Source organism: Schaalia sp. Marseille-Q2122 (genome assembly GCF_903645355.1).
Lineage (GTDB): Bacteria > Actinomycetota > Actinomycetes > Actinomycetales > Actinomycetaceae > Pauljensenia.
Window position 1 is genome coordinate 1 of record NZ_CAHJXR010000009.1, and the last position, 57,671, is coordinate 57,671.

46 protein-coding genes and 1 tRNA gene are annotated in these 57,671 nt (G+C 61.5%); 20 read left to right on the forward strand and 27 right to left on the reverse strand.

Annotated features, from left to right (window positions below; translation table 11 throughout):
- Nucleotides 1-348, forward strand: a 348-nt coding sequence (locus HWX48_RS10345; protein ID WP_175957279.1) for an FHA domain-containing protein, incomplete at its 5' end; no start/stop codon positions are given.
- Nucleotides 349-442: 94 nt separating this feature from the next.
- Here HWX48_RS10345 and HWX48_RS10350 read toward each other — a convergent pair.
- Together HWX48_RS10350 and HWX48_RS10355 are read right to left on the reverse strand one after the other, a co-directional pair.
- Entirely contained in the window at nt 443-730 is a 288-nt protein-coding gene (locus HWX48_RS10350) for a WXG100 family type VII secretion target (RefSeq protein ID WP_175957281.1), read from the reverse strand.
- A 25-nt stretch (nt 731-755) separates the two neighbouring features.
- On the reverse strand, nt 756-1,067 hold the full coding sequence (locus HWX48_RS10355; RefSeq protein ID WP_175957282.1) for a WXG100 family type VII secretion target: 312 nt from the start codon (nt 1,065-1,067) through the stop codon (nt 756-758).
- 190 nt (nt 1,068-1,257) lie between these two features.
- Between HWX48_RS10355 and HWX48_RS10360 the strand changes: the two genes are divergently transcribed.
- From HWX48_RS10360 to HWX48_RS10370, 3 genes are read left to right on the forward strand one after another with little or no spacing between them, the layout of a single operon-like run.
- Complete coding sequence (locus tag HWX48_RS10360; RefSeq protein ID WP_175957283.1) at nt 1,258-2,574, forward strand: EsaB/YukD family protein; 1,317 nt, start codon at nt 1,258-1,260, stop codon at nt 2,572-2,574.
- Entirely contained in the window at nt 2,574-3,953 is a 1,380-nt protein-coding gene (eccB, locus tag HWX48_RS10365; protein WP_175957284.1) for a type VII secretion protein EccB, read from the forward strand. Before HWX48_RS10360 ends, eccB begins: the two co-directional genes overlap by 1 nt.
- Nucleotides 3,950-5,191: a S8 family serine peptidase gene (locus HWX48_RS10370; RefSeq protein ID WP_175957285.1), complete on the forward strand. Its 1,242-nt coding sequence runs from the start codon at nt 3,950-3,952 to the stop codon at nt 5,189-5,191. The genes eccB and HWX48_RS10370 overlap by 4 nt, the downstream gene beginning before the upstream one ends.
- Nucleotides 5,192-5,200: 9 nt before the next feature.
- On the opposite strand, the gene HWX48_RS10375 is transcribed toward HWX48_RS10370, so the two are convergent.
- The 6 genes from HWX48_RS10375 to HWX48_RS10400 form a co-directional block, all read right to left on the reverse strand.
- Nucleotides 5,201-6,820 (reverse strand): serine/threonine-protein kinase, encoded by a 1,620-nt coding sequence (locus HWX48_RS10375; RefSeq protein ID WP_175957286.1) that lies wholly within the window; start codon nt 6,818-6,820, stop codon nt 5,201-5,203.
- A 5-nt stretch (nt 6,821-6,825) separates the two neighbouring features.
- The gene (locus tag HWX48_RS10380) at nt 6,826-9,276 is read right to left on the reverse strand and encodes a transglutaminase family protein (RefSeq protein WP_175957287.1); all 2,451 of its coding nucleotides are present in this window, start codon (nt 9,274-9,276) and stop codon (nt 6,826-6,828) included.
- A complete protein-coding gene (locus tag HWX48_RS10385) occupies nt 9,273-10,511 on the reverse strand; it encodes a DUF58 domain-containing protein (protein ID WP_175957288.1) in 1,239 nt (412 codons plus the stop codon). The genes HWX48_RS10380 and HWX48_RS10385 overlap by 4 nt, the downstream gene beginning before the upstream one ends.
- Before the next feature lie 7 nt (nt 10,512-10,518).
- Nucleotides 10,519-11,484 carry a MoxR family ATPase gene (locus tag HWX48_RS10390; protein ID WP_175957290.1) on the reverse strand — a complete coding sequence of 322 codons (966 nt, stop codon included), beginning with the start codon at nt 11,482-11,484 and terminating at the stop codon, nt 10,519-10,521.
- 14 nt (nt 11,485-11,498) lie between these two features.
- Nucleotides 11,499-17,573, reverse strand: a complete 6,075-nt coding sequence (locus tag HWX48_RS10395) for an Ig-like domain-containing protein (RefSeq protein WP_175957292.1) — start codon at nt 17,571-17,573, stop codon at nt 11,499-11,501.
- A gap of 139 nt (nt 17,574-17,712) precedes the next feature.
- The gene (locus HWX48_RS10400; protein WP_175957294.1) at nt 17,713-18,993 is read right to left on the reverse strand and encodes an adenylosuccinate synthase; all 1,281 of its coding nucleotides are present in this window, start codon (nt 18,991-18,993) and stop codon (nt 17,713-17,715) included.
- Nucleotides 18,994-19,356: 363 nt separating this feature from the next.
- Here HWX48_RS10400 and HWX48_RS10405 point away from each other — a divergent pair, with 363 nt between their 5' ends.
- Nucleotides 19,357-20,850 (forward strand): ATP-binding protein, encoded by a 1,494-nt coding sequence (locus tag HWX48_RS10405; RefSeq protein ID WP_175957296.1) that lies wholly within the window; start codon nt 19,357-19,359, stop codon nt 20,848-20,850.
- A gap of 9 nt (nt 20,851-20,859) precedes the next feature.
- Here the strand turns inward: HWX48_RS10405 and HWX48_RS10410 are convergent, their stop codons facing one another.
- Together HWX48_RS10410 and HWX48_RS10415 are read right to left on the reverse strand one after the other, a co-directional pair.
- The gene (locus HWX48_RS10410) at nt 20,860-21,054 is read right to left on the reverse strand and encodes a hypothetical protein (RefSeq protein ID WP_175957412.1); all 195 of its coding nucleotides are present in this window, start codon (nt 21,052-21,054) and stop codon (nt 20,860-20,862) included.
- Nucleotides 21,055-21,176: 122 nt separating this feature from the next.
- Complete coding sequence (locus tag HWX48_RS10415; protein ID WP_254873082.1) at nt 21,177-22,124, reverse strand: SPFH domain-containing protein; 948 nt, start codon at nt 22,122-22,124, stop codon at nt 21,177-21,179.
- Nucleotides 22,125-22,533: 409 nt separating this feature from the next.
- On the opposite strand from HWX48_RS10415, the gene HWX48_RS10420 reads away from it, so the two are divergent.
- Nucleotides 22,534-23,502, forward strand: coding sequence for a S41 family peptidase (locus HWX48_RS10420; protein ID WP_175957298.1), 969 nt, complete (start codon nt 22,534-22,536; stop codon nt 23,500-23,502).
- 204 nt (nt 23,503-23,706) lie between these two features.
- Here HWX48_RS10420 and rlmB read toward each other — a convergent pair whose 3' ends face one another.
- From rlmB to HWX48_RS10435, 3 genes are all read right to left on the reverse strand, one after another.
- Nucleotides 23,707-24,687 (reverse strand): 23S rRNA (guanosine(2251)-2'-O)-methyltransferase RlmB, encoded by a 981-nt coding sequence (gene rlmB / locus HWX48_RS10425; RefSeq protein ID WP_175957299.1) that lies wholly within the window; start codon nt 24,685-24,687, stop codon nt 23,707-23,709.
- A gap of 79 nt (nt 24,688-24,766) precedes the next feature.
- Complete coding sequence (locus HWX48_RS10430) at nt 24,767-26,209, reverse strand: amidase (RefSeq protein WP_175957300.1); 1,443 nt, start codon at nt 26,207-26,209, stop codon at nt 24,767-24,769.
- 10 nt (nt 26,210-26,219) lie between these two features.
- Nucleotides 26,220-27,167, reverse strand: coding sequence for a phosphatase PAP2 family protein (locus HWX48_RS10435; protein ID WP_175957301.1), 948 nt, complete (start codon nt 27,165-27,167; stop codon nt 26,220-26,222).
- Nucleotides 27,168-27,582: 415 nt separating this feature from the next.
- On the opposite strand from HWX48_RS10435, the gene HWX48_RS10440 reads away from it, so the two are divergent.
- Genes HWX48_RS10440 through HWX48_RS10450 form a run of 3 tightly spaced genes read left to right on the forward strand, consistent with a single transcriptional unit; the run spans nt 27,583 to nt 30,949 of the window.
- On the forward strand, nt 27,583-28,041 hold the full coding sequence (locus HWX48_RS10440) for a YbjN domain-containing protein (RefSeq protein WP_175957302.1): 459 nt from the start codon (nt 27,583-27,585) through the stop codon (nt 28,039-28,041).
- Nucleotides 28,038-28,529: a YbjN domain-containing protein gene (locus HWX48_RS10445; protein WP_175957303.1), complete on the forward strand. Its 492-nt coding sequence runs from the start codon at nt 28,038-28,040 to the stop codon at nt 28,527-28,529. The genes HWX48_RS10440 and HWX48_RS10445 overlap by 4 nt, the downstream gene beginning before the upstream one ends.
- On the forward strand, nt 28,526-30,949 hold the full coding sequence (locus tag HWX48_RS10450; RefSeq protein ID WP_175957305.1) for a DEAD/DEAH box helicase: 2,424 nt from the start codon (nt 28,526-28,528) through the stop codon (nt 30,947-30,949). The genes HWX48_RS10445 and HWX48_RS10450 overlap by 4 nt, the downstream gene beginning before the upstream one ends.
- A gap of 634 nt (nt 30,950-31,583) precedes the next feature.
- Here HWX48_RS10450 and HWX48_RS10455 read toward each other — a convergent pair.
- The 5 genes from HWX48_RS10455 to HWX48_RS10475 form a co-directional block, all read right to left on the reverse strand.
- Nucleotides 31,584-31,994 (reverse strand): Rv3654c family TadE-like protein, encoded by a 411-nt coding sequence (locus HWX48_RS10455; protein WP_175957307.1) that lies wholly within the window; start codon nt 31,992-31,994, stop codon nt 31,584-31,586.
- Complete coding sequence (locus tag HWX48_RS10460) at nt 31,991-32,380, reverse strand: TadE/TadG family type IV pilus assembly protein (RefSeq protein ID WP_175957309.1); 390 nt, start codon at nt 32,378-32,380, stop codon at nt 31,991-31,993. The genes HWX48_RS10455 and HWX48_RS10460 overlap by 4 nt, the downstream gene beginning before the upstream one ends.
- A gap of 34 nt (nt 32,381-32,414) precedes the next feature.
- On the reverse strand, nt 32,415-32,591 hold the full coding sequence (locus HWX48_RS10465) for a DUF4244 domain-containing protein (protein WP_175957311.1): 177 nt from the start codon (nt 32,589-32,591) through the stop codon (nt 32,415-32,417).
- Between the two features lie 214 nt (nt 32,592-32,805).
- The gene (locus HWX48_RS10470; protein WP_175957320.1) at nt 32,806-33,741 is read right to left on the reverse strand and encodes a type II secretion system F family protein; all 936 of its coding nucleotides are present in this window, start codon (nt 33,739-33,741) and stop codon (nt 32,806-32,808) included.
- Between the two features lie 406 nt (nt 33,742-34,147).
- Nucleotides 34,148-35,434, reverse strand: a complete 1,287-nt coding sequence (locus tag HWX48_RS10475) for a TadA family conjugal transfer-associated ATPase (RefSeq protein WP_254873077.1) — start codon at nt 35,432-35,434, stop codon at nt 34,148-34,150.
- Between the two features lie 155 nt (nt 35,435-35,589).
- On the opposite strand from HWX48_RS10475, the gene HWX48_RS10480 reads away from it, so the two are divergent.
- Nucleotides 35,590-36,420 (forward strand): HAD family phosphatase, encoded by an 831-nt coding sequence (locus HWX48_RS10480; protein WP_254873078.1) that lies wholly within the window; start codon nt 35,590-35,592, stop codon nt 36,418-36,420.
- Between the two features lie 118 nt (nt 36,421-36,538).
- On the opposite strand, the gene HWX48_RS10485 is transcribed toward HWX48_RS10480, so the two are convergent.
- Nucleotides 36,539-37,396: a hypothetical protein gene (locus tag HWX48_RS10485; protein ID WP_175957322.1), complete on the reverse strand. Its 858-nt coding sequence runs from the start codon at nt 37,394-37,396 to the stop codon at nt 36,539-36,541.
- 253 nt (nt 37,397-37,649) lie between these two features.
- Between HWX48_RS10485 and HWX48_RS10490 the strand changes: the two genes are divergently transcribed.
- Together HWX48_RS10490 and HWX48_RS10495 are read left to right on the forward strand one after the other, a co-directional pair.
- Nucleotides 37,650-38,507 (forward strand): hypothetical protein, encoded by an 858-nt coding sequence (locus HWX48_RS10490; protein WP_175957324.1) that lies wholly within the window; start codon nt 37,650-37,652, stop codon nt 38,505-38,507.
- A gap of 404 nt (nt 38,508-38,911) precedes the next feature.
- Nucleotides 38,912-40,834 carry a hypothetical protein gene (locus tag HWX48_RS10495; RefSeq protein ID WP_175957326.1) on the forward strand — a complete coding sequence of 641 codons (1,923 nt, stop codon included), beginning with the start codon at nt 38,912-38,914 and terminating at the stop codon, nt 40,832-40,834.
- A gap of 351 nt (nt 40,835-41,185) precedes the next feature.
- On the opposite strand, the gene nth is transcribed toward HWX48_RS10495, so the two are convergent.
- Nucleotides 41,186-41,821 carry an endonuclease III gene (gene nth, locus HWX48_RS10500; RefSeq protein ID WP_175957418.1) on the reverse strand — a complete coding sequence of 212 codons (636 nt, stop codon included), beginning with the start codon at nt 41,819-41,821 and terminating at the stop codon, nt 41,186-41,188.
- A 248-nt stretch (nt 41,822-42,069) separates the two neighbouring features.
- Here nth and HWX48_RS10505 point away from each other — a divergent pair, with 248 nt between their 5' ends.
- Complete coding sequence (locus HWX48_RS10505; protein WP_124868685.1) at nt 42,070-42,753, forward strand: Crp/Fnr family transcriptional regulator; 684 nt, start codon at nt 42,070-42,072, stop codon at nt 42,751-42,753.
- 145 nt (nt 42,754-42,898) lie between these two features.
- Here HWX48_RS10505 and HWX48_RS10510 read toward each other — a convergent pair whose 3' ends face one another.
- Nucleotides 42,899-43,057 (reverse strand): DUF4177 domain-containing protein, encoded by a 159-nt coding sequence (locus HWX48_RS10510; protein WP_124868687.1) that lies wholly within the window; start codon nt 43,055-43,057, stop codon nt 42,899-42,901.
- A 165-nt stretch (nt 43,058-43,222) separates the two neighbouring features.
- The gene (locus tag HWX48_RS10515; protein ID WP_175957328.1) at nt 43,223-43,573 is read right to left on the reverse strand and encodes a WhiB family transcriptional regulator; all 351 of its coding nucleotides are present in this window, start codon (nt 43,571-43,573) and stop codon (nt 43,223-43,225) included.
- A 219-nt stretch (nt 43,574-43,792) separates the two neighbouring features.
- Between HWX48_RS10515 and HWX48_RS10520 the strand changes: the two genes are divergently transcribed.
- The 4 genes from HWX48_RS10520 (at nt 43,793) to HWX48_RS10535 (ending at nt 48,055) form a co-directional block, all read left to right on the forward strand.
- Complete coding sequence (locus tag HWX48_RS10520) at nt 43,793-45,928, forward strand: transglycosylase domain-containing protein (protein WP_175957330.1); 2,136 nt, start codon at nt 43,793-43,795, stop codon at nt 45,926-45,928.
- 3 nt (nt 45,929-45,931) lie between these two features.
- Nucleotides 45,932-46,885, forward strand: coding sequence for a metallophosphoesterase (locus HWX48_RS10525; protein WP_175957332.1), 954 nt, complete (start codon nt 45,932-45,934; stop codon nt 46,883-46,885).
- Between the two features lie 74 nt (nt 46,886-46,959).
- A tRNA-Pro gene (locus tag HWX48_RS10530) sits at nt 46,960-47,033 on the forward strand.
- Between the two features lie 191 nt (nt 47,034-47,224).
- Nucleotides 47,225-48,055 carry a YwiC-like family protein gene (locus HWX48_RS10535; RefSeq protein ID WP_175957334.1) on the forward strand — a complete coding sequence of 277 codons (831 nt, stop codon included), beginning with the start codon at nt 47,225-47,227 and terminating at the stop codon, nt 48,053-48,055.
- Between the two features lie 61 nt (nt 48,056-48,116).
- Here HWX48_RS10535 and hisC read toward each other — a convergent pair whose 3' ends face one another.
- Nucleotides 48,117-49,235, reverse strand: a complete 1,119-nt coding sequence (gene hisC, locus HWX48_RS10540; RefSeq protein ID WP_175957336.1) for a histidinol-phosphate transaminase — start codon at nt 49,233-49,235, stop codon at nt 48,117-48,119.
- A gap of 137 nt (nt 49,236-49,372) precedes the next feature.
- On the opposite strand from hisC, the gene HWX48_RS10545 reads away from it, so the two are divergent.
- The gene (locus HWX48_RS10545) at nt 49,373-49,762 is read left to right on the forward strand and encodes a phage holin family protein (RefSeq protein WP_175957338.1); all 390 of its coding nucleotides are present in this window, start codon (nt 49,373-49,375) and stop codon (nt 49,760-49,762) included.
- 147 nt (nt 49,763-49,909) lie between these two features.
- On the opposite strand, the gene HWX48_RS10550 is transcribed toward HWX48_RS10545, so the two are convergent.
- Both HWX48_RS10550 and HWX48_RS10555 read right to left on the reverse strand, forming a co-directional pair.
- Nucleotides 49,910-51,706, reverse strand: a complete 1,797-nt coding sequence (locus tag HWX48_RS10550; protein WP_175957340.1) for a hypothetical protein — start codon at nt 51,704-51,706, stop codon at nt 49,910-49,912.
- 8 nt (nt 51,707-51,714) lie between these two features.
- Nucleotides 51,715-51,975, reverse strand: coding sequence for a WXG100 family type VII secretion target (locus HWX48_RS10555; protein WP_175957342.1), 261 nt, complete (start codon nt 51,973-51,975; stop codon nt 51,715-51,717).
- A gap of 471 nt (nt 51,976-52,446) precedes the next feature.
- On the opposite strand from HWX48_RS10555, the gene HWX48_RS10560 reads away from it, so the two are divergent.
- Together HWX48_RS10560 and purB are read left to right on the forward strand one after the other, a co-directional pair.
- Complete coding sequence (locus tag HWX48_RS10560) at nt 52,447-53,229, forward strand: fructosamine kinase family protein (protein WP_175957344.1); 783 nt, start codon at nt 52,447-52,449, stop codon at nt 53,227-53,229.
- Nucleotides 53,230-53,555: 326 nt separating this feature from the next.
- The gene (gene purB / locus HWX48_RS10565) at nt 53,556-55,010 is read left to right on the forward strand and encodes an adenylosuccinate lyase (protein ID WP_175957346.1); all 1,455 of its coding nucleotides are present in this window, start codon (nt 53,556-53,558) and stop codon (nt 55,008-55,010) included.
- Nucleotides 55,011-55,170: 160 nt separating this feature from the next.
- On the opposite strand, the gene HWX48_RS10570 is transcribed toward purB, so the two are convergent.
- Nucleotides 55,171-55,806 carry a pyridine nucleotide-disulfide oxidoreductase gene (locus HWX48_RS10570; protein WP_254873079.1) on the reverse strand — a complete coding sequence of 212 codons (636 nt, stop codon included), beginning with the start codon at nt 55,804-55,806 and terminating at the stop codon, nt 55,171-55,173.
- On the reverse strand, nt 55,784-57,277 hold the full coding sequence (locus tag HWX48_RS10575; protein WP_175957348.1) for an alpha/beta hydrolase: 1,494 nt from the start codon (nt 57,275-57,277) through the stop codon (nt 55,784-55,786). Before HWX48_RS10575 ends, HWX48_RS10570 begins: the two co-directional genes overlap by 23 nt.
- Nucleotides 57,278-57,671: the final 394 nt, after the last annotated feature.

Consider the following 57,671-nt stretch of genomic DNA (forward strand, 5'->3'; position numbering starts at 1 on the left):
CCTCAGCACCATGAGTACTGGGTGGTCTTCGACTCAGGAGAACACGCTCGCATCACCGACACCCTCCTCATTGGACGTTCCCCTACAGCCCAATCCCCCCACGACTCGCTCCTTGGCGTACCCGACCCCTCCCGCTCCCTCTCTCGCACACACCTACGAATCGTTCGATCCCGCACCGGCCTATGGATCGACGACCTCGGTTCAGCAAACGGCACCTACATCCAAAGACCTGACGGAACAGAGATCTCCGTCACTCCAGGATCGCCAGAAGAAGCCACCGTTGGCTGCATCGTGCACCTCGGCGAACGATTCTTCCACATCACCTCTCCCACAGACCCCGCCCCCTAAAGCTCCGCGCACGCCGTCATCGTGTCGCATCAAGAAAACGGTGAGGGCCGCCCCTGCGGGGCGGCCCTCACTTCACCAGTCCATCGGGACAGGCTCAGCCTCCGAACATCGCGGCGTTTGCGCGATCCATCTGGTTGTAGCTCTCCTGAGCGTCGGTAACCATGCGAGAGATCGTGTTCAGCACCTCACGCAGACCTACCATGCCCTCAGTCCATTCAGCCTTCGCTGCAACGTAGGCAGTCTGAGCATCGCCTTCCCAATTGGCAACAAGCTGCTGAAGCTCGCTATCCATCTCATCAAGGCGGGCCTGAATGCCATTGGCGCGCGCAGCCATATCAGCCGATGCCGTTGCCAGAGTAGCGAAATTAACCTTCATATCCATGTGGGATCAGTCCTTTCAGGTTCGCTCAGCCCAGGCGGTTAGCCAGGTTCTGGAATAGTGCTTGCTGGCTCTCGTCCGTCACTTCATGACGGGTCTGCGAGGACTGCAGATTCTCTTCGAAGGTACGAAGAGCTGCCACCACGCGAGCAGAATTCTCATTCCAGGTTGCCATCAGACGGTTGAAAGCAACAGCGCCTGCACCAGTCCAGTTACCGCCAATAGCAGCAATCTGGCTTTCAAGCTGACGGAGCTCTCTTTCGAGATCAGCCTGCGTACGCGCAACCGTCTCGGCGCCACGGCGTAGCGCACCCTCTGCTGCTGAAACTTGTCCAGCCACGTTTCCACCTCCATGTGTGTCATTGGTGTCCGCTTCCCTTAAAAAAGCGGTATCGCTATGCACTCTATCGCCCCACACCACGGTTCGTCTCGAATTTCACAGAAACTAGTGACCGAGATTGCTAATTTCCAACCAGCATCCGAGATAATAAAAACAACGCGCTCCGCCCCATCCACGAAAGGACGCCCGAGTGTCAACCACACCAACTAGCGCCCCATCTGCGCTTTTCCCACTCTCGGTGTCCTTCGGCGGGCAAACAGTGGACATGTCGGTACCCGCAGATCTTCCACTGACAGAACTCCTCCCAGGAATGCTCCAGACTCTCGGACGCCTCGATACCTACGCTGCCAGCCAAGGCATCCGAGTCATCACAAGCAATGGACGCACCCTCCAACCCTCCCTCTCCCTCCCCACCCAAGGCGTGGGAGCCGGAGCCGTCCTCACCCTCGAACCCGCCGACGCTGCCGTCACCGAACGTCGATACGATGACCTCGTAGAAGCCGTCGGCGACACCATCGCGACCACTCAAACCGCCTGGCAACCCGGCGACAGCGTCCACCTCTCCGCCCACTCAGCAGCAACAATCTTCACAGTCGCCGCCCTCCTACTCCTCACCCAAGACGCACCCCCTCTCATCACCGCAATCACGGGGATCACCGGAACAGCCTTAGTCACCCTCAGCGCTGCCCTCGTCGCACGACGCTCCACAACCCCGCAAGGCGCGATCTCCCTCGCACTATGCGCCCCCTTCCTCGCCGCATGCACAGCCCACGCACTCACCCCCGGCGCCTGGTATCAGCTCCCGCTCGCCGCAGCAGGTGCAACCCTCGCCCTCACGGCCCCCACATGCCTGGTGCTATCGCGCCCCTCCCGACCCGTGCTCGCAGCCCCCCTTTTCCTGGGATTCTCTTTCCTCCTCGTCGGGCTCCTCACCGCATTCGTTGGGATACCCCCTCAAGCTGCAGCGGGCCTCACCATGGCAATCAACGTCATCATGGTCCTCCTCGCCCCCTGGATCGCCCTCGCACACATACCCGTCCGGGTTGACAACCCACCCCAGAGCGCGGCCCCCGACACCTCACTCATCCGCAACCAGGTAGCAAACGGACGCATACTCGTCCTCTCCCTCAAAGGCGCATCCTCCCTCGCACTCCTCATCCTCCTCCCCCTCGTAGCCACCAGCATTACCGGAATCGCACTCACGACAGCCATCGGCGTCGCACTCATGCTCTCCACCCGCAGCCTCCACGGCAAAACTGAAGTCCTCCTCGGCGTCATCACCGGAATGCTCGTGACCACCACCACCGGCGTCCTAGCGGCCCTCAACCTTCCCGCATCCATGCCCTACGTCATCGCCGGAGCCGTCGTCGTGGGGATCCTGGTCCTCGGCCTCAATGTCGTCTCCGTACGCGCCCGCCCCCACCTGACCCGCGTCGCTGATGCTGCATCCGTCATCGCACTCTTGTGTATCCCACCGCTCACCATGGCCGTATGGGGGCTCATCTAATGCCATCCAATAAGGAAATCCTCGAAGCGCAACGTTTCAACCGACGCCGCCTCATCACCGCCTTCTCCTCAGGTATCCCCAGCGGCAAAGAAATCTCGCCCTCAGCCCCCTCCCGCCCGCTCATCGCAGGTCTTATCATCTGCCTCATTATGCTCGGCGGAGCGGCCATCGCCTCACGCTTCGCTCCCGTTCTCCCGCAAGGCTGGGAAAACTCTACCCTCGTAGTCATTAAAGGCACCGGAGCGCGCTACTTCAGCATCAACGGCACCCTCCGCCCCGTCACCAACGTCACCTCCGCACGCCTCCTATCCGAACCCGGACAATTCAAGATTTCCGAGGTTTCCGCCAGCACCATTTCCGGCATCCCCCGCGGTTCGAGCATTGGCCTCACGGATGTCCCCGACGACGTTCCTGACTCATCCGCCCTCGCCTCCCACCTCTGGCTGTCCTGCGCCCTCCCAACCGGCACACACACCTGGGTTGGTATCGCCCCAGAAGGCCCCACCGAACAAGGAAACGCCCTCGTCGCACACAAAGACGACTACTACCTGCTCTCGAGCGGCACCCGGCACCTCATTAGCCCCGACTCACGCACCGGCGTGCTCATCGCCCTGGGTCTTGACGCCCTCAAACCCCAAGAGGTCAGCGCCGATTGGCTCAACCTCTTCGAGCAGGGTTCCGACCTTTCTCCCTTCGACATCGCCCACGCCGGCCACCCAGTCACAGGCATGCCCCCCCGGTTAGGTAGCGCCGTCATCGGATCAATTATCGAGGTAGAAGATGGAGACGCAGCCAGACGCTACATCGTCACCGGAGATGCCACCATCGCGCCTCTCTCAGATACCGCAGAGCGCCTCCACCGCATCAGTAAAACCGGTGAACTCGTCGGCAACTCCCTCAAAGCAACCGTTGCTGAGCTGAGCACGCTCACCGTCGCCGCTGACACCTACGCGCCCTCCGACTGGCCCACCTCGGTAGAAAACATCGTCCCCAGCGACCACTCCCCCTGCGCTTCACTCCTCACCAGTAAGGATGGCTCGGGCACCTTCCTCACCTCCTGGGAAACGCGCTCGGCCATCACTAACGCCAACGGAGGACAGAACGCCGACGATTCCCTACCCACACCCCTCAATGCAGTGAGCGTTCCCGGTGGTGGTGGCGCCCTCATCCGCACCTCCTCCGGTGGCACCCTCGGCGCGACGATGGTCATCACCGACGACGGAAAGTCCCACGGACTTGGATCCACTCCCGGCGAGGCCATCGCGCGCCTCGGCTGGAAGGACACCGACATTCTCACGATCCCCGCCCCCTGGGCAGCCCTCGTCCCCTCCGGCGTCGACCTCCTACCCCAGGCTGCCTGGGAGACAGTCAGCACATGACCCGCTTCCCGAACAGCATTGCAGCTGGCATTGCCTGTAGCGGCCTCGTCGTCTGCGCCCTCACCCTCTCAGCGGCAGCTCCAGCCGCCCGCGCTGAGAATCAAGCCTGCACCCCCGGCATCACCCAATACGTCCCCCAACCCCCCGCAGCACTCACACAACTGGGTTTTCAGGAAGCATGGAAGCTCGCCGACGGCAATGTCCTCGTTGCCATCGTGGACTCGGGTGTCGATGCAGCCAACGCCCATCTCACCCAGTCCGTCGTACCTGGCGTTGATCTAGTGGAGGCCGGTGACGGCCGCACCGACACCTCAGGACACGGCACAGCCATCGCCGCGCAGATAGCCGCCCGCCCAGTAGACGGCTCCGGCCTCGTTGGAATGGCACCCCAAGCAACAATCCTTCCCATCCGCGTCTATGCGGACACGAGTAACGAGGCCATCCGCGCCGGACAAGCCCCCGAAGCGCAACGCACAGCCGAGGGTATCCGCATTGCCGCCGACCGCGGAGCCAAAATCATCGTCGTCCCCCAGTCCACCCCATCCGACGCACCCGATCTGCGAGCAGCTGTCGAGCACGCAACAACCTCCGGCGCCCTCGTTATTGCCTCAGCGGGGAATGTCACGCCCGAAGAGGACGCCAACCTAGTACGCTTCCCCGCAGCCTACCCATCCGTCCTCTCAGTCACCGCCGTTGATGCCGCAGGCAACCCCAGCGCCGCTGTGTCCAGTGGCGTTCACGTCGAGGTCGCCGCCCCCGGTGCCCAGGTGCTCACCGCTTTCCTTCGCTGGGGGGACTGCGTGTTCGCTGGCGAAGCACCCTCGACCTCCTACGCCACCGGCTACGTCGCCGCCGCAGCCGCACTCGTCGCCTCTGCCCATCCCAAGGAATCCCCCGCCGACTGGGAATACCGCCTTCTCGCAACCGCGCTACGCCCATCGCTAGGATCGCGCGACAAGGCCATCGGCTGGGGAATAGTCGCCCCTCATGACGCCATCAACTTCATTAACGACGGCTCCATGGCGGGCCCGCCCAACCCTCGCTTTGCCGACGCGCACACGGAAAAACTTGTCCCGCTGGCAGCCCCTCCCGCACCCACAACCGAGGCATTGCCGAAGCCTCTGCTGCTACTCCTTGCTGGAAGCGCGGCCGTCGCCGGTCTCGTAGCCCTCATGGTGGATAAACTACGCCGCCCCATGAAAGCCAAGACAGCCTCACAGGACGGCGCCAGTCGCTGAGATCCTCTTCTAGGGTGCTGCAGGAACGTCAATACAGGTTGTTACCGCATCAGATTGGCGGCCATCCTGCCCCTTCGCGACAAGTTCCAAGCAATTCTTGCCGGGTACAGCGGGAGAATCGAAAGCATTCAAGGCTGTTGTTCCCACCAGAGGATCCCTACCGGGTCGCGTCACCTCATAGAGAAAACGCACACCCTCCCCACTTCCTGTATCCACACCCGCCTGGCCCTGCTCCGATCCGCGCGAGGCTGAAACACCCTCCGAACGCTGTATCGCACTATTTTCCGTTGCCCCGCTTTGCGGCAGAACAACACCGCTCTGCGCCTCAGAGGGAGCAGCCGTCGCCTCATCCTGCTCGCCATCATGCTGCCAGGTCCACAAAATCCTGTCCTCGAAAATCTTTGCCGACAGGCTATGCGGAGCACGGGGAGGATTTCCCACCGGTCCAATCTCGTCAGGAGCGCTCGGCACGAAAGGATCCTTCCCTTCAGCTGCGCTCAACTGCAGACTCCCTGATTGGGTGAGCATCCCAACAATCAAACCGGCAGTAGCCAAAACGGTGCACACGGCAATAGCCAGCAACGCCACCGGATGCACACGGGCGCCATGAGAATCCTCAGACTTGTCTCTCCCCTTGGGTGTCACAGCAGGCAACTGCTCAGAGTGCTCCTCAATACGATGAGCCCTCACACGAGTGCGGTCCGCATCAACGCTTTGAGGAAGCCCTGAAGAAACGGACGCAAATTCCTGCTGAGCCATCGGCGCATCATGGATATCCATCGCCGTTACAGGCAACCCCATACGCTGCTGGATTCGTTGAAGGCCCCGACCAAAATCGAGAGCACTCGGTGGCCGCTCCTGAGGACGCACACGCAATGATCCCCGCAAAACTGCTTCAAGCTCGGGCGGAGCATCAGCCCGACCTAAACGCGGAATCTGTCCGGCATGAACCCGCGAAGACAAAGCCAACATCAAATTATCGCCGAAAGGATCCTCAAAGGGGCTCCGACCAGCCAGCAAACTCCACGTGGTCGACGCCAACGCCCACACATCCACCGCCGGATGCGCCACACACCCGGCCATATGCTGCTCGGGCGCCGCCCACAGCAAAGAGAAACCATCAGACTCCTCCGTTGCAACCTCGCCCACTCGAGCAGCAACTCCAAAATCCCCCAGGCGAGGCAGACCATAGGCATCAATCATGACATTGGCCGGCTTAATATCACGATGGATGAATCCCGCACGATGCAGCATCTCCACGCCACCACTAATGCGGATCATAATGTCCAGGACTCGAGCGACTCCCAAGGGTTCAAGCGCTGCCTGACGTCCCAGGTTCGTCACCGGACAGTAGTCCATCACCAGGTAGGGCACACCCGATGCCGTCGTCGTGTACTCATGAAGAGGGACAAGCGCAGGGTGACCCGACAGCGCAGCCATCGCGTGCGCTTCCCTCGTCAAAAGCACAGAATGCTGCCCCAGCGCTTCCTCACGCAGAATCTTGATAGCAACATCGCGGGCAGGAATCTCTTGGCGATACAGGTGGACATCAGCAAAACCACCCGATCCCAGCAAACGCACCCAGGAGTACCCCGGAATGGACGGCCCTGCATTCTTGACACCACTCATTGATGTCATCGTTTCACCCTCCTACGAGCTTTCCCCTTCTGGCGGCGGCGCTCCCTCAAGGAACGCAACGACAAACGGCGCTTCATACGCTGCACCCAGGACTGCTTCCGGTTCAGCGCTCCCCGCGCCCCAATGACCTCGCCCCACAGAGCCGCCGCCTGATCATCCGAAACAGCAACCCCCGAGAAAGTACCGTAATCGACAACCTGCGCGATCTCGACCACTCGCGGAAGCCCATCAAGGTCCCCCTCCCAGGGAGTGCCCTCAGCCCCAGCGCTCCCCTGCCCAGCAGCTGACACAGCCCACACTGACTTCGCTAAGGTCCACGCCGTCTCCTGACGAGTCCACGCAGGATCCACTCGAGCACCCGAATCAACCGCCAGATCAACGATCTCATCCCAACAGCCCGACATCACCCGTCGAGGCTCCCCACGGCGCCGCGAGCGACGACGCATGGCCTTCCACACCACAATGGCAAGAAATGGGGCCGCAAGAAGCAACAAAATGCCACTCACGCCGGCAATCATCCCCCACGGAATGGGGTAGGCGTCGCGAGAGTCCGACTTCGCCCCCCTATCCGAGGTGCCGGGAGGCAACTCTGCTGGTTCTTCGGGAGGCTCTGGCGGCTGCAGCACCTGCGGACGAGGAACAGAGCGAGGCTTGGGAACCTCCGTCTGTGGAACCTGATCCCTCGGCGGAGTCGGGTCAAAACGCCCCCACCCCACGCCTTCAAACTCCACTTCAACCCAGACGTGCATATCAGCCCCACGCAAGGACAGCGCGCCAGGCTCATACGCATCCGGATAGGCGCCCATGACCACGCGCGCATTAATCCCCAAAGAATGCAGCATCAACGCCATCAGGGCGGCATACTGCTCATCGTCCCCGATGAGCTGCTCGGCCTCTAACATGCGCAACAAACGATCGGCGCGATGACCCGGACGAGACTGCGCATGATCCTCATTCGAGTAGAAACCCTCCTTCGACAAGTAGCGTTCAATCGCACGCGCCTTCCCCAAAGAGGATCGCTCAGCCTGCGTCACCTTAGCCGCCAAGTCACCAACCGCGTGCGGAACCTGCTGATCCTTCGGTGCGACAATCGGCACTGACGGCACGCCTGAAAGCTGCCCATCGGACCACACCGGCGGGATAGCCGCCCGCAACCAATAGGTCTGCTCCTGCGAAGAATTAGCGGTCAATGCCGCATCCGCCCACCGATCAAAGTACAAACCGTCCTGCTGCTCCTCACTGGAATCCCCGCCGAACTCAAGACGAAGAGGCATCCCCACCGTCGGTAGCCACGGCCCAGACAGGTGGAAGGTCTTCACCTGAAGATCCAATGACGGGGCGCCCTCAGGAATCCTCGCAAAAGGTAAATCAACGCCCGCAGGAACATACCCCGCTCTCCCCGTCGACTCTGCAGGAGCAATACCAAAAGTCGTCCCGTCATACACTTCAAGCGCTGCAATACGCAGGCGCGCGCCGTCAGGAAGCTCCGAAACCTCAATGAGAGTCTCTTCCTTCAGATCAGTCGATAAGCGCCGAAATGCCGACAGCGGAGATGGAAATTCATAGACCTTCAACGGCGGGTCAACAACATCACGCAAGACAACGCGCTGCGTCCACGAACCCAACGTCGACAGGCTCAAACCCGTTCCCAATGCCACCACCACAACTGACACCATGGCAGTGACCATCTGACGGCCAACATTCACCGAAGCTGAATGGGAGCGCGTCGCAGTCAACGCGGACACCGTCTGACCAGACGCAGCGGCAACAGCGCGGCGGCCGATCACAATATCCTCACCCGTGCGGATTCGTTCCTTCTGCCCCAGGAAAGCCCACCAAGCCAGCAAGGCGCAGATCCACACGATCGTCGGCAGCGGTGACGGGAACTGCCCAGCGAGGCCCCACCCGATACCCACCATCGCAAACAGGATCATCGGCACCGAACCAAGGATGCCTTTCCCTCGATAAACGGTGAAATACCCTGCCAAACACGCCGCCACCAGGCCACTCATCCACGGCACCAAAGCCGGCCCAACATACTGACTGGCGGGAGGCTCAACCGTCAGCAGATCCTTCCATGAACGCACCACCCCCAACGCCAAAGCCTGAATGGTCTGAGCGGACGGAAGCACACCGAATAGCGTTGTTGTCGGAAGAGCGGCAGGACCACCCACAAGGAAATAAGCCGTCAGGACAGCAGCAAAGATCGACAAAGGACGCCAACGCCACACCGAAGCAATCAGAGCAATGCACAGCCCCACCGACACGCCAGCGCCCGCTGCAATCAGACCCCGCCCATCACCAAAGACCGGCTCATGGAGCACAACCAAAGGAGCGAAGAAAAGAATCAGCACAAGGAACACCCAGGCGGGTAGAGCTGAAGGTTGGCGGCGCTGCGCCAGACGACTGGGAGGAGTCGGGGGAAGCGAAGAAATACGCGAGCTCATACACGGCTCCTCGTAGCAATCAAACGGGGAAGATCCTGCAGCTCAGGACAGTGCATTACGCTCGCACCCAGAATCCGTGACCGACGAGGCACACCCTGCGGATCCACCTTAATGACGGTACATTCCACGTCGGGGGCAACACGGCTCAACGCGGCAGCAATCTGCTCATCACTCACACTCTCAGCCGTGACTATCGTCAACGCTGAGACCCCGGGCCGTTTAGCCAACGCTCCGCTCACCCGCTCGGGAAGAGAAAACCTTCCGGGGCTGAGCTCAATACGAGCAAGGTTATCAAGCATGCGAGTGGGTGACGTTGTTGTCACCCACTCAGTGCCCGTAGCAAAAGACACCTTCCGCGCAGCCATCACACCAGCTAGCGCCATCGAAGCTGCAGCTGACACCGCCAGCTCAAAGTCATCATCCGTCCAGTGCTGCGCCTGGTTATCCAAGAGCAGCAAGTGATGCGAACGCCGCGTTTCCTCAAATTGACGAACTACCAAACGCCCTGTTCGTGCCGTCGTCGGCCAATGGACATTACGCCGATCATCACCGGGAATATAGTCACGCAAAGCATGAAAAGACACATCCGAAGAGGAAAGCTTCGCAGTGACAACGCCTTCAATATCCGCTTGGAAACCCGTCGCATCAAAAGGCACGCGCACAGTCTGTGGGTGCACAATCACCTCAATGGGATCAGCAAGTTCCTTCACCCTCCGAATCAAGCCAAGAGGGTCTGCACGCACCGTGCGAACCGGACCCAGGACCACCACACCACGTTGACGCGCCGGAATCGCAAACACCTCGCTCCACTGCCGTTGCGATCCCAAGGAGGGGACAAAAAACTGGGCGATACTCTCACCCACAGGCATCTCAACGACAGCTGATCGGGAGCGCCCCTGCCCCGCAGGGCGAACCTCAATCTCGCCAACGATACTGCGGCCAACGACAGTACGAGCCTGCGGGATCCGGAGACTCACCTCAAGGCTCCTGCTTCCCATCACCACAATGACAGCAATGAGGATACTCACGCCGCAGGCCACAGCGACGGTGCCAGCCTCGATCCACCCCGAGTATCCCGCCCACCCGCCTGCAAGCACGGCCGTCACGACTGTGGCCCAACCAACGCGCGTCAGGGGATCAAGGAAACGGCGCAGCCAGTCAAACCCAGGGAATCTCAACGCGCGCACACGGGAAAAACGCACCCGAATACTCGCTAAAGCACCCGACATTGCCATCCGTTGATCAAGCTCCTACCGCAGGAGCCGGAACAGTCGTGAGCGCACGGGCCACAATACCCGCCGCCGTTGCACCCGAGAAGGAAGCATCGGGGTCCACCACAATCCGGTGTTCCCACACTGGGCCAGCCAAGGCTTTAATGTCATCAGGGAGGACAAAGGCGCGCCCCTGCGCGGCAGCCCACACCCGCGCGCAACGAACCATACCAATCGCGCCGCGGGTAGACACCCCCAGTTGAGCGTTCTCATCATCACGGGTAGCCTCCGCCAGGGCGGCAACATAATCGAGGACAGCGCGATCAACGTGGTTGAGTGCGACATCTTGCGCAATCGCAAAAACATCGCGCGTCGACAAAGACGGCTGGATCAAACGGGAACGATCGGGGGCCGCAGCACCACCAAGAATCTCGACCATCGCCGTACGCGAGGGGTATCCCAGTGATGTCTTCATCAAGAAACGGTCCAACTGGGCCTCAGGCAGAGGATAAGTACCCGCCTGCTCAACAGGATTCTGCGTGGCAATAACCATGAAGGGGGCCGGCGCGCGATGAGTGGTACCGTCAACAGTCACCTGGCCTTCCTCCATGACCTCCAACAGGGCCGACTGAGTCTTCGGGGAGGCGCGGTTGATTTCGTCAGCAAGGACGATCTCCGCAAAAATCGGACCACGGTGAAAGCTCCACTGCCGCGTCTGCTGATCAAACATATTCACGCCCGTAATATCGGACGGCAGCATGTCAGGAGTGAACTGAATACGCGAGGTCGTGCCATTAATTGCTGCGGAAATCGCGCGAGCAAGTGCCGTCTTCCCCGTGCCCGGAGCGTCCTCAAGCAGGAGATGCCCGCCTGCGAACATCGTGGTGAGAGCTAAACGCACCACATGCGTCTTATCAAGAAGCGCAATCGACACATTCGACACCAGGGCGGCGAAGGTCTGCGAAAACGCCTGCGCTGATTCAACCGAAAGAGACATTCTTCTTCCTTCTCTTAGTGAGGGCGGCACTCTACCGACTTGGAGATCCACAGAGGCAGATCATTCTCATCAACATTGACCAACGTGAGGTCAGTGGGCGTCCACTGGCTTGTTGACACCTCCCGCTCGACATGTCGGCCGTCATGCCAGATCGTGCAGGTCAAGGATGGAATCGATGGATGCCATGACACCCCCTGAAGTTCGAGACGCTTGCAATCTGGGCGAGGAGGAGGTGGAAGATCTGGAGCCGGGTTATTTGGATCTGGGATATCCGGCGTAGGATTCTCCGGTTCAAGTGGCCCTTCTTCGACAGGGCACTCAAGAAGACGCCCCTCAATCCTGCCTGGAATCCGAATGGACACAACACCAGAGTCAGCCTTCCGCCCGTCCTCTGCCGTGACAGTGAGGCTCGCCTGATACTCGCCGCCGGGCTGAACATCGGGCAGAACATAACGATTTTGATCGATACCCACCGCATAACTACTGCCATTAATGATGAGCTCAACACTGCGCAGCGCCTGACCGATACCATCAGAGTTCAAACTCCAGGAGTACACCAAGGATGCCCCCTCCTGACGGCCAGAGAGTTCAGGCGTACCCGGCGGAGCATACGGATGAACCTCGATGGTCACAACCTCACTAAAGACCACCTTTTGGCCGATACCAACCGCACGCTGACGCACCGAGATCCACTGGCGGCCATTAGAAGGAAGGAGGATGCGCGGAGTGACCGGCGTCCAGGATTCCTGGTCTTTCGGCGTCCATTCGATGGTCAACGCATCAGCACTAAAGCCATTACCTGGCGCCTTTGCGACATCCACCAACTCAATTTCACGAGAGTTACCCGTTGCGCGAGCCGACGGTCGGGGAGGCGCCAAGGGCAGACCAAAGGCATCGAAACGAGTCTCCGCTACGCCCGACCACTGGTTCTCCTCGTTACGCAAAGCAACACGAACCCTGTAATCACTCGCCGCAGCGACCTTCATACGCACGGAGTTCTTCTCCGGTGTCACGCTCTCCTCGTGGGTTCCCATTCCTTCGATCTCGATGCGAACACGATCAACCTTACGGCCATTGAGCGGCGGGTAGTCCCAAGAAATATCTACCTCAACCGTTGAAGCGTCAAGAGCATTAACAGCCTGCGCACGGACACTCAACGGGGCTCCCGGCGGACCAAAAGGTACGGCGGCCGAAGATGCTTCCGATATGGGGGACGGCTCAGGAGCAGAATTATGCGCCTGAATGGTGAAGTAATAGCCCACGCCGTTCTTCAATCCCTTAACGGTGGTCGATGTCAGCGCCCCATCGACTTGGATTTCCTTACTGGGATCACCCGCAACGAACAACGTGTAATGGCGGATTGCCGAACCTTCATTCTGAGGGGGCGTCCACGTCACCGTCACTTCCCCGTCTCCAGGCGAGACAGTCGGAGGATTAGGCATCCCCGGACGCGCATCCACCAGGATGGGCGCGGAACGGGTCGAGGAGTCCGATACACCCACAGCATTACGCGCCACAACAGTGAAGGAGTGCTCGACACCATTGTCCAGCCCTTCCAGGGGGCATGAGGCGACACGGCACTCGTAGGTGCGACCACTGTAATGATCAGTAATCGTAAAGCCCTCAATCTCAGCACCGTTATCACTGCCCGGTTGGAAGGACACCACAGCACGACCTGCACCGATGACCTGCGCGGATACTCCCGTCGGAGCTTCTGGGCGGTCTCGAACAACGAGGCGAACCCGACCTTCAACAGCGCGATCAGGATCCCCTGTCGCATCCATCAGGCGATACAGCACCGTCATCTGGCCGTGGAAGCCTACGGCAGGAGTAATCGCAAGGGTTGTACCTTGCGGGTCTACTGTGCCTTCGCCGAGCTGGACACTGGCCCCGACAATGCGCAGCGGGGTCTCAGGGAAGGGGTTAATCGTGTACCGTGTCAGATCAATGAGCTCTCGACCACCAGCATTTGCTGCATTCACAAGAGCATCTGAGGTTTGAATCAATGGGCGCGTTGAAGCGACCACTGAGACGGGGATAAATGCCTGCACCTCACCAGAGCCATCGTCAACAGAGACCGTGATCATTCCCACCGGCCCCTTCTGTTGGTCCAGTCGGGCCTGCACAGCAAGCTGACTGCCACTCAGAGTGACACTCACACCGTCAGGCACCCCACCAAGCGCATAGGTGAAACCCGCAGGATCCTGGCCATCAGGGTCATTGACCATCTGCGCCAATTCCACCCGGACAGGGTCACCGCCAGCAGAGACGCGGATAGGGGTCGGGGTGAAGGTTGGCGGCGTATTCACCGCAGCAATGACCTTCAAGGGAATCATCAGCACAGCGGACAGAGCTGATTCATCATCGTGAGCGCCATCGCGCGCCTCAAACGATACCGAGGTCTTCCCAACAAAGTCCTCACGCACCCGAAGGCGAATAATCCTTTCCTTCTCAACGGTGATCTCCGGCTCAATACCCGCAGCACCCTTTGCAGAGGAAGGATTGACGATGCGAGGAGTGCGGCCAGCACGCACTTGTACGTAATCCGTGATATCCAGAGATACTTCTTGACCTGCACGCACTTCAATAGGGAACTTCGACTCGTCGATAGACGGACGAGTACGTTCCACCCCGGGAACGGACACGATCGCCACAGCACTCAGCCCATCCTCGTCGGTCACGGTGTAGACCACCATCCGACGCTTTTCCGACGGGGTAATCCGCAGAACGTTCCCATCCACTGTGACACCATCAGCCTGAGCACTGATCTTCAAGGCCTGAGAATTGCCATCCGGATCCTCGTCATTGGACAACACCTTCACCGTCACGGGTCCACCCGAAGTCGGCATCTCCGCCAAGGTCACCACGTCATCGCGCGCAATCGGCCCGCGTAACGGAGCGTCTTCAGACACGATCACCGTCAGCGTGCCTGTTGCCTGCCCGCCGCGGCCATCAGTGATCCCGTAGGAAATGACGTAGCTACCCTCAGCTGCTGGGGTGGTCAAAGAAACCACTGAGCCATTAATGACTGGAGAAATCTCGGAAGTATTGCTCTCGAGCGAACCTTCTATCAAAGCCACTGTGTCACCATCGGCGTCAATATCGTTCACAAGGACCGCAATATAGAGGCTTCGGTTGGGGCGGGCTCGAACAGTGTCACGCACCGCCGCCGGGTTTTGGTTGTAGGCATCGGGAGCCGCAATACCCACACGCACACGCGCCGATGACTGCTTACCCAAGCGGTCTTCGACAATATAGGTGAAGACATCCGTTCCCGTGGTATTCGGGGCAGGAGTATATTCAAGCCAGTCGACACCGAGGGCGACAGATCCCTTCGTCGGAGATTGCTCAATGCCAACAAGGGTGACGGAGTCGCCATCGGGATCAATCCCATTCAAAGGAACAGGTATTCGAGCTGTTTGCCCTGATACCGCCCAGGCGGTCAGCGCCTTTGGCTGCGGTGCCGCATTGGTCCCTTCAAGAGGACGCACTTCAAAAAGAACCGTTGACGTTGCAAGATTACCCACCGAGTCGCGCACGGTGTACGACACGTGCATCACTCCCGGACGCTCCCCCGCCGCAAGACGTACGAGGTTGCCCGTGACAAAGGGAGTACCCACCTCGGGTTCAGGTGTGAACTCCAAGACCGGGTCCACTCTCATTGCCAGACCTGCCGGGGACATGTCATTTGCCAGTACGCGAACGGAAGCAATGTCACCCACGCGCACCTTGGCACGGTCAGGCTGCAGACGTGGCGGCTGCTTATCATCGAGGGCTTCACTGGGGACAACCGTCACCAGAGCCGATGCCGTGCTCACACCATTTGAGACAACATAAGGCACGCTGACGGCCTTATCCAGACCACTGGGAGCTGAAATCCGCAAGAGGTGACGATCAATGAGGATCACCTCCAGACCCGCCCCCTCGGGAACCTCGATCCTTTGAACCACGAGGACGCCACCCGAAGGATCGGAATCGTTACTCAGGGGAGCAACATGAACGAAACCACCCGCTGGGAGCACAGCGAGATCATCTTCGGCCACAGGCGCAGCCTTCGCATCCACATCGACGACATCAACGCGAACCACACCAAGCGCAGTCGAGGGGCCGTCCGTCACCGTGTAAGTGAAGTGGTAGGACCCTTTAGCGCGAGCAACAAAGGACACTGAACCAAGTTCAAGGTCAGGTGTCAGGACAGCTCCCGCTGGCGCAACCGAGACTGCCACCAGTTTGAGGCGGTCGCCATTGGGGTCATTATCATTCGCCAAAGGCTCAATCACAGCAGTTTCCCCAACGGGGATGACATAGAAATCAGCGTTGACGATTGGGGGAAGATTACCCGGCTGCTGGACATGAACCGTAAGAGTGCCCGCTGTACTTTCGCGCCCATCCGAGACCGTCACGACAAGCGTGTGCGCCCCTGGCTGAGCACCCAAGTCACGAATGGACACCGTTCCTTCCTTGCGGAACTGCACTTCAAGGCTCTCACTGCCAGACACATCCTGCAAAAAGACTGCATCCCCATCGGGATCAATCCAGTCAGCAAGGAGGTTGTACTCAATCTGTGCGCTGGCACCAAGTTTGACACCAGGATCCCGAAGCTGCCGGGGCCCCTCATTCATACTCCACGGGCGGACGTCAACCCGAACTGTCGCCGTATCAACAGCCTGACCGTCAGAGGCCTCGTAGACGAAGGTCGTCGAGGCGGCGCCCTCGTCCAACCCCGATATCTGAAGAGCACGACCCCCGCGGGTACGCGCGATATCCCCCTGGCTGGGTTGTGTGACTGGACGTGCTGTCAGGACATCTCCATCGGCATCAGAGTCGTTCATCAGAACGGGCAAAGTGGTGGTCCGCCCCGGACGAACACCGAACTCGTCATCAACAGCCTCGGGAGGAGTGTTCTGTTCTTGCCGTTCAGGATCAGCAATTTCATCGGTGATCTGAGGAGAGTCTTCGAGGTTCTCTTCCTTTCGGAGCTGAGAATCAATCTGATCCCAGTCGTCCATGAGCACCATATTGTTATCGGGTAGCCACACAGATCCCGTGCCCGTCTCGTTCAAGACAATACGAGTGCGGTTCGTACGGAACTGAATCTCTGACGCCGTTTTGAGTGAGTCAACCTCCATCTGGAGGCTCAATCCCGCGTCGGCACAGACGCGAATATACGCTCCTGAACCGGCCCACGCAGAATAGGCGCACCCCATATGGCGTACCGGCGCCGCCGGGACACCTGAGCGCGAAGCTTCAGAAGCCGGGTGGAAAAGCACCGGATCACCATTAAGCGGGATCTCAACAAGGGCAGCGTCTGTTGCCAATAGGACCGACTCAGCGTCTGGACCAGGCTCTTGCAACACTCCGCCCGAAGCAACAGACTCCTTCCCGAGATCACGTAGGGAGCCATCCGGGAGGATAAGAGTATTCGTCACCGAGTCATAGCCAACAGGCTGATCCCCGACGGCGGTCAGCTGCAGCTTCGCAGTCTTAGAGAGGCCAGAAACCGGTATGCGCACGACCCGGTCAAGGGCGCCATCTGGGTAGATACCGACCATGTTTCCCTGGGCAGACAAGGCAAACACAGCACCATTATGTGAGGCGGTGAGCACCCCCGCTTCCATGTCGGTGGCCAGTGCAGTTTCCTCGGAAAAAGGAACTGAAGACGGTGTCACTGCCGAGGTCACCCAGACATTGCCCTCATTCGGATCAAGGACCCCCAGGCGCTGCGCGCCCTGGGCAACCTGAGACTGGGGCGGCATAGAGGTCGCTGCCCCTAAGCGAACATTCGCTACCTCGATAGGAGCAACAGCAAATAGCGACGCATCAGAAAACGTCACTGTCTCTTTGAATTGAGCGATATCAAAGTCTGCGCTCTGAGTGCGCAGCGCAGAATCCAGAGTTCGCGACTCATAGTTCAGGTGGCCAACTAGATGACGCGAACGATTCGTCACCCAGATGCCGCCGTCATCGACGTCAACCTCAGCAGTGGCGACGCCCTCGTAAATGAGGGCGCCGACAACGAGCACTACCGAGAGGAGTAGGGAGAGTACGGCTGGGAACCGTCTCCGCCATCTCTTAACTGAATCTGCCACGAACAATTCACCAAAACCCGAGGGGGAACGATAAACACAGTCAGTCTTTCACGAAGACTCAGCTCACACTAAGGTTTCGCCAAACTGTTTCGTGTCTCTCATTACATCCTGCCGACAAGCGACATGCAAGAAGAAGACTTCAGAGAAGCGAATAGCGATTAATCGTTTCTTCACGGCCCGGGCCCACACCAATGATGGAGATACGACACTTGGACAGTTCCTCCAAGCGCAGGATGTAGGCCTGAGCGTGTTCCGGAAGGTCCTCGAAACAGCGAGCCTTGGTGATGTCTTCAGTCCAGCCGGGCAGTTCCTCGTAGATCGGCTTCGCGTGGTGGAAGCCCGTCTGGTCCATGGGCATCTCATCCATGCGCACGCCGTCAACCTCATAGGCCACACACACCGGGATCGTCTCGTATCCGGTGAGGACGTCAAGCTTGGTCAGGCAGATGTCGGTCAGGCCATTAATGCGGGTCGAGTAGCGTACCACCACCGAGTCAAACCAGCCGGTACGACGAGGGCGGCCAGTGGTCACACCGAACTCACCGCCCTTGTGACGCAAGGCCTCGCCGACCTCGTCATCAAGCTCCGTGGGGAAGGGGCCTTCACCCACGCGCGTGGTGTACGCCTTGGCGACGCCCACCACTGAGTCAATGCGGGTGGGGCCAACGCCGGTGCCCGTCAGGGCGCCACCGGCGGTGGGGTTGGAGGAGGTGACGAAGGGGTAGGTGCCGTGGTCGATGTCAAGCATGGTGGCCTGACCGCCTTCAAAGAGAACGGTTTCGCCGCGGTCCAGGGCCTCGTTAACAACGAGGGAGGCGTCGACAACCATGGGGCGGACGCGGTCAGCGTAGGCGAGGAGCTCATCAACGATAGCTTGGGGGTCGATGGGGTCGACCCCCATAGCTTCCAGGAGCTGGTTCTTCGTGACGAGGGCGGAGTGGACCTTCTGGGAGAGGATGGAAGGGTCGAAGAGGTCTTGGATGCGCAGGCCGATGCGGTTCATCTTGTCGGCGTAGGTGGGGCCGATCCCTCGGCCGGTGGTGCCGATCTGGCGGGCACCCAGCGACTTTTCCGTCGAACGGTCCATGACGCGGTTATAGCTGGGAATAATGTGGGCGTTAGAGGAGATCTTCAGCTTCGAGCAGTCAATGCCGCGTGCGGTCATCTCTTCGAGTTCTTGGAAGAGGACTTCCAAGTCAACGACAACACCGTTACCGATGACGGGGGTGACGCCTTCAGACAGGATGCCTGCGGGAAGAAGGTGGAGTGCGTACTTTTCTCCATTGACCACGACGGTGTGGCCAGCATTGTTGCCGCCGTTGAACTTGACGACGACGTCGGTGTTCTGACCGAGCTGGTCAGTGGCCTTGCCTTTGCCCTCGTCGCCCCACTGGGTTCCGAGCACGATCACGGCTGGCATGTTTTCTCCTCAAGTGGATTTTCCACGCGAGCCACGTGCCGCAGCTCATCGCGGGCAGAACGGTGGTTCTACCGACAAGAGTTTAGCCGGAAAGTCCGTGAAACTCACCCACAGAGCCAAAGTTGCTTCATGCACCTTCTACTGTCATGCGAGTCGCCTCAGCAAACTCCACATCTCTTGTGAAAGTATGAGTCGCACTTTCACAGTATGAGTTGCACTTTGGCCACACAAGACAGCGCCTCGACGGGCTCAATTTCAGCAGAAAATAGGGAATACCTCCCGCTGCATCCCACCTAATGGCCACTCAGACCAATACTCAAAGTGTGAGTTGCACTTTCGTAGTATGAGTTGTACTTTCATAGTATGAATTGGGATATCAACGCCATTAATGCCCTGCTCGCCGAGCTCCGTAGGCATGGTGGAGATTCCACCACGGTGGAAGTGAAGCGCTCCCGCGATGCCCTACCCAAGAGCATTGGTGCCACCATTTGTGCCTTCGCGAATATGCCTGACGGCGGAACGATCATTCTTGGCATTGACGAAGGGACGAACTTTTCCGTCACCGGGGTCTCCAACCCAGCGGAATTAGCGGGTGGACTTGTCTCCGTCGCCCGAAATGCCATTTCACCTGCCCCACATATCCGCACTCACCTTCTCAGCATTGACGACAAGGACATCGTCATCGCTGACATCATCGGCTTGGACACCACCGATAGGCCCGCACGCTACCAGGGCCGCGCATATCTTCGACAAGCCGATGGCGACTACATCCTCCACGAACATGAACTTCGCATGATCGAAGCGTCAAAACGTTCACTTGATGATCCCCAACAACATGACCTGCGCATCGTCAGATCTGTCGACACACAGGAACTGGTCCCAGAACTCGTCGAGCAATATGTCGAGGGCGTCCGACGAAGAGATAGACGTTTGAGCGACCGCTCATCCACAGAGATCCTCACGCGCACCCACATTATTGCCCAGGAGCATCCCACACTTGCCGGTCTCTACGCCCTTGGCGACTACCCCCAAGAGGCTTTCCAAAGCCTTTACGTGACGGCTGCTGTTCAACTCCCCACCGACACGGGCGAACGCCGAACCCACGCTCTTGAGACCTTCACTGGGCCACTACCATTCCTTCTTGAGCACATCATGGATTGGTGTGCCACCAATATTCCTTCTATCCGTCGCTATAGACCAGATGGGCACATGCAGGAGGTACCGGAGATCCCTCTCCAAGCCGTCCGCGAGATAGTCGCCAACGCACTTGTCCACCGCGATCTGAGTTCCAACACGCTCGATACAGGTAAGAGCATTCAAATTCGTTTGACCCCAGACCGCTTGATGGTTCAAAGTCCAGGGGGCCTGCGCGGTATTTCTCTTGGAGAGCTGGAGAGTGTCACTCACTCCCAAGCCGCCGTCAATCGCCACCTGTATTCCATTGCTCAAAAACTTCGCACCCGCGACGGTGCGGCCATTATCGAAGGAGAGGGTGGAGGAATTCGAGAAGTTATCCGAGCATGCGAGCAAGCATCCCTCCCGCGACCACATTTCATCGACACCGGCGTGAAGTTTACCGTTCTTCTTTGGCGCCCGTCCCATTCCTCGAAAGGCAACGAGGATCGGGGAACTCACGCAAGCCGTGGCCTTCACAGCGACGCCCCTTCGTCGAAGAATGAGTATCTCGTGGTAGAGGCACTCACCGGAACGGACGGGATATCCTTCGCAGAACTCCAGCAGCGAGTTCCTTTGAACAAAGGCCAACTTCGCTATGCACTCTCACGAGCCCTTCACGCAGGGCGAATCATCATGGTTGGCGGACAGGGCGATAGGGACACCCACTACCACCTACCATAGATGGGGTGCTTAGCCGACTTTCTCTTGACGCGGCCGCCCACGCCCTCGCATGGGTGCAGCATCCGGAGCGCGACCAGCATCCGCGAGAGCTCGGCGAAGTAAGACCTCTATTTGAGCATTCACCGAACGTAGGTCATCAGCGGCCCATTTGGCGAGGGCAGCATGCACGGCCGGATCGAGACGCAGAAGGATCTGCTTGCGCATGACCTTAGGCGAATGCCTCTCTTCCCTCACCAAGGGGTCCTGCCCCTCCGGGTGTTCCCCGAGGGGCAGGGCAGCCTTCGTCAGCGCCTCCTCCAGACCTCCATTGTCAGTCACGAACAACCTCAGGAGTAAAGCGATCCCGCATTAATCACCGGAGTGGTGCGCTGCTCAGAGCAGAGCACCACAAGCAGATTGGAGACCATTTGCGCCTTTCGTTCCTCATCAAGCAGCACGATGTCTTCATTTTCTAAACGCGTCAGAGCCTGCTCAACCATGGTGACAGCACCTTCAACGATCTGCTCACGGGCAGAGATAATGGCACCTGCTTGCTGACGCTGGAGCATCGCCTGAGCGATCTCTGGAGCATAGGCCAAGGATGAGATGCGCACCTCAACGATTTCAACCCCCGCCATAGCGACGCGTTCGGCTACCTCGTGGGCAAGTTCGCGCGAGACAATGTCGGTACCTCCGCGAAGAGAGGTTTCACCTGGTCCGGGTTCATCATAGGGGTGGGTTGTGGCAACGTGACGCAGAGCTGCTTCGGATTGGGTCTTGACAAATTGCTCGTATTCTTCGACGGCATACACAGCACGGGCGGTGTCGGCAACCTGCCAGACAATAATCGCTGCGATATTGATGGGGTTACCGTCCAGGTCATTGACCTTCAGTTCGTTGGTCTCGAAGTTGTGGACCTTGACGGATACCTTGGTACCACCCGTCAGGGGCGGCACAAGTACTAAGCCGGTGCGGCGAATGGTCCCAATGTAGCTTCCGAAGAACTGGCGAACCGATGTTTGACCAGGCTGGACGATCGTGATGCTGGAGAAGAGGATCAGCGACAGCACGAAGGCGATGATCGACAGGATCATCAGCACTGGGGAGGCACTGGGATCTGCTTCCAAGAGGATGACTTGAGCAATAAACAGTGCAATGGAGCCGCCGAGAATCGCAAGCAAGCCCAGGAGGACAAAGAGCGCCAGAGGACTTCCACCTGAGAGCGCTGGCTTTTCGGAGATATCGATACGGATCCCCTCATGTCCAACAGGTTGAGCGTCCTCAACGGAGGGCATGGCGTGAGAGTTTGATTCGGCAGACATTGCACTCACCGCTCATTCTTTCAGTTCAGGCGCTAGGCTCACCCCAGCGCGATATCAATATGATATCTATTTTTCTTCCGGTCGCAAAGGCTCGCCGCACACGCTCATCGCCCCCCAATATGCCCCCGCATCCCCACCGCCCAGTTACGTTGCACTTGTTGCATTACGTGACGGCTATAGCGGTCACAAAAGACAACAAGTGTCACGCAACTGCGATGAGGCAAGAACAAGCCTGACAGCACACCCCCCTCAAGCACACCCCCAGTCAACCCCCAGCTGCAGTTACGCAGCTCAGGGCACAATCAGGGGCACTCAGGGTTTCAGGGCTGTCCCCCACCTGATTGGATAAAGAACGACCACGTTTACCAACAAGGAAGCTGCCATGACGACGACGAAAAAGGTTGTGCTCGGTATTGGTGCCAGCATTGTTACCCTCATGGCGCTCGCCGTGGCTGCTGTCCTCATGTGGGGACCACTCGTCGGGATCTACCTCATTCCACCCACCCCTCACAAGGCCGGTCTCAACGCGCTGGAGATCATGGAACAGGGTATCTATGCCGACAAGCCGGACTGGGCCCATAAAAAAGCCGAGGCCACCGAGGCTCTCAATAGCGTGGAAACCTGGGATGGGCTCGTTCCCGTCCTTGACGATGCTATTAAAGTCGCTGGCGGCAAGCACTCTTTCATCCTCACAGAGGAGGAATTGGACGACGCCCAATCCGTCTACGAAGCACCCACGACTTCCCTCAACGGCGGCATCGCGACCATCACCCTGCCCGGATTCTTGGGTACTACCGAGCAGGGTCAAGCGTATGCCGATACCGCTGCTCAGGGCCTCTATCAGGCTGGGGTCTGCGGCGTCATCCTGGATCTACGCTCCAATAATGGTGGGGACATGGGCCCCATGCTTGCCGCTGTTTCCCCTCTCCTCCCCGATGGCACATCAACGTCTTTCGTCATTGACTCCTCTCAACACCCTGTGCGCATTGATGGCGGTTCCGTCAACGGCGGTGGGACCCCCACGAGCTTGACTTCCTACATCGGAAAGCTCAATGTCCCGGTCGCGATCCTTCAAAGCCCAACAACCGCAAGCTCCGGCGAACAAACCCTGCTGGCTTTCCGAGGCATCGAAAGAGTCCGAACCTTTGGCGGGGAAACAGCAGGCTACGCCTCCGTCAACACCGTCATCCCCATCTACGACAAGATCTCTATGGCCCTGACCATTGGCACGACCCTGGACCGCAATGGCATTCCCTACGGTGAGGTCCCAATCCCCGCCGAACAGCCCACAGCCCTCAACGAGGCCCCCGAAGCGGCTCTCACATGGCTCAACGCGCAGGGATGCAAGTAAGACAGGCGCCCGGCTCACAAGCCTGCTGTGACACCAGGCGTCAGATAGCACGTAGATAACACTGTAGATAGCACGTGGATAGCCCTGTGGGGGAGATCGGCGATCTCCCCCACAGTCACATCTCTAACGCGGGCCCGACACCCGGGCCCAACCCGGGCCCGACACCCGGGCCTAACACCCGGGCCTAACACCCGAGCTCAACACTCAGGCCTGACGCAGCGACGCCACCTCATACAGGGCAATACCCGTAGCAACAGCGGCGTTCAAAGACTCCACCGCTGAAGAAATCGGGATCGACACCACCTGGTCGCAGGCTTCACGCACAAGACGCGACAGGCCAGCGCCCTCCGCGCCGGTGACAATCACCAAGGGTTCCTTCGCCAGGGACAGGTCGCGCACCGACACGTCGCCACCACCATCAAGACCCACCACGAAGAAGCCCGCCTTCTTGCAGGCCTCCAGGGCGCGCACGAGGTTGGTCGCGCGAGCCACAGGCACGCGGGCAGCCGCACCGGCCGACACCTTCCACGCGGTGGTGTTCACACCGGCGCTGCGACGCTCAGGAATGATCACACCATCAGCGCCAAAAGCACCCGAGGAGCGCAGAACAGCACCCAGGTTATGAGGGTCTGTCACCTGATCGAGGGCCACCAGCAGAGGCACACCCAACTGCTGGAGGGAGTCAGTAATAAGGTCATCAACGTGGGCGTACTCGTACTCGGCGACCTCAATGGCCACGCCCTGATGGACGGCATCCTCGGTAGCCACATCAAGGTCACGCTTGGTGACCTCGTAGACGGGGGCGCCCATGGCAGAGGCGTTGCGGACCACCTCTTCCACGCGATCATCACGCACATTGCCAAGCACAAACACGCGGGTGACGGGCACGCCAGCGCGCACGGCCTCGGCCACCGGGTTACGCCCGGCGATCAACTCATGGCCGGGTGCGACGCGGATGGAGGACTTTGCGCGAGCCTTAGCGATCTGCGCCTTCTTTTCTTCGAGGCGTTCGCGGGCGACCTTACGCTTGTGGGCGGGGTGGTAGGTGCGGTCCTCGGCCTTGGGCGTGGGGCCCTTCCCTTCGAGGCGACGGCGAGAGTGGCCGCCGGTACCGACCTGCGCACCCTTCTTCGATCCTGCCTTGCGCACTGCGCCGCGGCGTCCGCCGCCGTTTCCACCTGCCATGATGTGCCAACCTTTCCGCATATTTTGGCTCAGCGGTTAAGGATACCGGGAATTGCGCCACCCGTGCGGGTGGAAGTGCTCACTCCCCAAGCTTCGGCGCTGGCCACCCGCCAACCCGTTGCTCCACCTGGGCCGCGAGCACCATCAGCACATCCTCCCTGCCGGGCTTGACGACGAATTGCATACCAATGGGCAGGCTGGAGGCACTGACCGGCGCAGGCAGGGACAGGGCCGGATGCCCTGAAACATTGAAGATCGCGGTATTGGCGACGAAGGGTGTACTGCCACTAGCAGAGGTGAGGGCGTTCGCTTCACTGAGGGCGTCAGCGGCAGGGGCCATGACCGGTAGGGTCGGCACGAGGAGCACGTCCGCGTGGGTGAGGAAGCGCGCGTCGATGGTGCGCGCGATGGCCTCATTGCGGCGAAGTGCCCGGTCAACGACGAATCGGGGGATCTTTCGCCCGATGTCGGCGGTGGCGCGGGTGCGGCCTTCCAGCCTCTCGGGGTGCTCAACGGAGTCGGCCTCAATGGCCATGCCGGAGGCGAATTGGGTGAGAAAGGCGTCGGCGGCGCTCGGCCAGGCGCGGCGGGTTTCCTTCACCTCATGGCCCAGGTCGCTGAGCAGGGCAACGGTTGCGCGTAGGGCCCGCTCCACCTCGGGCACCATCGCTACGCCGGGGGTGGCGGGCCGGGCGCTCCAGGCGACGGTGAAGCGGCGGGAGGTGTCGGCGGCGGCCTCGACATACGGCATGGGCAGCGGGGGCGCAACGAAACTATCCGACGGCAACGAACCGGCGAGCACATCGTTGACCAGCGCCGTGTCAGCCACCGTGCGGGTGATCGCCCCCAGGGTGACGAGGCCATGCCAGTGTTCACTCAGGGGTGCGGGCGAGATTCGGCCGCGCGCAGGCTTAAGGCCAACGAGGCCGCAACACGCGGCGGGCACGCGGATTGAGCCTCCTCCGTCGGCGCCCAGGGCGATGGGGACCATTCCTGCGGCGACGGCGACCGCCGACCCGCCTGAGGAGCCACCCGGCGAGCGCGTCTCATCCCAGGGGTTGAGAGTCAGACCATAGCGTGCGGAGTTGGTCAGCGGGATTTGGCCAAACTCAGGCATGGTGGTCTTGCCAATAATGATGGCCCCGGCGGCGCGCAGGCGGCGGATGGCCTCACTGTCGCGTTGGGCGGGGCTGGAGTTCCCGTAGCCTCCCAGGGTGGTGGGTAGGCCGGCGACGTCGTACTCCTCTTTAACGGCCACAGGCACTCCGGCCAGCGGGCCGTCGGCGCCGAAAGTACGGATACGGGTCGGGTCCCCGCTGGCGAGGGCGGCGTCGAGAGCGGAGGCCTCGCCCAGTGCCTCATTGTGGCGGATGACGGTGAAGGCGTTGAGCGGGCCGTTGACCTGACGAATCCGCGCGATGGCGGCTTCGACGACGGCCCGGGCAGTGAAGGCGCCGCTGCGGACACCCTGGGCAATGCTGGTGGCGCTCAGCGCGCAGTAGGAGGAGGCAGTGAGGTCCATACCCCCTACGCTAGTCGCTCACCCGCCCACTGAGGTGGTCAACCTCGTGCATGACCAGGCCACTGATGGCGACAATCCACGAAATGCCCGCGACGGCGAAGAGGCGCTCGCGGGTGGGTGCACTGTGGAGGTAGTCGGAGAAACCGAAGCCGGAACCGGGGGAGGCGATGGCGCGCACGTCAATACCCCATAGGGCGATGACCGAGAGCAGGAGGGCGATGACGAGGGCGATTGCCACGGCGATCCCCATGGCGCGGTGAACGCTGGGGACGTGGCGTTCCCGCGATTCGATGGGCGCCAGGCTCAGGGCGCAGGCGCCGGCGATGAGCAGCGCGACGAGGACGTCGGCGGGGCGATGCCATGCTTGGGCGACGACCGTCACCCCCATGAGCGCGGTCCACATCCAGCCGAGCCAGGCTGCGGGGGCGCGCATCCACACGGGGGCAACCATGATGAGGGCAAGGGACACTGAGGCTGCGACAGTGACGTGTCCGGAGGGCAGGGAGTTGGCCAGGCCGGTGGTGACTCCCAGGTCGGGGCGGTGGAGGAGAGCCTTGAGGATCTGGGTGAGGAGGTTAGCGATGACGACGACGGCCACCGCGCGTCCTGCCAGGGTGGGGCGGCGGCGGGCGAGGGCGACGAGGGTGACCGCGACGCTGACGAGGACCATCGCCGCTGGTGAGACAACGCCGGTGACGATCTTCTCGACGCGGTCGACAACGGAGGCGCGCGCCATGACGCTTTCCATCATGAGGGTGTCGAGGCCTTGGCCGATCTCGCTGTAGAGGGAGAAGATGGTCAGGAGGACGGCGGCTAACACTGCTGCGAAGGCTCCGTAGAGGCGGCGGTTGAGGCGCGCGCGGTAGGTGGAGGATGCGGGGCCAGCGGTAGACATCGCGCGGGGGCTTGATGCGCGAGGGCGATGGGGTGGGCTGGGTGCGCTCTTTTTGCTGGGCATTTCTTCCTCCTTCCCTGGTTTGTCCTGGTGCGGGTGCCGCATGATGCGGATGCGACCTCAGCGCGTGACGATGGGACACTGTGCGCGCATGGCGCGCTGGCCTGTCACCGAGGGCAGCGCTGTGTCCTCCCACCGTAGCGCCGTGTCCTCCCACCGTAGTGGCGTTGGCGCGGTGGGGCACTTTCAGGGCCCTGAATCACGCGTGAATCTTCACACTAGCGCCCTTGGGGGTTTCCTACCGGCTATTGGTGCGATGCGAGATGCTCCCAGCTGTGCGCTCAGGCCGTTGACGGGGGAAAAGAAAGAAAAGATTGCGTGAGATCACATGTGGGGGCGTAGGCGCGCATGAATGTTTCGCGTCTATTACAGTGGTCCCATTGCCCCTCATTCCCGCCAGTGACCCCAGGAGTCTGCCGTGTCTTCTCCATCTACCGTCTCTTTGGAGCGGATCCGCAGTATGCTCGCTGGCCGCGATCTGAACTACGGCGACTACGCCGATTCAGAGTTGGTGGTTCCCACATCGAACGCCATCTTCTTGTGGAATACCTCCAACCCGCAGATCCTTCAGCTGCGTGCGCATTGGCGGGGCTTAGCCGAGGATGACGCGCAGTTTGTCGCCCTCACTGAGGAAGTCGCTCAGTGCAATACGACCCGCACTGGTCCGAAGGCTTACCTTGCTCCTTTTGAGGATGGCACGCGCTATGGGTTGATTGCGGAGTGCAATGTGGTGGCCACCAGTGGCCTGACTGAAGCGCAACTTGATGCTTTCTGCGAGACCTCCATGGAGATGATCTTGTCGTTCTTCCATGATCTTGAGGCCGCTCATCCGGAGATGGTGACCTGGTCAGATAATGGAGAGGGAGCCCACGCATGAGCCTCTACGCTGTTCCCAACGATGATGTGACGCCCTATCCTGTGGATTTTGAGCGCCTGTGCGCAACCTTGCAGGATATGGGATATCAGGTGGACATTATTGTCGAGGGTCGTGCTGCCGGTGCCGTCTTTGACAAGGTTCCGATGCTTTTTTCTTTTGATTCTTCGGGCCGTTTCTTGTCGATCCGTTCCATGTGGGAGACGACGCTGTGCGCCGAGTCGTATAGCGCGCACATGTTCGCCATCCTGGATGGGTGGAATCGTGAGAAGTATTTCCCGACGGTCTATTGGATGCCCACCGAGTCGGGCACTGTCCAGGTGTGTGCGGACTTCGTCGTCGATACGCGCGCTGGCCTGTCGGTGCTCCAGTTGCGTGACAATCTTGGTGCGGGTATTTCCACGGGCATTAATGCCATTGAGTACGCTCGCGAGGCTGTGGAGCAGTGCTTGGGCGTGTGCGATGAGGACGAGGATTCCTCTGCCGAATGAGTTCGTCTCATTCGGCTTCGCTGCTGGCCCTGGTTGAGCGGATTGGCCGCCAGCATGGGCAGCATGTCCACACTCATGTGATTCCCTCACGCGAGGGCGTGGTGGTGCCCTGGCCGCAGTGGGTGGATGAGCGGGTTGTTGCCGCGTGGGCGAGGCGCGGTGTGGAGGCGCCGTGGGCGCATCAGGCGCTCACTCTTGATGCGATTGGCGAGGGCGCCGACGTTGTGTTGGCGACCGGGACCGGGTCGGGCAAGTCTTTGGCGGCGTGGACGCCGATTCTGTCGGATTTGGCCGAGAGCGCGTTTACGACGCGCATTTCGCAGGTTCACCGCCGTCCGACCTGCCTCTATCTGTCTCCGACGAAGGCTTTGGCGGCTGACCAGTTGGCGGCTGTGCATCGCCTATTGGCTGAGAGTGAGTTGGAGGTCCGGGCGACCTGCGCCGATGGGGATACGCCGCGTGAGGCGAAGGAGTGGGCGCGGGCGAATGCCGATATTGTCTTGACGAATCCGGATTTTGTGCATTTTGTGCTGCTGCCGGGTCACCAGCGTTGGACGAGGTTTTTGTCGTCCTTGCGCTACGTCATTATTGACGAGTTGCATCATTGGCGGGGCGTGACGGGTTCGCATATTGCCCTGGTGATGCGGCGTTTGCTGCGGGCTGCTCGCCGTCTGGGTGCCGACCCTCAAGTCATTATGCTTTCGGCGACGGTGCGTGATCCCGAGCGTGTGGGTGAGGCGATGATTGGCCGTGCCGGGGTGCGCGCTGTCATGGAGGATACCTCTCCTGCGGGGGTGCGTCATTTGGCGCTGTGGCAGGCGCGTGAGGTCGTTGATGAGACGGCTATTCCGATGGATTCTTTTCTTGCGGCACTTGCCGGGGAGATTCCGGTGTTGGAGGCGCCCACGCGGCGTGTGAGTGCGGCTACTGAGGCTGCCTTGCTCACGGCCGATTTGGTAGCTGCTGGGGGTAGGGTGTTGACCTTTGTGCGTTCGCGGGCGGGGGCCGAGGCTGTGGCCGCGCAGGCGCGTGAGCGTTTGGATGCCACGGTGGGTGGTGATTTGTCGGCTCGTGTGGGGGCTTATCGGGGTGGTTATCTTCCGGAGGAGCGGCGCGCCTTGGAGGCGGCTCTGCGTTCGGGCGCGGTGCGCGCGTTGGCGACGACGTCGGCTTTGGAACTGGGCTTGGATGTGTCGGGTTTAGATGCGACGGTGACGGCGGGCTGGCCGGGGACGCGCGCTTCCTTGTGGCAGCAGGTGGGTCGCGCGGGCCGGGCGGGTGCCGAGGGCGTGTCGGTGCTGGTGGCTTCTGATAATCCTTTAGATACCTATTTGGTGCATCATCCGGAGCAGGTGCTCGCCCCGGTGGAGGCGGCGGTGATTGATCCGTCGAATCCGTGGGTGTTGGCTCCGCATGTGTGTGCGGCGGCTGCCGAGTTTCCTTTTAGTGCCGACGAGGGCGATTTTGAGTGCTTTGCTTTGGCTGATGATGCACTTTTGCGGGATTTGGTGGCGCAGGGGTATCTCAAGAAACGCTGGGATGGGTGGCGTTGGGATGTGACCCGTCCGGAGCGTGCCTGTGATTTGACGGATTTACGAGGTGGCGGCGGGGATGTGCAGATTGTCGAGGCTGCCACCGGCATGGTTGTTGGTAGCGTCCCTGATGGGGATGCGGATTCGCAGGTTTTTCCTGATGCGATCTATGTTCATCAGGGCAAGACTTATCATGTGCTGTCGTTGATGCCGGTGGCGCCGGGTTCGCCTCAGCGTGTGGCGGAGGTTGAGGAGGTTGCCACCCGTTTGCGGACGCGCGCCAAGCAGCATGTATCGGTCCAGATCCGCGAGGTTCTTGAGAGCTGGACGAGTCCAGATCATACGGTGACGTGGAATTTTGGCGCGGTGGATGTGGCGAGCCGCGTGACGGATTATGACCTGTTGCGCCTGCCGGGGTTGGAGTTTTTGCGGAATCAGGAACTGAGCCTTCCGACCCGCACCCTGGTGACGAAATCCGTGTGGTACACGATAACGCCCACTGCGCTCAGAGCAATTGGGGTGAAGAAGGCTGATGTGCCAGGGGCCTTGCATGCCGCTGAACATGCGGCCATTGCTTTGCTGCCCTTGCTGGCCACCTGTGATCGCTGGGATTTAGGTGGCTTGTCGACGGCTGAGCATGAGGACACGATCTTGCCGACGGTGTTTGTCCATGACGCTTATCGTGGTGGTGCTGGCCATTCCCAGTATGGCTTCGACCATGCGCGTGAGTGGGTGGGTGCGGTGCTTGAGGCCGTGGAGTCCTGCCCCTGCGAGGACGGGTGTCCCTCTTGCGTGCAGTCTCCGAAGTGCGGCAATGGGAATGAGCCCTTGTCGAAGGCGGGGGCCGTCGCTGTGTTGCGCTATTTGCTGGAGCGAACTCCGCGCTGAGTGCCTGACTATCTATCTGTCTGTCAGTTTTGGCGGAGGTCGGTAGGAGCATCGGGAGCATCAGGGGAGGTCAGGGAAGAGGGTGGCTTCCATGTGGATGGGGGCGGAGATACCTGGCGGTAAATAACTTTAAGGGGCCGACCCTTGGCCAGCCCCCCAAAGCATCCCATCAACACAGTGCGAGTTCTTCCCGATGCAGTCCCTTTCCGATAACGGGTCTCCTGTTTGACCCGTCACCTCATGTCTGTTGCCAACTACAATAAAAGCTCTTCCTTATGGGACCTTAAGCGGCGCCTGAAAAATGCCTGTATATTTACGGGTTTGAAGGGCTAAAAAGCGGCTTTTCGGTCAGTTTTTCCCAGGCTACTTCCAGCTTTCCTTTTCCTTCTCAACTAAAGGCTCTCAGCATTGAAAGAACGCGCACCACGCACCACCGGCCACACACGTTAATGGGCTGACCTTGTGGCCAGCCCATTAACGCATCCCATCAACACAGTGCGAGGTCTCCCGATGTTATCCCTTCCGGTCAAGGTGTCACTTGGCTGACCCCTTGGCCTTGCGTCGTTCTTCATCAAGAACACTAGCTGTTCTTCCTGATGAGAGCTTCAGTGCAACTCATGAACTTCCTGTGTATTTAGGCTGGTCCAGCCCGTGCTCGACCGCTGACGGTGAACTCCCAACCGCCCCACCTCCACGGTGCGTCAATGGTGACACGCACATCAAAACCATCCTGGGAGCATGCTCCCAGAATCACCTCATTAGCCTGCGCCACCTGCCTCGCGCAGTCGCACCCATCACCAGATGCCCCGGCGAACACAAGGCCACTCTGCCGACACTCAGCCCCTGCAAGGGCGGCCAGGTCAGCAACGGCTTGCGCGCGCACAGCGCTCGCGTGGGCAATACCCGCCGCAGCCACCACGCCCCCGATAATGACAAGTATCGCCAGAATGCCCACGATGGCAATCGTCCCGGACCCCTCCTCGGAGCGCCGATAGTGACGCCACGGATCACCCGAATTCTCCTCGTTACACGAGTGCCCCCTCACAGCCCCACCTCCTCTCGAAGCGTGACCACCTCGCAGCTCATCTGCGAAGCCAACCAGGCAACGGGTGTCCGCAGTGGCCACTGAGCCCTGACCCTCACCCAGCGTCCCTCCTGAGAAATACTTACACTCCCGGCCTCGTATCCCGCAGGCAGAGGCAGTGCCATGAGAGAGTCCACCCCCGCTGAAGCCTCGCGGGCGGCGTGGCGTGCGCCCTCCCTCGCCAGCTGGCATGCCTGCGCCTTCGCATGACCTGCATCGATTCCCGCAAGAATCATGGCAAGTACGCTCATCACAGCCACCAGCCCCATCGCAAACTCCACGCTGACAGAGCCAGAGTCACTCTCAACACCGCGCTCAGCCTCACGCATTGGATGCTGTACTCCCATGGCACTCCCCTTATCTGCCCGTCAAGACAGGGCGCTAAATCGACAGTGCCCGCTCGATGATTCCCTGCAGGGCAGCGCGCACCGCATCCGATTGGACGATGACAAGAAGTAGGCCAGCAAAAGCCGCCGCCGCGACCGCGCCAATGGCGTATTCAACGGTAGTAGAGCCTTCCTCGGGCGAGAGGACATCAGTGCTGTAGAGGTCATTCATTGCTTTCTCCTTCACATAGAGACCGCCGACACGCTATATCCGGCGGCGCAGCAGATCTTGCTGTCACCCCAGCCTCGCCGACGCCACCGCCTTGCCCTAATGGACACAGACGCGCCTGTGGATAACGTCCTGCGGCCCCTGCACCTGTGGATAAGCGACGTGATCGCATGTTCTCTATCCACAGCTCTCCCCACTCTTGGGGCATGACAGCAGGTCAGGAAGAAAAGCCCTGAACCAGAGCCACCACCAGTGGCACCACCCCCAGAGCAATAAAAGACGGCAACATGAACACCCCCAGGGGGACAACCAGGCGGACATTCAGACGCGCAGCCTGACGGCGCGCCTGGGTTGCTCGCCGCTGACGCAGGCGCAGGGCAGCACGCTCACAGCCCGGCACCGGTGAGACGCCATCCTCCCAGGCTGCCTGCAACACCTGACCCAAGGGAGCAAAGTCGTCTGGCACCTGCCGCCAGGCTCGATGCCACGCCTCACCCCGCACCAACGCACGCGCCACCCCATCAAACTCCGCCACACCCCCGGCCTCGCCAAGGGTCTGAAGAACACGCGGAATCGCTGCCCCCGCCTCCAACCCCGCCGCCACAAGATCGCAGGCCAGCGCCGGATCAAGCCCCTCAGGTGGGCGGCCCCGCGCGTGAGCCACCATACGGGCCGACACCACATTCCCCGCAAGCATCAGCACCACACCCACCACGCCCACCAGGGCGCCCAGCACCCCGGAGGTGAAAAAGACCAAAGGCTCGGCCCCTAAGATCCCAGCAGCCGCCACCCCCAGCAGAGGCATGGCGTTGAGGATATGAGCCGACGCTGCTGGCCCGGCAGAAGCGACATCACGAGCCTCCTCATCAGCCTCATCGCTATCAATACTGCGCCCAATTCTGGCGAGGATGTCAGCCAGTGGCGCCCCCAGCACGCCGCTGAAGGCACAGGCTACGCCAAGGGATTCAACGGCGCGACGCTGGCGCTGAGCAGCTGGGCTACGCGCCCACCACCACTGCACCCAGGCGTGGATGTAACGCAGCCACTCGTGCCATCCTCCGCCCAGGGCACCCAGCGCTTCTCGGCCGCGAGGACGAGGCATGGGGCGGGCGTAGGCGGCAACAGCCTCAGGCAGCTCCCAGCCACGGGCCACGTCCCGCGAAATCCCCAGCTCTTCCTCCTTTGGCCGCGCGCCCTGGGGGTGAGAAAGACGTCGCCACCAGGGCTGCTCTGTGCGCGAGCATCGGCATCCATCCCCCACGCAGCCTGCCTCGTCACAGCGCGGCTCTTCACGGCACTGCTCTTCACGGCCTGGCTCTCGGCGGCCTTGCCCACCCCTGCCTGGCCAGCGCCTACCTCCCCCACGCTCACCTTGCCCGCGCCCACCTTGCCCGCGCCCACCTTCCCTGCGACCGTGCGCCCCTCCGGTGGCGCCCTCCTCCCAGGCCGCCCGCAAGCTCTGCTGCCACGCCCTCTCATAGGGCGCCCCTGCCCGCAGGTGGGAGGCCATTTCCGTGGCGAGGAAGCCCACATCCATTACCTTCATTACCGTCCTCCCTTCATTGCACAACGCCCCATCCCTCAAGATCCCGCCCACCAAGCCTCAGCGCGGCTGCGAGGCGCTCCCAGGCAGGACCTTGATGAGCTCGACCTCCCTCGTCAATGAGCACAGCGATCTCACATCGCAATGGCCCCTCGCCCTCGCCCATCACTCCCAACTCGGCAATACGGCGACGCCCATCAGGGCCGCGTTCCATGTGAATCACCAGGTCGAAGGCGGCCCGCGCCTGCGCCGCCACTGCCTGAGCGCTCAAACCTGCCAAAGCCCCCAAGGCCTCAAGGCGCGCAGGCACATCCCCCACACTATTGGCGTGAATCGTCGCCCATCCCCCGTCATGCCCCGTGTTGAGGGCCGCCAACATGTCACGCACCTCGCTGCCCCGACACTCCCCCACAATGATCCTGTCGGGCCTCATCCGCACGGCTGCGCGCACCAGTTCCGACAGGCTCACCCCTCCGGCACCCTGCACATTCGGGGCGCGTTCTTGCAGGTGAACAACATGGGGGTGAGCGGGACGCAGCTCAGAGATTTCCTCAATACACACCAGGCGTTGATCGCCCGGAATCGCACTGAGCACCGCCGACAAAAGGGTCGTTTTCCCACTTCCCGTCGCCCCTGAAATAACACAATTCAGCCGCCTGTCGATGGCCGCGCGCATCCAGCGTTTCAGCAGGTCAGCACTGCCACCCACACACATGTCGCCAATACCAAGGACGCTCCCATGAGGAATACGCAAGGAAATCAAGGGCCCCTCCCCAGCAACCGGCGGGAGGACGGCATGCAGGCGAATACCGGTGGGGAGCGCCGCATCCACAATGGGACTGGCCTCGTCAAGGCGTCTACCGCAGTAGGCGGCAATCCTCACCGCCAGTTGCCGGACCTCTTGGCAGCTTTCGAAGTGGCGCTCGCCCTCCTTCAGGCCGCAGCCTCGGTCCACCCACACGCGGCATCCATTGACGAGGACGTCGCTCACCGCTGGGTCGACCAAGAGGGGGTCGATGAGGTCGCCGAAAGAAAACTCCTCCTGCACGCGCCCGCCGATGAGCTGAGGTAGGAGGGCGGTGGCCTCGTCACAGGAGTAGGCGCAGGCAGGACCAACGGTGATGACCCTATGACCGCGCTGGCGCCAGGGGGCGGCCTGAGGTGTACCCAAGAAAAGAATGCCCGGTGGGGAGGCCTCCTGAGCGGGGCGCATGTCGGGGCGACCAAGGGCGCGCAGGCGAGTGTTGAGTTGCCTTTCCTGGGCGGCGTCAAGGGCGTGAGCGTAAATGAGCGTGGCGGTCATTTCTCTAGCTCAGCGTGAAAACTTGCTAATCGCTATTGAAAGGGGGCATGGTTGTGGAAAACTAATTCCACACCACAACGCCTGTGGATAACCTCCTGGGCGCGCTCCTTCGAGAGGGGATCGTGCCAGGTCAGTCGCATAGAAGAGGTTTCTTCGTGTCCCTAGTACCCATGCCGAACCGCCAGCACACCCCCAGTCGCGCGGCCGCATTCTTTGACCTGGACAAGACCATTTTGGACACCTCCTCTTCTGTTGCCCTGCGCTCTCCCCTGGTTGATTCGGGGTTGATGACGCGCCGCAGCGCAGCCCTGGGTATCCTCTTGCACCTGCCCTACCTCCTGCGCGGCGCCGACCACGCCGCCATGGAACGCATGGGCAAGCAGCTTGGCGCCATGTCGCGCGGCTGGGATAGCGCCGTTCTTGAAGCGACCGTGCGCGACGCCCTGACCTCCTACATTGATCCGGTGTGCTTCGTCGAGGCCCTTGACCAGATTGCCATTCACCGCGCGGCCGGCCAGCCGGTGGTCATTGCCTCAGCCTCCGTATCGGAAATGGTTCGCCCCATCGGGGAGCTTCTCGGCGCTGACTTCGTCATTGGCTCCGAGGCTATCCGCGACGAGGACGGCACCTTCACCGGAGAGCTCGCCTCCCTCAACTATGCCGAGGAAAAGGCGCGTGCCTGCGCGGCTCTTGCCGCCGAACAGGGCTGGGATATGTCCCAGTGTTTCGCCTACTCCGACTCCGTCACCGACCTGCCCCTGCTCGAATCTGTTGGCCACCCCGTGGCCGTGAATCCTGATCGTGGTCTACGCGACGCCGCAGAAGAACGAGGCTGGCAGATCCTTACCTTCCAGCACACGGCGCGGGTGCGTCCGTCGGCCTCGAAGGCTGCTTTGCCGATCGCGGCCGGCACCATCGCCGCTGGCGTGGTGCTGACAGTAGCCTATCGCCTGATGCGGGCGCGGCGAGCTCGCGCCAACGCCTAAGAGGCCCGCAGACCTCGGGCACCCAACCCCCTCAGGGCTCCCAGCGTTTTAGCTCCGCCAGCCCTTCAGGGCGCCCTCCCACTCAACTCGGCCAACGCTTCAGGAGCCACGAAACACCCTAGAGGCGCCCAGCCTGCACATGCAGGGCAACATCTTGCCCAATGCGCGCCCCCTCAAGGACGGCGCGGGCGAAGAACTCATACCACTGGCCAAGGCCGGCGATAACCTCGTCCTGACCAGCTCCCGGCTGATGCGCCAAGCGCCAGGCCGCGAGCGCGCCCTCACTGGCAGGGACGTCCAGGGCGTGCAGGGCAGTGATGACGGCGACCGCACTGGGGTCAACGCCGCGTTCCACAAGGACCCACCGGGCAAGAGCCGCGCCCAACGCGGCCGACGCAACAGAAAACACCGGCGTGACGCGCAGGCGTGCGCTGACCTCAGCGGCACACACCCACGCGGGCAGAGGCGCTTGGAGGAGGGCTCGGACAGCTGCAAGTTCACCGGGGTGGGCGGGCAGGGCGACCTCGCGGGCGTTGACGAGGCCCGCTTCGACGAGTCCAGAGCACATGTCGCGGTGCAGGGCCGCCATCAGCGCTGGCACAGGACGAGGCCGACGCACGCTGCGTACTCGCGCATTCAGGGGAGGGAAACTGCTGGCAAGGTTCCATTGAGCGCGCCACAGGCCCAGCGCCAGGGATTGGACGGGGTCGAGCGCTTCTGGGTGGAGGTCGCGGCTTTCTCGCATGGACAGTTCGCGGAGGTCATCGACGCTGATGCGCGCGCCTTCTAGGAGGGCGAGGGCGGTGGCCTCGCGGATGGCAGCCTCAGCGCGTGCGGCCTCCCATTGGCGCCTCAGTCCCTCGTGGAAACGCAGCTCACTGAGGGCGTGTTCGGCCTCGCTGCGGGCGCGTGAGACGGCGGGAAGGTCGGCGGCCGCCTGCAAAGTGGCGTGGGGAAGGAGGCTGTTTTCTGGCACCCTCTTACCTTATGGGCGGTGGCGGGCCTGGCGCACCCCGCGACCGAGTGGCGCCCTCGTCTGTGGCCGCCGCCAAGGTTGGTGGCGTGCTGCGAGCACCCGTGGCAAGCGTTTTCTTTCCGTCCCCCAGACACGGCGGCCCTTCACAGGCGATACTGGAAGGGTGAATCCACAGTTGACCCAACCGACGCGCGTGCAGCATGTACGAAGCGCGGCCTTCGCGCTGGTATTCGCCCCTGTGGGGTTGAGCCTCATGAACCTGTCACTCGTGTCGATCCTAGCTGCCACGGCAGTGGGGCAACCCCTGTCGGCGTCAGCGGGCATGGTGGGTATTGTCCTGGCGGCCGTCCTGTTCTGTTTGATTGCGATTAACTCCGAAGAATCTGCCGGTGGGATGATCGCGTTGACAGCGTGGTCGGCGTTCATTGGCGCGCTGCACATGCAGGGTATTAGCCCGGCGGCTGTGGTGCTTCCGCTGAGATCAGAGGAAGTCACGGCTGCTTTGCATTGGAACTACTTCCCCTATGCGACGACTGCTGTTTTTGGTGGGATGACCATTGCCATGTACTTGGTGCGTCGCGCTGCCACTCATTCGGAGTTGAGTGCGGAGCAGCTGTGGGATTCCCTGCTGCCCTCTCGGCGCCACTATCGGGAGCGTTCGCGGGTATTCACCGGCACGATTATTGCCATTGCTGTGGCGATTAGCCTGTACATCTACATGGCGCCCATGGATTCTTCCGGGGTAGCAGCTCATGGTTTGACGGGTATGCAGTTGGGGCATGAGCCTCGGCCGTATGCGGGTATCCTCGCCGCTATTCTTTTGGGCGCAGTGGCGGTTATGACGCGCTGGTCATCTTTGGGCCCGCAGATCGCGATCTGGGTCTTTATGGTGATTCCCTCCTACATTATTGTGCCGGTGTGGGCGTCGCTGACGGGCCAGGTGGTGACGCCTGGTTTGTCGCCGATGACGGCCCTTCAGATGGCGACCCCTGTGGTGATGGCACTGGGTTTGACTCTTGCAGCGGTGGCGGTTGGTCCGCTTCTGGTGCGACGCAATCTTCGACGCACTTTGCGTCTTTCCCTACAGGCCCAACAATCTGATTCAATTTGATCCCCTCCCGCCCTGCCTCCGCTGTCGGGGCAGTGAAGGGCGTTATGTTTGCTTGGAATGGAGGCAACAATGGCGAACGATGATTTCACCGCTCACGACGATCAGCTCACCCCCAGCGCTGAGGAAGAGACGGTGGGGAACGCGGCGGAGAATCCTTTCTACTCAGAGGTTCCGTCGGCGGATTTGGTGATTGAAGATACCATCGTCTTCGATGAGCCGCTCCCTGAGCCTTCCCCGCAGATCGTGGACGAGGCCGCCGAACGCGTGCCTGACTTCCTCTCCTCCCCCGACGCATTTGGCGGGGCGAGGGCGGCCCTGAAATCGCGGGCGAAGCTGCCAGTGAGTTTTCCGGTGACGCCGACGCCGCAGCAGACGCGGGCACTGACGCTGAGAGCGTTGCCCCTGTGCCGCCTGTGGACTTGGTGTCAGCTGAGGCCACGCTTGCGCCCGAACCTGAGCTTGCAGTCGAGCCCGCGAGTGCGCTCGAACCCGAGCTTGCAGTCGAGCCCGAGTTCGCGCCGGGGCAAGAGGCAGACGACGAAGCCCCGCATGACGACTCGGTAACGGACTTTGGCGGCGCGGGCACGGCAGTGTCCATTGAAGCCGATGAGCTTGAACAGGGCGAGGAAGCCAACTTGACCGATGCCGGAGGACCTGTCGAGGCCGAGCACGGCATCGTGCCTCAATACAGCGAGCCTGAGGTCGGCGAGGTGACCGCATCCGCCTCTGAAGAGGCACCCCATGACTACTTGGTAACAGACTTTGGCGGTGCGGGAAGCCCCGCTGTGATGGAGGGTGAGTCTGCCTCCGACGCCGTCCCTGCTGAGGAGGTCCCTGCATTCGGAGACCCCAGCCAGAGCGCTACCTTTGGTGCCGATGTGGAACTTGAGGCTGACGTGGATCTGACTCGCCCGGCGTTTGTCCCTCAAGAGGATTCGCCGAATACTCTGGCCAGTAACGCATCACTGCCTCAGGTAACTGAGGAGCTTGCCGAACCCCTCGTTGAGGCGGCATCGAGCCCCGACGAGGCACCCGCGAGCGAGGCTGCACCTGCCCGTGAGGACAGCTTCCCTGCCCCCCTCGTCAGCAATGACGAGCCCGGCGCCACCGAAGTTCCTCCCGCCACCGTCACCCCCTTCGAGGAGGCTGTCCCCTCTGTGAGCGCTCCTGCACCGCATGCGGATGAGGAACCCCCTGCGGTGGCCTCGCCAATCCCGGTTTTGCGGGCAGAACGCGGGGATGATTCAACGTGGCAGGAGATCCACCGCCGTCGTTCCCTCTTCCACCCGGTCAGTGAGTCCTCCCTTGAGCCCGCTGCTGATTCTGTCCCTTCACCTGCTTTGACTGAGGAGACTGAGGGCGTAGGGGCCGCACCAGCTGGTGACGAGGCGCCCGCCTTCGGCGAGGACGAGGCCGTCGCTATCCCTGGGCCTGAGGTGGCCGAGGAGGAAGCGGAGATTCATACGACGACGATTCCTGTGGCTTCCTCGGAGAGTGTGGAGAGCTACCAGCCTGGCCCGCATTCGGGTGAGATTCCTTTGGATGTGCTCTCCGGGCGCGAGAAGGACCTCGATGAGCTGTCGACAACGGCGCTCCGCCGCGATCTTTTCGCACCCGCGCCCGCGTCGACTGAGGAGAATACGGCCTCGTGGCATCAGGCTTTGCAGGAGAGTGCGACGCCGCTACCTGCGGGGGATACTCCGCAGAAGCTTGATGACGCTATTTTTGAGGGGACAACGGTGATTCCTGTGGTGCCCTCTCGTGTGGGCGCTCATGTGGCTTCGTTGCTGCTGACCCTGCTTCTTGTGCCCTTGTCGTGGTATTTCCTTGCTGATGCGGGGGCACGCATGACCTTGGCGGAGGGTGCTCCGATTATGAGCGGTCAGCTGTCGTTGTGGGCGCTGGCAGAGTTCGCCATCGGCATTCTTGGTCTGATTGTTGTGACGGTCTTGGCTGTGCGTTCTTCGTTGGGCGCGTGGGTGAGTGGCCTGCTGGTGACCGTGTTGGGCCTGCCGTGGCTGGTGGCTCCTGCGGCGATGATGAACCTCACTCAGGGCACTTTCGATGCTTTGTCCGGTTTTGGCGTGGTGGGCCACAATCTTGCGCATCACCTGCAGGTGTCTGCGTATTCGGGACGCCTACTGCTGCTGGGTCTTGCGCTGTGGGCGATTGGCGTGGTTTCTCATGCTGTTCGCCGCAAGGGCCGCGCGGAGGAGGCGCTGCGCGCCGAGGTGGAGCGCGTGAATCCTACGGGCGCTCATCTGACATGGTCGGGTCGTCGCCGTGCGGCGAAGGAGGCTGCTCGTCGGGAGCGCGCCCGCCAGTGACGCCACGCGCGTAGCTCCCTGAGCTCACTACACCAGCTGTCCCTCCGCTGCCTGTCCCTCCGCTGCCCACCAGCGGAGGGACAGTTTTCACCTCCACAAGGAGGGCGGGTGGCGCCTCGTCAGGCTAGGCGGGCATTGAGCCCAGCGAAACCCACAATGTCGGCGAGGTGGACCCGGCGACCTCTCAGCAAGGAGGGCGGGTGGCGCCTCGTCAGGCTAGGCGGGCGTTGAGCCGACGCGCAGCGTCTGGCTCATGGGCGAACGAGGCGCCACCCGTCCTCCGACAGACGGCAGCGGAAGGCACAAGCGGCCCACCTCGTCGACCAAACCGTCGAAAGACTCCAGCCGACACTACGAACGCTCCACCCCAACCGCCGGACACAGCGCCACCAGCACACACTCCCCACAGCGAGGCGCCTTCGCCGTACACACCGCCCTTCCGTGCCAGATCATGTCGTGGGACAGTTGCGTCCAGTCGGTATGCGGCAGGAGCGCGCACACGTCTTTTTCGACGGTGGCGGGATTGTCTGATGCGCTCCAGGCGAAGCGCCGGGAGAGGCGTCCGACGTGCGTGTCGACGGTGAGGGCTGGTTCACCAAAACAGTTTCCCCGGATGACATTGGCAGTTTTACGGCCAACTCCCGGAAGGCTTTCAAGGTCGCGGGCCCCTCGGGGAACGTCACCGTTGTAGCGGTCAACGAGGTGTTGGGCGACGGCGACGGCTTGGGTGGCGCGGCGTTTTTGGAAGCCGAGGGGGCGGACAACGGCTTCGACCTCGTCAATCTGCGCGGTGGCGAGGGCGTCGGGGGTTGGCCAGCGGCGGAAGAGTTCGGGGGTGATGGTGTTGACCCGCGCGTCGGTGGTTTGGGCGGAGAGGACGGTGGCGACAAGGAGCTCGAAGGGGGAGGTGTGGTCGAGGCTAGTGCGCGCGTCGGGGTAGGTGGCGCGCAGGATGTCGACGATGCGGTGGGCGGTGGCTGTATCCATCACGTGGCCATCCTAGGACGCTTTTGCTGTACAGGGTGTTTGGGTGAGGCGCGGGAGGGAGGAATGCTGAACACCTGTGCAGGGATGCGTGGGTGGGGAGAGTATTTTGGCATTCAACGGTTGGATTTCCTCTGAAATACCCCCTCCCACTTGTGCCCGCTGTCACAGCTGGGCCACAATGGAACTGAACCATGAGCGAGATAGCCATATCCGCGCCTGAATAGACATGAAATGGAGAGTTCCGAGATATGTTCGGTGACGGGAACTACCTCAATCAAGTACCGCTTTTTGACGGTCTTGATGATGAACAGCAAGCTTCACTGCAGTCCAAGATGGGCCACACCAGCCTGCGCCGCGGCGAAACCCTTTTCGACGAGGGCGACCTGGGTGACCGCCTCTACATCGTGACCGAAGGCAAGGTGAAGCTCGGTCACACCTCGAATGACGGTCGCGAGTCCCTTCTGGCAGTCCTTGGCCCCGGCGAAATCATTGGCGAACTGACCCTTTTCGATCCGGGCCCCCGCTCGACCACCGCCACCGCAGTATCCCCCGCGAACCTGCTCTACCTCGAGCATGAGGATCTCATGGAGATCCTTGACGCGAACCCGCAGCTGGCCAAGCATATGTTGCGTGCGCTCGCTCAGCGCCTGCGCCGCACCAACGAGTCCCTGTCTGACCTGGTCTTCTCTGACGTTCCCGGTCGTGTTGCCAAGGCACTGCTGGACCTGGCTGACCGCTTCGGTAATCCCACTGACAAGGGTGTTCACGTGCCCCACGACCTCACGCAAGAAGAGCTTGCTCAGCTCGTTGGCGCTTCACGTGAGACCGTCAACAAGTCTCTGGCCGACTTTGTGTCCCGCGGATGGATCCGCCTTGAAGGCCGCGCCGTGATGCTCCTCGACGTGGATCGTCTGGCGCGTCGCGCACGCTAATCCTCTGGGAAGACACGCGTCCTGAAACGGAAAAGCTGTGGGGAGCACTCCATCGGAGTGCTCCCCACAGCTTCATTTGCTTTGAATGCCTCAGCCCCCACAGGACCGGCCTTCACCAGCACAGCGCTCAGGCTGCAAGCAATGCTCAGGCGACCGGGCGCTTGAGGTAGGCGACGAGGTTATCCGAACCTGCCGGACCCGGAACAACCTGAACCAGTTCCCAACCGTCAGCACCCCACTGGTCGAGGATGGCCTTGGTGGCATGCGTGAGCAACGGGATCGTTGCGTATTCCCATTTCGTCATTGTGTGTTCCCTTTCAGATCACAGGATGGCACCAGCTTAGGGCAGGGCGCACCCGTGCTGCACGATGCTCCCACCCACATCTCATGAAAATACCCGCCTCCCCCTGCCTGTCCACGACGGTGGATGACGACAGAGGAGGCGGGCGGAAGCCTCGTAAAACGGGTCTTAACGGACCACTGATGCTGAACGAACGTGACTGAGAACCCGAGGGACCTCAGCGGTGCGGATTTCCTGAGCCAGCGGGTCAGACGAAGTACGAATCCACTCCAGCCAATTCGTGACGTCGGAGTAGTGACGCAAGATCGCGCGGCGCTCGCGCTCAGTGAGGCCGCCCCAGACACCGAAGTTCGCTTCGGATTGCAATGCGTCAGCCAGACATTCGATACGCACCGGGCACTGCATGCACATCATTCGGACTTGTCGTTGCGTTGAGCCTTGAACGAAGAGATTGTCAGGTTCTTGCTCAGCACACAGGGCATGTGCGACCCAGCTCTGGTCTTGATCGACATATGTCATGCGTTCCGCTCCATCTCTGGTCGTCCCTGACTATTGTCAAGAAACTACACACCAGCAGTCTGCTTTGGCAAACTCCATTTCAATACAACCACATTTGGACAAGATCACGCTAGAGGAAATGCCCGAATGAGACACTATTTCATATTCAGAATGTCTGTCGCCTCACTCCCCTTCTCACCCGCGGGGCACAAAAACGCCAATGGTGCGTATTCTTGATGTATGTCGAAGTCTCGCTCACGCAACGTCCGCCCGACACAGCTCGTGACCCTTGTCGGGTCATTCTTCGCGCTGTCCGGCCTGATGGGAACCCTCGTCGCTGGCATGATGATCCCCGCAGTCGGCTCCGTCGGCATCGTCGCAAAGACCGTCCCCACAGTCTTTGACGGACTCCCCTCAGAAATCCGCGTCGTTGCCCCCGCCGAGGAATCCATCCTCTTAGACGCCGAGGGCGGCGTGATCGCCCGCTTCTTCGACAAGCGACGCATCCTCGTCCCCTCCGACAAGATCGCCGATGTCATGAAGCAGGCAATCGTCGCCATTGAGGACAAGCGCTTCTACGAGCACCACGGCGTCGACCCCGAAGGTATGGCCCGCGCCCTCGTCAACAACCTCTCCGACGGCGGAAAGCAGGGTGCTTCGACAATCACCCAGCAGTTCGTCCGTAACTCCATCCAAGAACGCGGATACCTCGAAGGCGACGCTGAACTCGCCTACTCCGCAGTGGAACAAACCACGCAACGTAAACTTCGCGAAGTGAAATACGCCCTCACCCTGGAAAAGACCATGTCCAAGGATGAGATCCTCACCGGCTACCTCAATATCGCCCCCTTCGGCCCCATCACCTACGGCGTCGAAGCCGCATCCCAGCTGTACTTCAGCCACAGCGCCGCCGAACTCAACTGGCTCGAAGCAGCACTCCTCGCCGGCCTCGTCCAATCCCCCGTCGACTACAACCCGCTCACCAACCCCGAAGCGGCAGAAACCCGACGCAACACCGTCCTCATGGTCATGCGCAACGAAGGCATCATCACCGAAGAGGACTACCAAAACGGGCTCAACACCCCCGTCGCCGACATGCTCAAACCCAACGAGACCCCCCAAGGCTGCCTCGGCGCATCCGGCATCAACGCCTACTTCTGCGACTTCGCCATCGGCCAATTCCTCGACGACCCCGCCTTCGGCGACAGCTACGCCAAACGCGAGCGCCTCCTCAAGACCGGCGGCCTGACCATCCGCACCACCCTCAACCCGCGCCTCAACGGCGCCGCCTACCAATCCCTCATTAACGCCATCCCCGTCCACGACGAATCCGGCCTCGACACCGCAATGACCACCGTCGAACCCGGCACCGGCAGGGTCTTGGCCATGGCGCAAAACACCGAATACGGCGTGGACGAAGGCAAAACCATGTCGAACTACTCGGCAAACGGTGTCTTCCAGGTCGGCTCGACCTTCAAGCTCTTCACCCTCCTCCAGTGGCTCAAGGAAGGCAACTCCGCCTACGCCTCCGTCGGACGCGCCAACCGCATCTACGTCAACGGAGAATTCTCCTGCGGGGGCGAACCCATCTACACCGACACCTACGACGTCGAAGACCTCCCCGGAAAGAACGGCACCTTCACCGCCATCTCCGCCACCGGCTTGTCGGTCAACCAAGCCTTCATCAACATGGCCTCCCGCGTGGACTTCTGCCAGATCTTCCAAACAGCAGCCGACTTCGGCGTCACCGACGCGAACGGCGAAATCGTCCAAGCCCTGCCCGCCAATATTCTCGGCTCAGCCTCAACCTCACCCCTGACGATGGCAAACGCTTTCGCCGCCATCGCCCACGACGGCCAACTATGCACCCCCCAAGCTCTGACCCTCGTGACCGACCGCAGCGAGAACGTCATCAAGGAATACACCCCTCAGTGCAAAGAGGTCATCAGCCCCACCGTCGCCCGCCAGGCCGCCAACATTCTTGGCAAGTCCACCGCACGCTACTACAACGCCACACGCCTCGAAGGCGGACGACCCTTCGGCGCAAAGTCAGGCACCACGAACCACAACGCCAATACCTGGCTCACCGGCTTCACTCCCCAGTACGCCACCTCCGCATGGGTGGGTCGCGCCACTGCCTCGCAACAGCCCGTCCAAGACATTGTCATCAACGGGAACTACTACGACGCCATCTACGGTGAAACCTTCGTCGGCCACAATATCTGGGCGCCCTACATGAGCGTCGCCCACGAAGGCCACGATGTCATCGGCCTACCCGACGTCTTCATCGGCAACATCCCCACACCTCCGCGCCCCACACCCACACCCACACCCACACCAAACACTGCCGGTAACGGCGCCCAGTCGGGACGCTAAGCCATGCCCCTGTCCCACACTGGCACGCGCCGTGCCCTCGGCGTTGCAGCCGGGCTTGGCCTACTCGGGGCATCAGCGTTGGCGTGGGGATACGTCGAAAGGCGTTTGCCCACCCTGCGCCGATACGACCTGTTCCTCCCCAGCGGCACCGATATAGACCTGCGCGTCTTGCATATCGCTGATTTGCACATGTTCGCCGGGCAGGGATTTATTCGCGACTTCCTCGCACAGATTGCAGAGGAAGAGGACATCGACTTCGTCGTCTCCACCGGTGACAACATGGGTGGACACGATGGGCTCTCCCTAGCCATTGACGCCCACGCCCCCTTCTTTGACCTTCCCGGCGCCTTCGTTTTCGGCTCCAATGACTACTACTCCCCCGAGCGCAAAACCTGGACACGCTACCTGCGTAAAGACCCACGCACCGCTCGAAGTCGTCAACGCACCGTCCCAGACCTGCCCTGGGAAGAGCTGCGCGCAGCCTTCACCACTGCAGGCTGGGTTGATCTGTCCAATGAATCCCATGCCCTCCCCCTACTGACGGCCACAGGGCCGTTGACACTGGCCCTCCTGGGTGTCGATGACCCGCATATTCACCGGGATCGCATGCCTGAACCCTGCCCGGCGTGGTCGCAGCAGGAGGGAGCCTCGCCGGTGCTGCGTCTTGCCCTCACCCACGCACCCTACCGCCGCGTGCTTGATGCCATGACCGACGCTGGAGCTGACCTTATTCTTGCCGGGCACACGCATGGCGGACAGTTGGGCCTGCCTTTTGTGCGCTCCCTGGTGACAAACTGTGACCTGCCGCGTTCCCACGGCAAGTGGATGAGCGACTGGGAGCATGATGGCGCCGTCTCTGCGTTGCACGTGTCAGCGGGCCTGGGGACCAGCCCCTACGTGCCCTTCAGGATTGCCACGCGACCGGAGGCAGCCCTCATTCACATCCGAAGCATGTGAGCTGTATGTGAGCAGAAAGCCACCTCAGGCGTTTTGTCGATGCGTGGTCTTGCCGGTATGCTTGACACGTTCCACGGGGTGTGGCGCAGCTTGGTAGCGCGCTTCGTTCGGGACGAAGAGGTCGTGGGTTCAAATCCCGCCACCCCGACTCGTGGAAATTTGCCTCTGGCTCCGGCCAGGGGCAAATTTTTTATCCCCCGGCGGCGCCCACGTGTGCGCCCAGGCTCATTTCATGACTCTACGTCGCCATACGCCCCTGAGATCACACCCGGGAGCTCTCGAAGTCCCTCCCTCAAGCCGATAGGCTATAAGCACCGCCTCCAAGATTGAAGGATTGCCGTGCCTAAGTCCCCCTCACCTCGCACATCACGCCTTCGCTCCCTCACCCAGCACGGGTGGATTCAAGACCAGCATGGCGCCTGGCCCATGGCCCTCCTCCCACTTCTTCTGGGAGCCTCCCTCGCAGGCTGGCAATGGGCGCACCTGCTCCTCCTCCTGGCATGGTTTGCCGGCTTCCACTTCTTTAATGCCGCCACACTATTCCTCAAAGGCCGTCGTTCCTCACGGATCCGCAAGCGCCTCACCCCAGCCCTCGTAACCTGGGGCGCGACCTCAGCGCTTCTAGGGCTCTCCCTCATTGCGTGGTACCCGCTGCTCCTGACGTGGACTCCTGCCTTCGCCCCCCTCGTCGCAGTGGCCTTCATTGAAGCGTGGCGCCGTAAGGAACGCTCCATTGCGGCGCGCATTTCCACCATCCTCGCCTCCTCCCTCATGCTGCCCCTGGCCTATTGGCTGGGGGTCGGCACCCCGGGAATGGGCGATGTCCTGAGCGCATCGCGGCTGCACATCTGGGTGACGACGGGGATTCTCGCAGCCTACTTTGTCGGCACGGTGCCCTATGTGCGCTCCCTGATCCGCGGGAAGAATGACCACCGGTGGGTATGGGCAGCCACCGCATGGCATGCGCTAAGCACTCTTGCCCTAGTGGGCGCCGCGGCCTACGGGCTGGCCTCCTGGTGGATGGTCGCACTGTGGGTGGTGCTGACGGCGCGTTGCCTGCTTGTGCCCATGCTGCAGCGCAGGGGCGCCGACATTCGCCCGGCCATCATTGGCATCAGTGAATTCGTGGCGACCGCGCTACTGACTGCGCTTCTCCTGCTGCCCGCCTAAGTGTGCCCTCCTGAGCGGCCAGCGTTGCCTCCTTGCCCAGGTCGCGCCCGTGCAAGGTGGGCTATGCCCGCCTGTAGGATGCGATGAACGCCAGGGCGCGGTCATTTTCCTCCGGTGTCCCGATGCTCACGCGGATGCCCTCAGGGAAGGGGCGGACCAGCACCTCGCCCTCGCGGCAGTGCCGGAAAAGGTCGCGGGGCGCCTGGGGGAGCCAGAGGAAATTCGCCTGACTGTCGGGGACGTCCCAGCCCAGCGCACGTAGAGCCTCGCTCATGCGGGTGCGCTCCTCGGTGATGGCCCGCACTCCGGCGGCAATGCCCTCGGTATTCTGGAGCACGGCGACGGCGGCGGCCTGGGCGGGGCCGGAGACGCCGAAGGGGATGGAGACAGCTTGGATGGCGCCGATAAGGTCGGGGTGCCCAACACCGTAGCCGACGCGCATACCTGCCAGGCCGTAGGCCTTGGAGAAGGTGCGCAAAATCAGCGCATTGGGGTGCTCGGAGAGGAGGGGCAGTGCGCTGGTGACATCCGGGGTGGTGCTGAATTCGATGTAGGCCTCGTCAATGAGGACGAGGATATGCGGGGGTACTTTGCGGAGGAAATCACTGATCTGCTTGAGGGTGAGCGCCGTGCCCGTGGGGTTATTGGGGGTGCACAGGATGATCGCCGCAGTTGCGGGGGTGATTGCGGCGAGCATGGCGGGGAGGTCGTGCTCCCAGCGCGCGGTGAGGGGGACAGGGCGGGGTGTGGCACCCGCTGCTGGAACGGCAATGGGGTAGGACTCGAAGGAACGCCACGGGAAGATGACTTCCGCTTCTGGGGTGCTGATAGTCGTCAGTGCCGCCAAGAGCACGGCGGAAGATCCTGCGCCAACACAGATGTGGTCGGCGCTCATGCCGAGGTGCGCGCTGAGGGCTGCGCGCACGGGCGCTGCCGTCAGGTCGGGGTAGCGATTGACGAGGCTCACCGCGTCGCTGGCCTCGTCAATGACGCTGGGCGCTGGCGGGTAGGGGTTTTCATTGGAGGAGAGTTTGACGGCGCCGGGCATTGCCTGGCCGGGGACGTAACGCGGGAGGGCTGCGACCTCGGGGCGAATCCGCAGGGCCGCAGGAGCGGTTGGGAGGTCAGCGGCTGCAAGCGATTTTCCCTGGGCTGATGCAGGTGAGGGCGCGTTAGTCATGGAGTATTTTTAGCGCATTCCTGGGGGTTTTTCACGGCCATTCCATTGATGGAAATACGCCATTACAGATTGGGACTTATGGCATAGAACCGCTCCTGCGGATGCTGAAACTGCAGGTAGCGGGAATACTAGAAGACATGAAACGATTTCTTCTGCAACTGGCCGCAACGATTATTGGCATCTGGGTAGCAACCCTGCTCGTCCCCGGTGTCTCCTTCGGTTCCGGGAGCGGTTTCTTCTCTGCTCTGTTGACCCTGGCAGCTATTGCCCTGGTTTTCACTGCTGTGAACTCTATCGTTCACCCCCTAGTGAAGACTCTTGCTGCTCCCCTGTATGTTCTGACCTTCGGCCTTTTCGCGCTGGTTACCAACGCTTTGATGTTCATGCTCACCGGCTGGCTGTCCGGCAAGCTCGGTATCCCCTTCGAGGTGAGTGGCTTCTGGGCGGCACTCTTTGGCGCTCTTGTGACCGCCATTGTCTCCAGCCTGGCTGCTGGCGTTCTTGGTGTCGCCGACGACAAGAAGTGACCCTCACTTCAACTGCGCTCCTGTGAGAGCCTTGCTCACCCAGGGATAGCGCATCCATCCTCGACGCTCCTGTGTGTGCCGCCTTCGCGGCTCACACAGGAGCGTTTTCCATTCCCTCACCAGGTAGCCTCCCTCTGTCTTCTCTCCTCAGTATGGGCTCCGGCGCGTGGTGTACACATGGGAGGTCGTGTGGGTGTTAGGCCTCAAACTCAAGGCTTCTTCGCGTTTGGACATCCACTCACTCACCTCTTGGGTAGCCGACGTAGGCGAGCTCTCGAAGTGCTTGATGGCTTCGCTGTAGACGGACATGTCATGAGCGAATACCTCGTCCCCACTTGCTGTTCGATGGTCAAGCAGGTCGCCGTCAAAGTGGACGGTCAGGTTATTTCCTCGGTTTGCATTCTCCCTCCCGTCAAGGGCGGTGACTTGGTCGCGAGTATTCTCCAGGCTCAGCATGCCGACACTGGTATTGGGGTCGTAGCCTGCCGTGGGAGCCCCGGCGGTGAGGACCGCAGCAACCGTGTATCGTTCGGTGACCTCGGTGTCGCTGGCGAGTTGGGCTGCGATAATCCCTCCCTGGGAGTGCCCCACGAGCTCCACAGGCTCATCCGGAGAAATCCCCACGTCCATCATGGCCGCCTTAATCGCCCGAGTCTGGTCCGATTCCAAACCCGCAACACCGTTGAGGTTGGTGTGGAGGTCTTGGATATTTGACCCCTCTGCCGTCCAATGTTGGGTGCCTCGAATGACGACGCTCCACGAACGCTGGGGTCCGTGGGGGCCCGGAGTTTCATGCTTGAGGATTTCGAACTCACCGTAGTCTTGACCTTCTGCCAGCTGCTCGATGCGTTCAATGAGTGCTGAGGGGTCGTGGGGAGTATTTACTGTACGGATGGTGTGCTGAGGGAGTGATTCCTCCGGCCCCAAGCGGAGGTCAATGTTGCCGCCATCCCAGGATGAAGAACTTCCTGAGGGGGTCGTTGGGAATGCTCCTTCTGGGAGAACTCCTAAGCCCTGACCGGTGTTGAAGAATTGCGAGATTCCCGGGGATCCAGGCAGGAGGCTCTGGTTGTACATCCGCGCCTGAGGGCTTCGGGGGATGCGGAGTGTGCGCGGCGCGGCGCGTTTCTGCGAGGGCGTGGCCCCCGCATGGGGATCCTCTTGGGGGCGTCCAAGGAGGATGCTTTTCTTACTTCCAAACAGCAGCCGCCCCCACCCAAAGAGCGCTCCACCTGCGACTGCGGCAGCTTCTGGTGTCGCATGCGTGGCCTGCGCTCCCCAGCGTTGCCCGGCGGGAGCCTCGTCCTGGTGGAGCCAATAGCTTGTCCGCATCAGGGAGCGCGAGAGGTCCTCAACGTGAAACTGCATCGCCCATGAATCGGTTGGGTCTGAGCCTGAGTTGGTCGCGAAAATCCCGCCGTAGATGGCGGTGGACACGGCGGCGAACTCGAAGGAGGGTGGAAAGATGTCCCGCACGCGGCCCGAGCGCCACGATTGACGCCACGGATCATTCTCCCGCCGAGGAAGGCGCGCGAGGGGGCCAAAGAGGGACGTTCCTCCGCTGGTGAGGACCTCCAAGTAACTCAAGGGTGAGGGATAGAGCCAGGCGCGCAGCTGGGCGAAGGCCGCCGCATCGCCTTCGGCCGCGCTGTAGCTCAGGGCGCAGGTACCGAGGTGTTCAGTGAAGAGGTCAAGCTCGCGCGTGATCGCCGTCAGGGCCGAGCGCGCTGTTTCGCTGCGGGAATAGGCCCAGAATAAGTCTGCTTCGCCTTCGTTGATGAGATCTCCCACCCTTGCGGCGAGGGTGTTGAGGTCGCTCCCGCATATTTCCAGTTCCTCGGTGAGAGGACGCAGGATGGAGATGGCGTCCATGAGTGCGGGAATGTCGGCCACTGTGGTGGAGGAGGTGACGACGACGCGGGCATCAAATTCGGATGTGCTCATGGTGGCTCCTAGGAGAGTGCGGCAGCACTCAAAATGAGTTCAGTTCGACAATCCTCAATGTTGTTTTCGGCAGCGTTGAGTATTTCGTGGAGGGTATTCATCTTGGTGACAATCTCGTGCCGTTCTTCTTTTGCTGCGCGGGCAGCTTGGCCGCTCCAGGAACCGAAGGGACACGTGGCAAGTGTTGTTTCGACGGCCGCCAGGCGCGTATGAATGCTCGCAAGTAAGGCGAGTAGTTCATCAATATCTGTGAGGTGAGCGGGGGTCACGGCAATTCCTTTTCTGCTCCACAAGGGGAAGGTGTGTCTCCAGGCTGTTGAGGAGCGCCTTTCGACTGTGTCGGGAGATCAGCGTTGGCGCCTAGAACGACATTAGGTGGTGAGGTGAGGAGGACAAAAAGGTCGGCGCTTGCCTGTGGATATCTCTCAAATATCACTCACATTGTGGATAAACCCTGTGAATAACAAGAATTCCTGTGGACATACAATAATCAATTAACAAGAACCGCGATTTCTTATAGGTAAACACCAGTTTGTTTTCAGGAAAACCTAAGGTTGATTGTCGGAATGACACCTCGTATCAACCCACAACCCCACCCGAAACCCCCTGCCCCAACCCTGAGCACCCGCCTGTGCGCCCAGCCCCTTCAACTCCCCCATCCTCCTCGTCCAGGCTTGACCTCACACCCGGGCGCCAGGGGACAATATCTCCATCCACCTACGCCCGCACCCGGAGAAACCGTGACCACTGTCCGTAAGCGCGATTCTCGTCAAGGCCGCATCGCCTACGAAGTTGCGGGCCTACGCTGGCTTGCCGCCGCCGGATCGCAGGCAGTACCCATCGTCCCCATCCTTGACCACGGCACGGACTGGCTCGAAGAACCTCGCCTGAGCACAACCTCCCCCACCCCTCAAGCAGCAGAAACCTTCGGCCACCAACTGGCCCACCTTCACGCAGCTGGCGCCCCACACCTGGGAGCCCCACCAGAAGGATTCCACGGAAATGGATGGATGGGCGACGCCCCACTCAGCCTGCTCGCACACCCCACCGCAGCAACACGCTCCTGGGGGAGCTACTACGCCCGCTACCGCCTGGCACCCCACAGTGAAGCCGCCCCCTTCACCCCCCAGCAGCGCGCCCTTCTTGAGCGCTTCTACGACAAACTCGACTCCGGCACCTACGACCACGCCCAACCCTCCCTCGTCCGCACCAACGGACATCACGCCTCACGCACACACGGGGATCTGTGGAGCGGCAATGTGATGTGGACGCCCGACGGTGTTGTCCTCATTGACCCCGCCGCCCAGGGAGGCCACGGCGAGGAAGACCTGGCAGCACTCGCCGTCTTCGGAACACCCCACACCCAACGCATATGGGAGGCCTACAACGAAGTCTCCCCTCTGGAAGAAGGCTGGCGCGAACGCATCGCCCTCCACCAGCTCCACATCCTCATGATCCACTGCCAGCTCTTCGGATCGGCCTACATCCCCGAAACCATGGCAATCGTCCAACGCTTCCTCTAACACCCCTGCTTTTCCTACCGCAGTGTCCCGGACCCCATAGACAACAACCTTGCGCTCCCGCGTGTGCGCCCAGGAAAGAAATGCGCCAGCACAGGGCAGAAAATATCGGACTCACACCCGGGCGCCCGACAGAAAAATCCCCCTGATCCCCCAGCCCCACCTCCAACCCCATCCCCACCGCCAACCCCAGCCCAGCTCGGAGACAGTCAGCCTGCCAACCATCAGCCCGCCAAGCATCAGCCCGCCGACACAGTCGGCCGCAGACAGCCCGTCCAGAATCGACTACAGGCGGGCGCACAGGCACCCTCCTCTGGAATGATGGAGGCATGAGCACTTGGCAGGAACTGTTCTCGACATCGCACGGCTACACCGACCTCGCAGCACAGGGAGAACCTGTTTCTCCCCTTGACGGGCGCTACCGCCCCGCAGCTGCTCCCCTGGCAAACTTCCTCTCCGAAGCGGGCCTCAACCGCGCCCGCGTCCACGTGGAAGTCGAGTGGTTCATCCACCTCCTCGACAATGGCCTCCTCCCAGGAGCCCCGAGCCTGGACGATGCTGAACGTGACTACCTGCGCGCACTCCCCCACCAATTCGGCGCCACCGAGATCGCACGCCTGGCCGAAATTGAAGCCGAAACCCGCCACGATGTGAAGGCCGTCGAATACCTCATCGGCGAGCACCTTGACCGTGCCCCCGACACCCTCGGAGCACAGACCTGCCTACCAGCCCTGCGGGAAGTCATCCACATCTTCTGCACCTCCGAAGACATCAACAACCTCGCCTACGCGCTGACCATCAAGGCCGCCATCGAACTCGTATGGCTGCCCGCCGCACGCACCCTCCACGAGCGCCTCGTCGCCATGGCCCATGCCGGCGCCAACATCCCCATGCTCGCCCACACCCACGGCCAGCCCGCCACGCCCCTGACCATGGGCAAGGAAATGGCCGTCATCGCCCACCGCCTCTCCCGCCAAATCCGCCGCATTGAAAACGCCGAATACCTAGGCAAGATCAATGGTGCAACCGGCACCTGGGCCGCCCACGTCATCTCCGTACCCGGCGTTGACTGGCCCGCCACCACCCGCGCCTTCGTTGAGGGCCTAGGACTGACCTGCAACCCCCTGACCACGCAGATTGAATCCCACGACTTCCAAGCCGAAATCTACGCTGACGTCGCGCGATTCAACCGCATCGCCCACAACCTGGCCACCGATTGTTGGACCTACATCTCCATGGGCTACTTCCACCAAAACCTCGCCGCCCAAGGCTCGACCGGCTCCTCGACCATGCCCCACAAGGTCAACCCCATCCGCTTCGAGAACGCTGAGGCCAACCTCGAAATCTCCACGGCCCTGCTTGATACCCTCTCCGCCACGCTCGTCACCTCGCGCCTGCAACGCGACCTCACCGACTCCACCACCCAACGCAATATTGGCGTGGCCCTGGGCCACTCCATGCTAGCCCTGGACAACCTCGTACGCGGCCTAGACGGCGTAGATATGAACGCTGAGCGTATGCGCGAAGACCTCGACGCGAACTGGGCAGTCCTCGGTGAGGCCATCCAGCAGGCCATGCGCGCCGCCGCCATCGCCGGCGCCACCGGCATGGCCAACCCCTACGAACGCCTCAAGGAACTCACCCGCGGCACCGAAGTCACCGCCGAGGACATGCGCGCCTTCATCGCCGACCTCGGCCTACCCGCCGAAATCGAAGCCCGACTGGCCGAGCTCGCCCCCCACACCTACATTGGCCTCGCCCAAGAGATGGCCACCTGGGTGTAAGAATCACGCTAAAACTGTGGGGTCTGTGTGGGGCGCGCGCCCCACACAGACCCCACAGTTTTCCCGGCACACACCGTGTTTGTCTCACACCACCACAGGCGCACCGACAAGGCCCCTAGTGCCCAAGCAGCCTCCTCCCCCAAGAAGGCCCCAAAAGGCCTCATGACCTCCACTGAGGATCCGACGCTGGCGGGCCAAAACGCTCAAAAAGATCCGCCGGGCGCGCAATCTCCCCATCAAAACCCAAGGCCTCCATATCGGCGACCTGATGCCCATCAGTCACACTCAGCAGGCGACCTCGCACAGCAACTGGAGCGATCTCCGGGTTATTCCACACGTGCTCAGACACGACCTCCAACATGTCCTGACCCAGCACCGAGGTCCACAAGGGCGACTCATCATCCACATACAGATCCACACTGACCAGGGGCAGTTTCCCAAACCCCTCCAGGACATCCACCTTCATATCGCGCACAATCGCATCAAGCTCCGCATCGCCCAAGCTCACGGTCTCCAGACTCTTGTACACCCACTGCGCGAAACGCTCCGGGCGGCCGCCTCGTCCACCCGGACGTAAACGCCGCAGCGCCGCCCCCACACCCATCGCGCCCACGCCAACGGCCGCGATCAGCAAAGGGTTGTCAATCTGGGGCAGGCGCCGCTCCCCTGCGCCGCGAGCGCCCAGCTGCTTATTCACCGGCGTTGAACCCGGCTCCCACATGCGCGGCACTCCCCGAGGGAAGGCAGCCCCAAGGAATCTGCGTCGGCCAGGCTTAGGTGTTTGTTTCGGCGTCATTGCGTGTCCACCACCTTCGGAGATCCTCGTAGTTGAGGGGCATCAGGGGAGATGGCTCCCACTCTATCCGGTGTTCGACCGGTTGCCACTGGGAATCTTCCAGCGACACCACTGTGCACCAGGTGTGCTCGTGGGTTGGTTCAAGAACGTCTTGCCAGACTTCGTAGAAGAAAACGCGGGTGGGCTCATCCTCGGAGGGGAGGAATTCACGCAGGCGCGCCACAGCTTCTGGCAATCGACCCCAAGGAGCGATCGCAACCTTGCGTTCCATATGGTGCACCGTTTCGGTGTAAGTCACCGAGGCGTGCGCGTAGTACAACGGCCCCTTGCGAGGACGGACGAGGCGCCGCCCGACGCTCACACGGTGGTCAGGCACACGCGCACTGGTGCCGTCAATGGAGGGCACGATGTCTTGATCGTGCGCCACGGCAATCATCGTGACATCGTCTCGGATGCGTAGGCGTCGACTGGGCGTTCCTAAGGTGAGGAGGGCTTTGACATTGATGCCCAGGGTCTCCGGAGGCGCTGTCGCCAGCGCTGTCCCCACCATGCCTCCCTGGGAGTGTCCGCAGATCATCACCGGTTCTCGGACGACATCCTCTGGGGCGATCCCGTCGCGCGCCATGGCGTCATGGAGGGCTTTGAGGAGCCCGCCACGCATGGAGGAGGGGAGGTTGAGGACCTCGCGGATATTTGCCTCCGTGTCGGCGGGGTTGGCGTTCGAGATCGGGTCGACGCTTTCCGTGCCGGGCATGGAGATCAGCCACCGGCGCTTCTCCCCCTCACCAACGCGCGTGATTTTCAGGGTTTGACCTGCACCTTCAGCCCAGTACAGGTCATCAATGTCGGCGCACATATCACCCAGGGATCGCGGGGCATGCAGGCGGCGAGGTTGGGGGATGGGCTGACCATCAGGCAGAGGCAGTCGGGCGGGGGTGAGGGAGTCATCGTAGAAGCGGGCGATATGGACCGGCCCTCCCTTGAAGTAGCCCAAGGCTGTCCCAATGACGAGCATTGACACCATGAGGGTGTCGTAGCCGCGGCGCGGGACCAGGGGCAGCATGGTGGCGGCTCGCCCGTCGGCATCCCACCCCAGCGCGATCCTGGTGCGCAGGTAGAGGCGGCCGATGTTGGCGAGGCGTTGCGCCCAGGTGCCGATGGCGCGCACCGTCAGGGTGTCGAGGCCGGGCTCGTCGAAGTAGAGGCGCTGGGCTCGCTCGGACACATCTGTGGCAAGCCTGTCGGCGACACCCCGGATCGGGGTACGCCGCCCCTTGGGAATGAGGGGCAGGCCTGAGATGCCGCTGAGTGTGGTTGCCAGTAGTGCAGGAGGGGCGAGGGGGAGGAGCCGGCGGCGTAGGTAGCCAGGGGGGAAGGAATGCGGGACACGACGGGGTGCGTAGTTTGATCGGCGCTGAGCAGCCGAACGCCGGGAAGTGATCCCGGCGAGAATCTGCGCGGCTCGGCTCATTGCTGGCCTCCTTTCTTCCGCTACCTTGGCCGTGTTCAGGACTGTGGTGTCACTGGCGGTGCGGGGCCACTGGCGGTGCAAGGTCGCACGCTGGGGTTCTGGGACTCCACCAGACTTCCTCGATTTGCACCATTTTTGTCGATTATGCACATCTTTGCACGCCCAGAGCAGGCAGCAGAGGCCCAGCCCCGCACCAACCAGGGGTGCGAGCACGCACACTCCCCCACCGACAATGTCCCCTTCCAAAAGCACACTGCTCCCAGCTGTGCGCCCAGGGGGTTTTTCTCACCCTGAAGGCCCATTAATCGCCTGGACGCACACGCGGGAGAAGGAGTCACCAGCCTCACAGGCCTGCTGTTGACAGTCACCACCCCCAGCGGTAGTTTCGCAATGA

Bases quoted from the DNA above. Each gene is read 5' to 3' on its own strand.
- HWX48_RS10475 (WP_254873077.1), bottom strand. From the start codon at position 35,434: ATGACCGCCACGCTCATTTACGCTCACGCCCTTGACGCCGCCCAGGAA.
- HWX48_RS10550 (WP_175957340.1), bottom strand. From the start codon at position 51,706: ATGAGCACATCCGAATTTGATGCCCGCGTCGTCGTCACCTCCTCCACC.
- HWX48_RS10450 (WP_175957305.1), top strand. From the start codon at position 28,526: ATGAGTTCGTCTCATTCGGCTTCGCTGCTGGCCCTGGTTGAGCGGATT.
- nth (WP_175957418.1), bottom strand. From the start codon at position 41,821: ATGGATACAGCCACCGCCCACCGCATCGTCGACATCCTGCGCGCCACC.
- HWX48_RS10570 (WP_254873079.1), bottom strand. From the start codon at position 55,806: ATGACGCCGAAACAAACACCTAAGCCTGGCCGACGCAGATTCCTTGGG.
- HWX48_RS10390 (WP_175957290.1), bottom strand. From the start codon at position 11,484: ATGTCTCTTTCGGTTGAATCAGCGCAGGCGTTTTCGCAGACCTTCGCC.
- HWX48_RS10515 (WP_175957328.1), bottom strand. From the start codon at position 43,573: ATGACATATGTCGATCAAGACCAGAGCTGGGTCGCACATGCCCTGTGT.
- HWX48_RS10380 (WP_175957287.1), bottom strand. From the start codon at position 9,276: ATGAGCTCGCGTATTTCTTCGCTTCCCCCGACTCCTCCCAGTCGTCTG.
- HWX48_RS10505 (WP_124868685.1), top strand. From the start codon at position 42,070: ATGTTCGGTGACGGGAACTACCTCAATCAAGTACCGCTTTTTGACGGT.
- HWX48_RS10545 (WP_175957338.1), top strand. From the start codon at position 49,373: ATGAAACGATTTCTTCTGCAACTGGCCGCAACGATTATTGGCATCTGG.
- HWX48_RS10385 (WP_175957288.1), bottom strand. From the start codon at position 10,511: ATGGCAATGTCGGGTGCTTTAGCGAGTATTCGGGTGCGTTTTTCCCGT.
- HWX48_RS10490 (WP_175957324.1), top strand. From the start codon at position 37,650: ATGAACCTGTCACTCGTGTCGATCCTAGCTGCCACGGCAGTGGGGCAA.
- HWX48_RS10350 (WP_175957281.1), bottom strand. From the start codon at position 730: ATGGATATGAAGGTTAATTTCGCTACTCTGGCAACGGCATCGGCTGAT.
- HWX48_RS10400 (WP_175957294.1), bottom strand. From the start codon at position 18,993: ATGCCAGCCGTGATCGTGCTCGGAACCCAGTGGGGCGACGAGGGCAAA.
- HWX48_RS10445 (WP_175957303.1), top strand. From the start codon at position 28,038: ATGAGCCTCTACGCTGTTCCCAACGATGATGTGACGCCCTATCCTGTG.
- HWX48_RS10465 (WP_175957311.1), bottom strand. From the start codon at position 32,591: ATGAATGACCTCTACAGCACTGATGTCCTCTCGCCCGAGGAAGGCTCT.
- eccB (WP_175957284.1), top strand. From the start codon at position 2,574: ATGCCATCCAATAAGGAAATCCTCGAAGCGCAACGTTTCAACCGACGC.
- purB (WP_175957346.1), top strand. From the start codon at position 53,556: ATGAGCACTTGGCAGGAACTGTTCTCGACATCGCACGGCTACACCGAC.
- HWX48_RS10460 (WP_175957309.1), bottom strand. From the start codon at position 32,380: ATGGGAGTACAGCATCCAATGCGTGAGGCTGAGCGCGGTGTTGAGAGT.
- HWX48_RS10525 (WP_175957332.1), top strand. From the start codon at position 45,932: ATGCCCCTGTCCCACACTGGCACGCGCCGTGCCCTCGGCGTTGCAGCC.
- HWX48_RS10430 (WP_175957300.1), bottom strand. From the start codon at position 26,209: ATGGACCTCACTGCCTCCTCCTACTGCGCGCTGAGCGCCACCAGCATT.
- HWX48_RS10415 (WP_254873082.1), bottom strand. From the start codon at position 22,124: ATGCCCTCCGTTGAGGACGCTCAACCTGTTGGACATGAGGGGATCCGT.
- hisC (WP_175957336.1), bottom strand. From the start codon at position 49,235: ATGACTAACGCGCCCTCACCTGCATCAGCCCAGGGAAAATCGCTTGCA.
- HWX48_RS10405 (WP_175957296.1), top strand. From the start codon at position 19,357: ATGAATTGGGATATCAACGCCATTAATGCCCTGCTCGCCGAGCTCCGT.
- HWX48_RS10410 (WP_175957412.1), bottom strand. From the start codon at position 21,054: ATGCGCAAGCAGATCCTTCTGCGTCTCGATCCGGCCGTGCATGCTGCC.
- HWX48_RS10420 (WP_175957298.1), top strand. From the start codon at position 22,534: ATGACGACGACGAAAAAGGTTGTGCTCGGTATTGGTGCCAGCATTGTT.
- HWX48_RS10575 (WP_175957348.1), bottom strand. From the start codon at position 57,277: ATGAGCCGAGCCGCGCAGATTCTCGCCGGGATCACTTCCCGGCGTTCG.
- rlmB (WP_175957299.1), bottom strand. From the start codon at position 24,687: ATGGCAGGTGGAAACGGCGGCGGACGCCGCGGCGCAGTGCGCAAGGCA.
- HWX48_RS10435 (WP_175957301.1), bottom strand. From the start codon at position 27,167: ATGCCCAGCAAAAAGAGCGCACCCAGCCCACCCCATCGCCCTCGCGCA.
- HWX48_RS10375 (WP_175957286.1), bottom strand. From the start codon at position 6,820: ATGAGTGGTGTCAAGAATGCAGGGCCGTCCATTCCGGGGTACTCCTGG.
- HWX48_RS10370 (WP_175957285.1), top strand. From the start codon at position 3,950: ATGACCCGCTTCCCGAACAGCATTGCAGCTGGCATTGCCTGTAGCGGC.
- HWX48_RS10510 (WP_124868687.1), bottom strand. From the start codon at position 43,057: ATGACGAAATGGGAATACGCAACGATCCCGTTGCTCACGCATGCCACC.
- HWX48_RS10520 (WP_175957330.1), top strand. From the start codon at position 43,793: ATGTCGAAGTCTCGCTCACGCAACGTCCGCCCGACACAGCTCGTGACC.